The organism is Pseudomonas sp. 313, from assembly GCF_000316965.1.
GTDB lineage: Bacteria > Pseudomonadota > Gammaproteobacteria > Pseudomonadales > Pseudomonadaceae > Chryseomonas > Chryseomonas benzopyrenica.
The window spans coordinates 168,089-224,431 of the sequence record NZ_ANBZ01000071.1 but is presented as its reverse complement, the minus strand read 5'-3'; the positions used below and the strand labels follow the sequence as shown (position 1 = coordinate 224,431).

50 protein-coding genes and 1 pseudogene (1 of these 51 running past the window's edge) are annotated in these 56,343 nt (G+C 64.6%); 19 read left to right on the top strand and 32 right to left on the bottom strand.

The genetic code is table 11. The annotated features are described in order from the left end of the window. The first annotated feature begins 656 nt into the window (after positions 1 to 656). Complete coding sequence (gene hpaR / locus C722_RS0115460; RefSeq protein ID WP_017641374.1) at positions 657 to 1,121, top strand: homoprotocatechuate degradation operon regulator HpaR; 465 nt, start codon at positions 657 to 659, stop codon at positions 1,119 to 1,121. Here the strand turns inward: hpaR and hpaI are convergent. From hpaI to C722_RS0115420, 8 genes are read right to left on the bottom strand one after another with little or no spacing between them, the layout of a single operon-like run. Further along, a complete protein-coding gene (gene hpaI, locus C722_RS0115455) occupies positions 1,118 to 1,915 on the bottom strand; it encodes a 4-hydroxy-2-oxoheptanedioate aldolase (protein WP_017641373.1) in 798 nt (265 codons plus the stop codon). The genes hpaR and hpaI overlap by 4 nt on opposite strands. Before the next feature lie 9 nt (positions 1,916 to 1,924). After that, positions 1,925 to 2,728, bottom strand: a complete 804-nt coding sequence (gene hpaH / locus C722_RS0115450) for a 2-oxo-hept-4-ene-1,7-dioate hydratase (RefSeq protein WP_017641372.1) — start codon at positions 2,726 to 2,728, stop codon at positions 1,925 to 1,927. A gap of 3 nt (positions 2,729 to 2,731) precedes the next feature. Next, positions 2,732 to 4,039 carry an MFS transporter gene (locus tag C722_RS0115445; protein WP_017641371.1) on the bottom strand — a complete coding sequence of 436 codons (1,308 nt, stop codon included), beginning with the start codon at positions 4,037 to 4,039 and terminating at the stop codon, positions 2,732 to 2,734. A gap of 43 nt (positions 4,040 to 4,082) precedes the next feature. Further along, on the bottom strand, positions 4,083 to 4,484 hold the full coding sequence (locus tag C722_RS0115440; protein WP_017641370.1) for a 5-carboxymethyl-2-hydroxymuconate Delta-isomerase: 402 nt from the start codon (positions 4,482 to 4,484) through the stop codon (positions 4,083 to 4,085). A gap of 22 nt (positions 4,485 to 4,506) precedes the next feature. Beyond that, positions 4,507 to 5,430, bottom strand: a complete 924-nt coding sequence (gene hpaD / locus C722_RS0115435; RefSeq protein ID WP_017641369.1) for a 3,4-dihydroxyphenylacetate 2,3-dioxygenase — start codon at positions 5,428 to 5,430, stop codon at positions 4,507 to 4,509. Between the two features lie 60 nt (positions 5,431 to 5,490). Next, a complete protein-coding gene (gene hpaE / locus C722_RS0115430) occupies positions 5,491 to 6,951 on the bottom strand; it encodes a 5-carboxymethyl-2-hydroxymuconate semialdehyde dehydrogenase (protein ID WP_017641368.1) in 1,461 nt (486 codons plus the stop codon). 2 nt (positions 6,952 to 6,953) lie between these two features. After that, the gene (locus tag C722_RS0115425) at positions 6,954 to 7,742 is read right to left on the bottom strand and encodes a fumarylacetoacetate hydrolase family protein (RefSeq protein ID WP_017641367.1); all 789 of its coding nucleotides are present in this window, start codon (positions 7,740 to 7,742) and stop codon (positions 6,954 to 6,956) included. Further along, a complete protein-coding gene (locus C722_RS0115420) occupies positions 7,739 to 8,401 on the bottom strand; it encodes a fumarylacetoacetate hydrolase family protein (protein ID WP_017641366.1) in 663 nt (220 codons plus the stop codon). Before C722_RS0115420 ends, C722_RS0115425 begins: the two co-directional genes overlap by 4 nt. Before the next feature lie 125 nt (positions 8,402 to 8,526). Here C722_RS0115420 and hpaA point away from each other — a divergent pair, with 125 nt between their 5' ends. Further along, complete coding sequence (gene hpaA, locus C722_RS0115415) at positions 8,527 to 9,462, top strand: 4-hydroxyphenylacetate catabolism regulatory protein HpaA (protein WP_017641365.1); 936 nt, start codon at positions 8,527 to 8,529, stop codon at positions 9,460 to 9,462. Here hpaA and hpaC read toward each other — a convergent pair. Both hpaC and hpaB read right to left on the bottom strand, forming a co-directional pair. After that, positions 9,459 to 9,968: a 4-hydroxyphenylacetate 3-monooxygenase, reductase component gene (gene hpaC / locus C722_RS0115410; protein ID WP_017641364.1), complete on the bottom strand. Its 510-nt coding sequence runs from the start codon at positions 9,966 to 9,968 to the stop codon at positions 9,459 to 9,461. The genes hpaA and hpaC overlap by 4 nt on opposite strands. Before the next feature lie 11 nt (positions 9,969 to 9,979). Continuing rightward, positions 9,980 to 11,542, bottom strand: coding sequence for a 4-hydroxyphenylacetate 3-monooxygenase, oxygenase component (gene hpaB / locus C722_RS0115405; RefSeq protein WP_017641363.1), 1,563 nt, complete (start codon positions 11,540 to 11,542; stop codon positions 9,980 to 9,982). A gap of 206 nt (positions 11,543 to 11,748) precedes the next feature. Here hpaB and feaR (C722_RS0115400) point away from each other — a divergent pair, with 206 nt between their 5' ends. After that, positions 11,749 to 12,699 carry a transcriptional regulator FeaR gene (gene feaR / locus C722_RS0115400; RefSeq protein ID WP_017641362.1) on the top strand — a complete coding sequence of 317 codons (951 nt, stop codon included), beginning with the start codon at positions 11,749 to 11,751 and terminating at the stop codon, positions 12,697 to 12,699. Here feaR (C722_RS0115400) and C722_RS0115395 read toward each other — a convergent pair. The 7 genes from C722_RS0115395 to C722_RS0115365 all read right to left on the bottom strand — a co-directional run bounded on the left by C722_RS0115395 (position 12,696) and on the right by C722_RS0115365 (position 19,126). Next, the gene (locus tag C722_RS0115395; RefSeq protein WP_017641361.1) at positions 12,696 to 14,192 is read right to left on the bottom strand and encodes an aldehyde dehydrogenase family protein; all 1,497 of its coding nucleotides are present in this window, start codon (positions 14,190 to 14,192) and stop codon (positions 12,696 to 12,698) included. The genes feaR (C722_RS0115400) and C722_RS0115395 overlap by 4 nt on opposite strands. A gap of 130 nt (positions 14,193 to 14,322) precedes the next feature. Next, a complete protein-coding gene (locus tag C722_RS0115390) occupies positions 14,323 to 15,090 on the bottom strand; it encodes an SDR family oxidoreductase (protein WP_017641360.1) in 768 nt (255 codons plus the stop codon). A 1-nt stretch (position 15,091) separates the two neighbouring features. Further along, positions 15,092 to 15,883, bottom strand: a complete 792-nt coding sequence (locus tag C722_RS0115385; RefSeq protein ID WP_017641359.1) for an SDR family NAD(P)-dependent oxidoreductase — start codon at positions 15,881 to 15,883, stop codon at positions 15,092 to 15,094. Beyond that, positions 15,880 to 16,692: a molybdenum cofactor biosynthesis F family protein gene (locus C722_RS0115380; RefSeq protein WP_017641358.1), complete on the bottom strand. Its 813-nt coding sequence runs from the start codon at positions 16,690 to 16,692 to the stop codon at positions 15,880 to 15,882. The genes C722_RS0115385 and C722_RS0115380 overlap by 4 nt, the downstream gene beginning before the upstream one ends. 88 nt (positions 16,693 to 16,780) lie before the next feature. Further along, complete coding sequence (locus C722_RS0115375) at positions 16,781 to 17,434, bottom strand: helix-turn-helix transcriptional regulator (RefSeq protein ID WP_017641357.1); 654 nt, start codon at positions 17,432 to 17,434, stop codon at positions 16,781 to 16,783. A gap of 2 nt (positions 17,435 to 17,436) precedes the next feature. Continuing rightward, complete coding sequence (locus tag C722_RS0115370; RefSeq protein WP_017641356.1) at positions 17,437 to 17,802, bottom strand: cupin domain-containing protein; 366 nt, start codon at positions 17,800 to 17,802, stop codon at positions 17,437 to 17,439. Between the two features lie 25 nt (positions 17,803 to 17,827). Then, a complete protein-coding gene (locus C722_RS0115365; RefSeq protein WP_017641355.1) occupies positions 17,828 to 19,126 on the bottom strand; it encodes an FAD-binding oxidoreductase in 1,299 nt (432 codons plus the stop codon). A gap of 361 nt (positions 19,127 to 19,487) precedes the next feature. Here C722_RS0115365 and C722_RS0115360 point away from each other — a divergent pair, with 361 nt between their 5' ends. The 3 genes from C722_RS0115360 (at position 19,488) to feaR (C722_RS0115350) (ending at position 22,621) form a co-directional block, all read left to right on the top strand. Continuing rightward, positions 19,488 to 20,987: an APC family permease gene (locus C722_RS0115360; protein ID WP_017641354.1), complete on the top strand. Its 1,500-nt coding sequence runs from the start codon at positions 19,488 to 19,490 to the stop codon at positions 20,985 to 20,987. A gap of 1 nt (position 20,988) precedes the next feature. Beyond that, positions 20,989 to 21,564: a DUF3156 family protein gene (locus C722_RS0115355; RefSeq protein ID WP_017641353.1), complete on the top strand. Its 576-nt coding sequence runs from the start codon at positions 20,989 to 20,991 to the stop codon at positions 21,562 to 21,564. Between the two features lie 115 nt (positions 21,565 to 21,679). Continuing rightward, positions 21,680 to 22,621, top strand: coding sequence for a transcriptional regulator FeaR (feaR, locus tag C722_RS0115350; protein ID WP_017641352.1), 942 nt, complete (start codon positions 21,680 to 21,682; stop codon positions 22,619 to 22,621). A 24-nt stretch (positions 22,622 to 22,645) separates the two neighbouring features. On the opposite strand, the gene C722_RS0115345 is transcribed toward feaR (C722_RS0115350), so the two are convergent. Beyond that, positions 22,646 to 23,398 (bottom strand): DeoR/GlpR family DNA-binding transcription regulator, encoded by a 753-nt coding sequence (locus C722_RS0115345; protein ID WP_017641351.1) that lies wholly within the window; start codon positions 23,396 to 23,398, stop codon positions 22,646 to 22,648. Positions 23,399 to 23,502: 104 nt separating this feature from the next. On the opposite strand from C722_RS0115345, the gene C722_RS0115340 reads away from it, so the two are divergent. After that, on the top strand, positions 23,503 to 24,099 hold the full coding sequence (locus tag C722_RS0115340) for an NUDIX domain-containing protein (protein ID WP_017641350.1): 597 nt from the start codon (positions 23,503 to 23,505) through the stop codon (positions 24,097 to 24,099). Between the two features lie 80 nt (positions 24,100 to 24,179). Here C722_RS0115340 and C722_RS0115335 read toward each other — a convergent pair whose 3' ends face one another. Both C722_RS0115335 and C722_RS0115330 read right to left on the bottom strand, forming a co-directional pair. After that, positions 24,180 to 24,740, bottom strand: a complete 561-nt coding sequence (locus C722_RS0115335; protein WP_017641349.1) for a DUF1993 family protein — start codon at positions 24,738 to 24,740, stop codon at positions 24,180 to 24,182. A 41-nt stretch (positions 24,741 to 24,781) separates the two neighbouring features. Then, positions 24,782 to 25,414: a pyridoxamine 5'-phosphate oxidase family protein gene (locus tag C722_RS0115330; protein WP_017641348.1), complete on the bottom strand. Its 633-nt coding sequence runs from the start codon at positions 25,412 to 25,414 to the stop codon at positions 24,782 to 24,784. A 307-nt stretch (positions 25,415 to 25,721) separates the two neighbouring features. Here C722_RS0115330 and C722_RS0115325 point away from each other — a divergent pair, with 307 nt between their 5' ends. Further along, positions 25,722 to 26,426 (top strand): glutathione S-transferase family protein, encoded by a 705-nt coding sequence (locus tag C722_RS0115325; protein WP_017641347.1) that lies wholly within the window; start codon positions 25,722 to 25,724, stop codon positions 26,424 to 26,426. A gap of 108 nt (positions 26,427 to 26,534) precedes the next feature. Here the strand turns inward: C722_RS0115325 and C722_RS0115320 are convergent, their stop codons facing one another. From C722_RS0115320 to C722_RS0115310, 5 genes are all read right to left on the bottom strand, one after another. Continuing rightward, entirely contained in the window at positions 26,535 to 27,677 is a 1,143-nt protein-coding gene (locus C722_RS0115320) for a mechanosensitive ion channel family protein (protein ID WP_017641346.1), read from the bottom strand. A 477-nt stretch (positions 27,678 to 28,154) separates the two neighbouring features. Continuing rightward, complete coding sequence (locus tag C722_RS0115315) at positions 28,155 to 30,182, bottom strand: U32 family peptidase (RefSeq protein WP_017641345.1); 2,028 nt, start codon at positions 30,180 to 30,182, stop codon at positions 28,155 to 28,157. Positions 30,183 to 30,715: 533 nt separating this feature from the next. Beyond that, positions 30,716 to 33,022, bottom strand: a complete 2,307-nt coding sequence (locus tag C722_RS25860) for a UvrD-helicase domain-containing protein (protein ID WP_081594593.1) — start codon at positions 33,020 to 33,022, stop codon at positions 30,716 to 30,718. 174 nt (positions 33,023 to 33,196) lie between these two features. Then, positions 33,197 to 33,877, bottom strand: a complete 681-nt coding sequence (locus C722_RS26255) for a hypothetical protein (RefSeq protein WP_157225836.1) — start codon at positions 33,875 to 33,877, stop codon at positions 33,197 to 33,199. 633 nt (positions 33,878 to 34,510) lie between these two features. Further along, complete coding sequence (locus C722_RS0115310; protein ID WP_017641344.1) at positions 34,511 to 35,377, bottom strand: LysR family transcriptional regulator; 867 nt, start codon at positions 35,375 to 35,377, stop codon at positions 34,511 to 34,513. Positions 35,378 to 35,480: 103 nt separating this feature from the next. On the opposite strand from C722_RS0115310, the gene C722_RS0115305 reads away from it, so the two are divergent. Together C722_RS0115305 and C722_RS0115300 are read left to right on the top strand one after the other, a co-directional pair. Next, entirely contained in the window at positions 35,481 to 37,007 is a 1,527-nt protein-coding gene (locus tag C722_RS0115305; RefSeq protein ID WP_017641343.1) for an NADH-quinone oxidoreductase subunit L, read from the top strand. Then, positions 37,004 to 39,451 (top strand): YbcC family protein, encoded by a 2,448-nt coding sequence (locus C722_RS0115300; RefSeq protein WP_017641342.1) that lies wholly within the window; start codon positions 37,004 to 37,006, stop codon positions 39,449 to 39,451. Before C722_RS0115305 ends, C722_RS0115300 begins: the two co-directional genes overlap by 4 nt. Positions 39,452 to 39,537: 86 nt before the next feature. Here the strand turns inward: C722_RS0115300 and C722_RS0115295 are convergent, their stop codons facing one another. From C722_RS0115295 to C722_RS0115280, 3 genes are all read right to left on the bottom strand, one after another. Then, entirely contained in the window at positions 39,538 to 39,954 is a 417-nt protein-coding gene (locus C722_RS0115295) for an NUDIX domain-containing protein (RefSeq protein ID WP_017641341.1), read from the bottom strand. Positions 39,955 to 40,293: 339 nt separating this feature from the next. Then, positions 40,294 to 40,509 carry a hypothetical protein gene (locus C722_RS0115285; RefSeq protein WP_017641339.1) on the bottom strand — a complete coding sequence of 72 codons (216 nt, stop codon included), beginning with the start codon at positions 40,507 to 40,509 and terminating at the stop codon, positions 40,294 to 40,296. A 110-nt stretch (positions 40,510 to 40,619) separates the two neighbouring features. Continuing rightward, complete coding sequence (locus C722_RS0115280) at positions 40,620 to 42,077, bottom strand: efflux transporter outer membrane subunit (RefSeq protein WP_017641338.1); 1,458 nt, start codon at positions 42,075 to 42,077, stop codon at positions 40,620 to 40,622. Between the two features lie 249 nt (positions 42,078 to 42,326). On the opposite strand from C722_RS0115280, the gene C722_RS0115275 reads away from it, so the two are divergent. The 3 genes from C722_RS0115275 to C722_RS0115265 all read left to right on the top strand — a co-directional run bounded on the left by C722_RS0115275 (position 42,327) and on the right by C722_RS0115265 (position 45,765). Continuing rightward, entirely contained in the window at positions 42,327 to 42,569 is a 243-nt protein-coding gene (locus tag C722_RS0115275) for a hypothetical protein (protein WP_017641337.1), read from the top strand. Continuing rightward, a complete protein-coding gene (locus C722_RS0115270; RefSeq protein WP_017641336.1) occupies positions 42,570 to 43,877 on the top strand; it encodes an ATP-binding protein in 1,308 nt (435 codons plus the stop codon). 85 nt (positions 43,878 to 43,962) lie between these two features. Continuing rightward, complete coding sequence (locus tag C722_RS0115265) at positions 43,963 to 45,765, top strand: ABC transporter ATP-binding protein (RefSeq protein ID WP_017641335.1); 1,803 nt, start codon at positions 43,963 to 43,965, stop codon at positions 45,763 to 45,765. Positions 45,766 to 45,949: 184 nt separating this feature from the next. Here C722_RS0115265 and C722_RS0115260 read toward each other — a convergent pair whose 3' ends face one another. Beyond that, on the bottom strand, positions 45,950 to 46,162 hold the full coding sequence (locus tag C722_RS0115260) for a hypothetical protein (protein ID WP_017641334.1): 213 nt from the start codon (positions 46,160 to 46,162) through the stop codon (positions 45,950 to 45,952). A gap of 296 nt (positions 46,163 to 46,458) precedes the next feature. Then, complete coding sequence (locus C722_RS0115255) at positions 46,459 to 47,346, bottom strand: LysR family transcriptional regulator (RefSeq protein ID WP_017641333.1); 888 nt, start codon at positions 47,344 to 47,346, stop codon at positions 46,459 to 46,461. 203 nt (positions 47,347 to 47,549) lie between these two features. Between C722_RS0115255 and C722_RS0115250 the strand changes: the two genes are divergently transcribed. The 5 genes from C722_RS0115250 to C722_RS0115230 are packed head-to-tail and all read left to right on the top strand — an operon-like array spanning position 47,550 to position 54,162. After that, a complete protein-coding gene (locus tag C722_RS0115250) occupies positions 47,550 to 48,932 on the top strand; it encodes a glutamine synthetase family protein (protein WP_017641332.1) in 1,383 nt (460 codons plus the stop codon). An 11-nt stretch (positions 48,933 to 48,943) separates the two neighbouring features. Further along, on the top strand, positions 48,944 to 50,437 hold the full coding sequence (locus C722_RS0115245) for an aldehyde dehydrogenase (protein WP_017641331.1): 1,494 nt from the start codon (positions 48,944 to 48,946) through the stop codon (positions 50,435 to 50,437). A 55-nt stretch (positions 50,438 to 50,492) separates the two neighbouring features. Next, positions 50,493 to 51,770, top strand: a complete 1,278-nt coding sequence (locus C722_RS0115240; RefSeq protein ID WP_017641330.1) for an FAD-binding oxidoreductase — start codon at positions 50,493 to 50,495, stop codon at positions 51,768 to 51,770. 45 nt (positions 51,771 to 51,815) lie between these two features. Then, complete coding sequence (locus C722_RS0115235) at positions 51,816 to 52,562, top strand: gamma-glutamyl-gamma-aminobutyrate hydrolase family protein (protein ID WP_026083878.1); 747 nt, start codon at positions 51,816 to 51,818, stop codon at positions 52,560 to 52,562. A 58-nt stretch (positions 52,563 to 52,620) separates the two neighbouring features. Further along, positions 52,621 to 54,162, top strand: coding sequence for an APC family permease (locus C722_RS0115230; RefSeq protein WP_017641328.1), 1,542 nt, complete (start codon positions 52,621 to 52,623; stop codon positions 54,160 to 54,162). 30 nt (positions 54,163 to 54,192) lie between these two features. On the opposite strand, the pseudogene C722_RS24995 reads toward C722_RS0115230, so the two are convergent. Beyond that, positions 54,193 to 55,343 (bottom strand): annotated as a pseudogene (locus C722_RS24995) (MFS transporter). A gap of 173 nt (positions 55,344 to 55,516) precedes the next feature. Here C722_RS24995 and C722_RS0115220 point away from each other — a divergent pair. Further along, positions 55,517 to 56,146 (top strand): TetR/AcrR family transcriptional regulator, encoded by a 630-nt coding sequence (locus C722_RS0115220; protein ID WP_017641326.1) that lies wholly within the window; start codon positions 55,517 to 55,519, stop codon positions 56,144 to 56,146. A 37-nt stretch (positions 56,147 to 56,183) separates the two neighbouring features. On the opposite strand, the gene C722_RS0115215 is transcribed toward C722_RS0115220, so the two are convergent. Continuing rightward, positions 56,184 to 56,343 carry the 3' end of a nuclear transport factor 2 family protein gene (locus C722_RS0115215; RefSeq protein WP_017641325.1) on the bottom strand. It continues 383 nt past the right edge of the window, so 160 of the gene's 543 nt are visible here — the last part of the coding sequence; its start codon lies off the right edge, out of view; it ends in the stop codon at positions 56,184 to 56,186.

The window sequence follows — 56,343 nt, the reverse complement described above, 5'->3', positions numbered from 1 at the left end:
GCTAGCGAGGACCAATGACGGGTTAATGACGTCAATGATCAGTCTTTCGGATGGGCAGATATTAAATTTATAGTGGCCTAGTGCCGTGGTGACGATTAACTGGAACTTAGCGAAATAAGGCTAAGTTGCTCCAGTAAAGGTTTTTGCGATGCGTATTTGAGTGGCTTGGTACTCGATAAACTACCGCTGGCGATTCTTCGAATGACTGGTGAAGTGTCTGGTACGAAAGGATCCCGGCGTTCTACGGTAGCTGGGGTGATGGCGAGTCGATCAGCATCCATTCTTCGCCATTCCATTCGTACGGAGCGGATGCGGTCTTTGCGAAAGTATCGCTACTTATTCTTTATCAGAAGTATTGCCGCTCGCGGATCGGCTCGCCGTATCGATGGTAAGGGAGTAAGCGCGGTATCGAAGGCCTGTATCAACCATCCGCGAAGACCTCAGGGTCCCGCAGGGACTTGGTGAAAAGGCCATGCCCGCTTGTTCGACGCTTGGCAACCGAGTCGATTGCGCGGCCAGAGCGATTCCAGGAGCGACCCTTTTCAAGGCCAATTGCAACGATGAGAGTCGACTGTGCTCAAGGCCTGGCAAAACCCCTTGGGTCCGGGGCTCGCGCAGCGTGTACGATTGAGCCTCTTTCGCCGCCGAGCCCATCGATGTTGACCCCCCGCGTTTCCCTGACCCTGACCCTGCTGCAAGCACGCGAAGCCGCCATGGCCTTTTTCCGGCCATTGCTCAATCAGCATGGCCTTACCGAGCAGCAGTGGCGGGTCATCCGCTTGCTCAAGCAGCGTGGCGATACGGAAATGCACGAACTGGCCAATCAGGCCTGCATCCTCAAGCCGAGCATGTCCGGGGTGCTGGTGCGGATGGAGCAGACGGGTTATGTGGAGCGCTATCGCAACGCCCGGGATGCCCGACGGGTACACGTCAAGCTGACCGCCCAGGGCGAGGCCTGCTTTGCCGCCATGGCCGGCGGCATGGAAGCGAACTATCAGCGCATCCTCGAACAATTCGGCGAAGAAAAGCTCGGGACGCTGATCGGTCTGCTCGAAGAACTCAAGCGGATCGAGCCGGAAGGCGGGGTGACGCCGCCCGCCGAATCCGCGCAGGACCTCTAGTAGACGCCACCGCCTGCCACGGGCTGCACGTCCTTGAAGGCTGCCAGCAGGGTCTGCAGCCCCTTGACCAGCACGCTGGTATCCACGCCCACGGCGACGAAGGTCGCGCCCAGTTCCAGGTAGCGCCGAGCGAGGCCTTGGTCGGCGCTGAGAATGCCGGCGGCCTTGCCGCTGGCGACGATCTGGCCGATGGCCGTCTCGATGGCGGCCTGCACCTCGGGATGCCCTGGATTGCCTCTATGGCCCAGGGCCGCGCTGAGGTCGGCGGGGCCGATGAAGACGCCGTCGACGCCCTCGACCGCCAGGATCTCCGGCAGGGCGGCAAGGCCCGCGCGGTTCTCCACCTGCACCAGCAGGCAGAGTTGCTCCTCGGCGCGATTCAGGTAGTCGGGCACGGTGTTCCAACGCGAGGCCCGGGCGAGGGCGCTGCCGACGCCGCGAATGCCCTCGGGCGGGTAGCGCATGGCCCGCACCAGCTCGCGCGCCTGGGTGGCGGATTCCACCATGGGCACCAGCAGGGTCTGGGCGCCGATGTCGAGCAACTGCTTGATCAGCACCGCATCGCCTATCGGTGGGCGCACGATGGGCTGGCTGCGATAGGGCGCTACCGCCTGCAACTGGCCGAGCAGACCGCGCAGATCGTTGGGCGCGTGCTCGCCGTCGAGCAGTAGCCAGTCGTAGCCGAGGGTCGCGGCCAGTTCGGCGGCATAGGCGTCGGCCAGGCCGACCCAGAGGCCGATCAGCGGCTCGCCGCCCTTGAGGCGTTGCTTGAAGGTGTTCAGTGGCAGGTCCATGGGCGCTCCTCAGACGAAGCGGCAGGCGATGCTGCCGAGCTGGTCGTAGTCGACGTGGAAGGTATCGCCGGGCCGCGCCGCCACCGGACGGGTGAAGGAGCCACCAAGGATGATCTGGCCCGCTTCCAGGGTCACGTCGTGGGCGGCCAGCTTGTTGGCCAGCCAGGCCACGCCCTTGGCCGGATGGTTGAGTACCGCGGCGGAGACGCCGGATTCCTCGATGACGCCGTTGCGATAGAGGATGGCCGGTACCCGGCGCAGGTCCAGGTCGTGGGGGCGCACGGCCTTGCCGCCCAGGACTACCCCCGCGTTGGCGGCGTTGTCGGAGATGGTGTCGAACACCTTGCGCGTGGCCTGGGTCTGGGGATCGACCTGCTGGATGCGCGCGTCGATGATTTCCAGCGCGGGGATCACGTAGTCGGTGGCGGCCAGCACGTCGAACAGGGTGCAGTTGGGGCCACGTAGCGGCTTGCCGAGGATGAAGGCCAGCTCCACCTCCACCCGCGGCACGATGAAGCGCTGGAAGGGGATGTCGGTGCCCTCGTCGAAGAACATGTCGTCCAGCAGCGCACCGTAGTCGGGTTCGCTGATGTTGGACGAGACCTGCATGGCTCGCGAAGTCAGACCGATCTTGTGGCCCACCAGCTTGCGGCCATCGGCGAGCTTCTGCTCGACCCAGGCACGCTGGATGGCGTAGGCGTCGTCCAGGGTGATCTCGGGTCGCTCTAGGGAGAGCTGGCCGATCTGTTCGCGGGAGCGCTCGGCCTGGTCGAGGCGACGCGCGGCGGCGTGGAGGAAGGCGGTGTCGAGCATGGCTTAGTGTCCTTGAGGATTGACGAGATGGGCGGGGGTGCGCAGCACCAGCAGGGCGCCGAGCGCGATGAGCACGGCGAGCACCTGCAGCGCCAGGGCGCTGCTCTGGGTGGTGTCGCGCATCCAGCCGATGAAGAAGGGCGCGCCGAAGGAGGCGATGCTGCCCAGGGAGCTGATCAGGCCGATGCCGGCGGCCAAGGTCCGTTGGCCGAGAAAGGCCGGGGGCAGTTGCCAGAATTGCGGCAGCGCGGCGCTGGCGCCCATGCCGGCGAGCACCAGGCCGAGCATCACCGGCCAGGGCGCCTGGGGCAGCAGGCTGGCCAGGGCCAGGCCCAGCGCGGCCATGAGCAACGGCACGGCCAGGTGCCAGCGGCGCTCGCGGTGGCGGTCGGAGGAGCGGCCGGCGGCGAGCATGAACAGGCACCCCGCCAGGTACGGCAGGGCGCTGAGCAGGCCGACCTGACCGTCGCTGCCGATACCGGCGCCGTGGATCAGCGCCGGCATCCAGAAGGCCAGGGTGTTGACCGCCAGCATCACCGCGCAGTAAATGGCTACCAGCAACCAGAGATGACCGCTCCGCAGCAGGCCGGTGGCGGAGGTCACCGGCTTGCCGGCTTCTTCCTGGGCGAAGTCCTCGTGCAGCCGGGCCTTCTGGCGCTCGTCCAGCCAACCGACGCTCTGGTAGCCATCGGGCAGGGCGCGCAGTACCAGCAGGCCGAGCAGGACCACCGGTAGGCCTTCGAGCAGGAACATCCACTGCCAGCCGCGCAGCAGCGGCCCTTCGCGAAAGGCGTCGAGCAGGGCGCCGGACAGGGGGCCCCCGAGTACCCCGGCCAGGGGCACCGCCAGGGCGAACAGCGCGGTGACGCTGCCGCGTCGCCGGGCCGGGAACCAGCGCGCCAGATAGACCAGGATGCCGGGAAAGAAGCCGGCTTCGGCGGCGCCGAGCAGAAATCTCAGGGTGTAGAAGGCCACTGGCGTCTGCACCAGGAACATGCCGGCCGAGAGCAGGCCCCAGACCACCATCAGCAGGGCGATCCAGCGCCGTGGCCCGACCCGCTCCAGTGCCAGGTTGCTGGGCACGCCGCACAGCGCGTAGGCGATGAAGAACAATCCGGCGCCGAAGCCGTAGACGGTATCGCTGAAGTGCAGATCGGCGCTCATCTGCGCCTTGGCGAAGCCGATGTTGATGCGATCCAGGTGGGCGAAGAGATAGCAGACCAACAGCAGCGGCATCAGCCGCCAGGCGATACGGCGATAGGGCGTCGTCGCCTGGGCGGCGGAGGCGGGAATATCCAGCGCCTGGGGCATGGGAAACCTCGCGTTATTGTTGTTGTAGGACGTGCTCGGTGGGTTAGCGGAACAGTGGGTGCAGGCTGCTGCACTTGCCGTCGTAGACCTGGCCGGGGCTTTCATCGATCTGCAGGGTGATGCCGACCGGTCGCCGTTCCAGCAGGGCGCTCAGGTGCTGCTCCAGGGTGGCGAGCAGGGCGTCGCCGACCTGACGGTGCAGCGCTGATGCGCGCCCAGCGCCCATGCGTAGATTGGCGTAAAGGAAGCCGTAATCGCCCTGGCCATCGGCGATGGCCGCGTGGGCCGCCGGATAGGCCAGCACCCGCACGCCGCCGGTGGGAAAGATGGCCTTGCCGGCCGAATCGCGCTGGGCGAGCAAGGTGTCGGCCAGCGCCCGGCAGAGCGTGGGCAGCTCGGCGTCGCCGTCGAGGTCGGGGCTGTAGAGCAGGGTCAGATGGGGCATGGCGAAAGGCTCCGCGCCGCCGTCACAGGCGGCTGCTGTTGGGGACGTTGGCGGGGGCGCTGGCCTGGGGGCGGGGAATGGCGGCGCCGGTCTGCGCGGTGACCGGGAAGAGGGCGTTGATCTGCCCGGTCCCGGAGGCGGCGAAGTAGGGCGTCAGCACCTCGACCTGGCCGTCGTAGTCGCTCCAGCCGAGGGCGCCGAGCAACATGGCGGTGTCGTGCATGAAGCCTTCGCCATGGCCCTTGGCGGCGTATTCCGGGAGCATGCCGCAGAATTCCGCCCAGTCGCCGTCCTGCCACATGCGCACCACGCGCTCGTCCAGGGTTTCCAGGAAGGGGCTCCAGATCCTGGTGGCGAATTCCGGTGCCTGGCCGTTCTGGGCGAAGCGATGGGACAGCGAGCCGCTGGCGAGAAAGGCGACGGTACCGTCGTAGTGGTCTTCCACCGCGCGCCGCAGTGCCCAGCCCAGGCGGGCGCTGTCGTGCAGGTAATGGGAGGTGCACAGTGACGAGACCGAGATCACCTTGAAGTGCTGGTCGGCGTTCATGTAGCGCATCGGCACCAGGGTGCCGTACTCCGGTGCCAGAGTAGTGGCGTCGTGGGCCATGGTCTCCACGCCCAGAGCGTTGGCGCTCTCCGCCAGCAGCTTGCCCAGCGCCGGATTGCCGGGAAACTCGTAGTCCATGTTGGCGATGAAGTGCGGCAGCTCGTTGCTGGTGTACAGCCCCTTGAAGTGCGGACCGCAATTGATGTGGTAGTTGGCATTGACCAGCCAGTGGGTATCGAACACCACCAGGGTGTCGACGCCCAGTTCGCGGCAGCGGCGGCTGATCTCCCGGTGGCCATCGATGGCGGCCTGGCGAAAGCCCTTGCGCGGGCCGTCCAGTTCGCTCAGGTACATGGAAGGGACGTGGGTGATCTTGGCCGCGAGTGCGAGGGTGCCCATGGTGTTCTCCTGACCGGGGCGGCGCGCGCCCCGGTGGTGGTTGGCCGGTGGGGATGGCGATCAAAGGCCCCAGCGGGGGATGTGATGGCTGCCCATGGAGATGCAGACGTTCTTCACCTCGGTGAAGACCTCGAAGCTGTATTCGCCGCCTTCACGGCCGGTGCCCGAGCCCTTGACGCCGCCGAAGGGCTGGCGCAGGTCGCGCACGTTCTGGCTGTTGATGAACACCATGCCGGCCTCGATGCCCTGAGCCAGGCGGTGGGCCTTGCCGATGTCCTGGGTCCAGACATAGGAAGCCAGGCCATAGTCGGTGTCGTTGGCCAAGCGCAGCGCCTCGGCTTCGTCCTTGAACGTGAGCAGGCAGACCACCGGACCGAAGATCTCCTCCTGGGCGATGCGCATGCGGTTGTCGACGTCGGCGAACACCGTGGGTTGGATGAACTGCCCCTTGGCCAGATGCGCGGGCAGATTGGCCGGACGCTCCAGGCCGCCGGCCAGCAGATTGGCGCCTTCTTCGAGGCCGATGCGGATGTAGCCGGTGACCTTGTCGTAGTGCGCCTGGGTGATCATGGAGCCGACCTGGGTCTTGGGATCCTGGGGATCGCCCACCAGCAGGCGCTTGGCGCGCGCGGCGAACTCGGCCACGAACTGGTCGTAGACGTCTTCCTGGATGAAGATCCGGCTGCCGGCGGTGCAGCGCTCGCCATTGAGCGAGAAGATGGTGAACAGCGCGGCGTCCAGGGCGCGGTCCAGGTCGGCGTCGGCGAAGATCAGCACCGGGCTCTTGCCGCCCAGCTCCATCGAATACTTCTTCAGCCCCGCCGTCTGCATAATCTTGCGGCCGGTGGCGGTGCCGCCGGTGAAGGAGATGGCGCGCACGTCCGGGTGACGCACCAGGGCGTCGCCAGCGGTGGCGCCGTAACCCTGGACCACGTTGAGCACGCCCGGCGGAATGCCGGCTTCCAGGGCCAGGCGGCCCAGCTCGTTAGCGGTGAGCGGCGAGAGTTCGCTCATCTTGAGTACCGCGGTATTGCCCAACGCCAGGCAGGGCGCGGTCTTCCAGGTGGCGGTCATGAACGGTACGTTCCACGGCGAGACCAGGCCACAGACCCCCACCGGCTGGTGCAGGGTGTAGTTGAGCATCTGGTCGTCCACCGGATAGCTGTGGCCGTCCATGCGGGTGCAGACCTCGGCGAAGAACTCGAAGTTGTGCGAGGCGCGGGGGATCAGCACGTTCTTGGTCTGGTGGATCGGCAGACCGGTATCCAGGGTTTCCAGCTCGGCCAGGTTGGGCACGTTCTGGTCGATCAGTTCGCCCAGCTTGCGCATCAACCGAGCGCGTTCCTTGGCCGGGGTGGCGGCCCACTTGGGGAAGGCTGCCTTGGCCGCGGCCACCGCCTGGTCGATCTCGCGCGGGCCACCGCTGGCGACCTCGCCCAGGGCTTCGCCGGTAGCCGGGTTGTAGTTGGTGAAGGACTCGGCGCTCTCGACTTCGCGGCCGTCGATCCAGTGCTTGATCATGTTCAGACTCCCTTGGTGTGCTTGGCCGAAGCCGGGTTGGCAAAGAACGCAGCTTCGCTGACGATGCGGTTGACCAGGCGGCCCACGCCTTCCACTTCCACCACCACCTCATCCCCCGGCACCACGTCGGCCAGGCCTTCGGGCGTGCCGGTGGCGATCATGTCGCCCGGTTGCAGGGTCATGAAGCTGGAGAAGTATTCGATGAGGTAGGGGATGTCGAAGATCATGTCGGCGGTGGTGCCCTCCTGGGTGAGGGTGCCGTTGATCCAGGTGCGCAGCCGCAGATTGCCCGGGTCCGGCACGTCGGCGACGTCGACGATCCAGGGGCCGACCGGGGTGGTGGCGTCGCGGTTCTTTACCCGCAGGTTGGGCCGGTAGTAGTTCTCCAGGTAGTCGCGGATGGCGTAGTCGTTGCAGACGGTGTAGCCGGCCAGGTAGTCCAGGGCGTCCGCGCGCTTGACGTGGCGCGCCGGCTTGCCGATCACCGCCACCAGTTCGCACTCGTAGTGCATGTAGTCGACGTCATCCGGCCGCCAGGTCACCTGGTTATGGCCGGTGTAGGTGCCTGCCGACTTGATGAAGGCCAGCGGTTCGGTCGGTGGCGTGAAGGCCAGTTCGCGGGCGTGGTCGGCATAGTTGAGACCGAGGGCGAACATGGTGCCGGTAGCCGGCGGCAGCCACTCCACGGCACCGGCGGACAGGCGTTCGCCATTGGGCAGGCGGATGTTCAGTTCGTCGTCCAGGGTGACCTGGAGGACGACGCCCTGATGGCGGATGCGCGCGTGTTTCATGGACGCACCTCCGCGACCACGGTGTTGGCCAGCCGCCCGATGCCGTCGATGACCACCTCCACCCGATCCCCCGGGACCACGTCCACCCGGCCTTCCGGGGTACCGGTGATCAGGACGTCGCCGACGTCCAGGGTCATGAACTCGGTGATCTCCGCCAACAGTTGCGGCAGGCCGCGGACCCAGTTGGCGGTGGTGTTTTCCTGGCGCACCTCACCGTTCACCAGCAGGCGCAGGGTGAGGTCCTCGACCGCAGCCACGGCGTCGCGTGGTACCAGCTGGTCACCCAGGGCACAGAAGCCGTCGCGGCACTTGGCCTTTACCGCCGGGCGGTAGTAGCTGTCTTCGGGCAGGCTGAATTCGTTGACCACCAGGTAGCCGGCGATGTGCTCCAGGGCGTCGGCGGGCTGGACGCGGCTGGCGCGGCGACCGATCACCACCCCCAGCGCCGGACCGGGTTGCAGGCGTTCGCCGGCCGGCGCCGTCACCGAACCCTCATGGCCATTGCGGGTATTGGGCGTCTTGATGAACAGCACCGGACGCTGCGGCGGCTTGAGGTAGGGCTTGTCACCGAATTCGGCGAGGCGACTGTCGAGCAGGCCCCGGTAGTTGAGCGCGACACCGAACAGGGTGCCGCTGGGGGTGGGTAGGGCTGGGGTCATGGTCTCTCCCGAACGGCTTTGCTGGCCGTATTTATTAATATGTTAATGATATAGTTAAGATGTTAATGATCGTCAAGGGTCGGTGGCTCCGCTAAGCTTCCCGAACAACCACAAGAAGGCCTGCCATGCCCCGCGCCACGCCGCAGCTGTTGCCCATTCCCAACATCCATATCGGCGAGGTCTACGATCAGCGCTACGCTGACGCCGAGGTGCATTACGACGCCCTGGGTAACCTCGCCGAGTTCTTTGGCCGCAACATGCGCGCCCATCGCCACGACCGTTTCTTCCAGGTGCACTACGTCGCCAGTGGGCGGGTGCGGGTCTTTCTCGATGACCAGCATTACGAGGAGGAGGGACCGCTGTTCTTCCTGACGCCGCCGCCGGTGCCCCATGCCTTCACCACGGAAGAGGGTAGCGACGGCCATGTGCTCACAGTGCGCCAGCAACTGGTCTGGACGCTGCTGGACGAGGCGCCCGAGCTGTCGCCGGGGACGCCGTTCCAGCCGCTGTGCGTGCCCCTGGGCGACCTGACCGGCCTTGATCGCGAGGAGGCCGACCGCCTCGCCGCGCTGTTCGAGCTCTTGCGGCTGGAGACCCAGGCGCCGCGCCCGGCCCAGCCGAGCAGCCTGAGAGCCCTGGCGCGGCTGTTGTTCATCAGCCTGTTGCGCCTGGCGCCGCGCTCGCGCGCCGCCCAATCCGTTCGTCATGAAGACCTCCTGGTCTTTCGTCGTTTCAACGAGCTCATCGAAACCCACTACACCGAGCATTGGCCGCTGGCGCGCTATGCCGAGCGACTCGGAGTGACCGAGGCGCGCCTTAACGACAGCTGTCGCCGCATTGGCGGATTGCCGTCCAAGCGGCTGATCCATGACCGGTTGATGCAGGAGGCCAAGCGCCTGCTGGTGTTCACCGGCGCCTCGGCCAACGAGATCTGCTACGGCCTCGGCTTCAAGGACCCGGCCTACTTCAGTCGCTTCTTCCTCCGCCAGGCCGGGGCCACTCCGGGCGACTACCGCCAGCGGCATCGCGCGGCGGTAGCGGACGGCCGGCGTTCTTGCTAGGCCGCCGACACCGGCTGCAATTGGTGGAAGTGGCGGCCGAAGTAGACGAGGCCGGTGCAGTGTTCACGGGTGGCGATCTCGTCGAGTTCCACCAGGAACACCGAATGGGTGCCCACCTCCTGGGTCTCGACGATGCGGCCCTGCAGGCTGGCCAGGGCATCCTCCAGCAGCGGCAGCCCCTGGGCGCTCTGGCCCCAGGTGTGGCGGGCGAAGCGCTCGTCCATGTCCACCCCGGTCATGCCGGCGAAGTGGCGCGCCACCTCTTCGTGCTCGCCGGCCAGGACGTTGACGCACAGCCGCGCATTGGTCTTGAACACGGCATTCATGGCACTGCTGCGGTTGACGCAGACCAGTAGGGTGGGTGGGCTGTCGGTGACCGAGCAGACCGCCGTGGCGGTGATGCCGCAGCGGCCGCCGGGACCATCGGTAGTGATGACGTTGACCGCAGCGGACAGCGCCGCCATGGCGTTGCGAAAGGCCTGTTGCACGGGGGTGAGCGCGTTCATGGGCGAGCTCCTCACTGACGGATGCGATCGAGCATGTTGATGTCGTCGGGATTGGTGAGATGCGGCACGGTCCAGCCGTCGAGGTCGTAGTCGGCCATGCAGCGCTCCACCAGGTCGGTCATCTGCTTCATCGCCCCGGTGCCCTGGGCGTGGCGCAGCGCCTGCATGCGGATCTCGTCCTGGCTGCCGGCGTAGTTGATCTCGTACAACTCGTGACGCCCGCCGAATTCGGTGCCGATGGCATCCCACAGCAGCTTGAGGATCTTGATGCGTTCCTGGTGACCCATGCCGGCCGAGCCGCGGCAGTAGGTGGCGAGATACTTGTCCAGCATCGGGTCCTTGAGGTCCCGCGAGCCGCTGGGCAGATAGATCAGGCCGCTGGCCACCACCTGCTCGATGACCTTCTTGATCTCCGGATAGGCCTGGGGCGCGAGCACCCGATAAGCCTGCAGGGCTTGGGCGCTGGGCAGCCAGGCACCGCTCTTCCACTCGCTGGCGTTGCCGTGCATGGCGTCGGTCAGCGACCAGAACAGGTTGCGCCAGGCGACCACCTCGCCCATGGCGGCCTGGACGCCGCGGAATTCCAGGGAGCCGGTGCATTGCAGGGCCTTGAACAGGGCGCCGGTGATGAAGTCCAGCTTGACTGCCAGCCGAGTGCAGCCCTGCATGGGGAACAGCCGACCGAACCCCCCCTGGGGAAACCACTGCCGGCAGCGCTCGAAGTCGCGGTAGATCAGCACGTTCTCCCAGGGGATGAACACCCGGTCCATGATCAGGATGGCGTCGTTCTCGTCGAAGCGGCTGGACAGCGGATAGTCGAAGGGTGCGCCGGTCATGCCGGCCACCAGCTCGTAGGAGGGCCGGCAGATCAGCTTCATGCCGGAGGTGTTCATCGGGGCGATGAACATCAGCGCGAAGTCGGTGTTGTCGCCCAGCAACTGCGCCGAGCCCTGGCCGACGAAGTTGTAGTGGGTGAGGGCGGAGTTGGTGGCCACCACCTTGGCGCCGCTGACGATGATGCCGCCCTCGACTTCCTCGTCCACCGAGATGAACACGTCCTTGACCTGATCCACCGGCTTGTCGCGGTCGATGGGCGGATTGACGATGGCGTGGTTGAGATAGAGGCAGGATTCCTGGATGCGCTGGTACCAGGTACGGGCGTTCTGCTCGAAGCGCCCGTAAAACTCCGGGTTGGCACCCAGGGCGCTGCCGAAGGCGGCCTTGTAGTCCGGGGTGCGGCCCATCCAGCCGTAGGTCAGTCGCGACCATTCGGCGATGGCGTCGCGCTGCTCGCGCAGGTCGCTGGGGGAACGGGCGAAGCGAAAGAACTTGTGGGTGTAGCCGCCGTTGCCGGTATCGGTCTCCCAGCACAGCTTCTCCTTGGTGGCCGGGTCGTGCAGGGCGTCGTAGAGTTTGGCCATGGAGGCCGCGGCGTTGCGAAAGGCCGGGTGGGTGGTCACGTCCTTGACGCGATCGCCGTAGATGTAGATCTCGCGGTCGTCCCTGAGGCTGGCGAGGTATTCGGCACCGGTCAGGGGGCGATTGGCTTCGGCGCGATAGTCTTCGGGTTTCATGGCGGGCAGGACTCCGTCTCTTTGTTGTTGTGGGTTCGCTCCAGGCGACTGACCCCAGCATCGCCGGCCGCCTGCCGCGACTGAATGGCTTTTCCGCACCACGCCTTGTACTTTTCATAGCGGATGGGCGGCCAGGATTGGCCCTTGGGATCAGATCGATAATATGTTAACTATCTAGACCGCATGACGCTCTTGGGAGACCCGGCATGGACACAGGCACGGCTTCTGGCGATACCTTCGATGGCTGGCTGCACAGCCTGCACGGCGCCTGTGGCGCGCGCTTCCAGGCCGAGCGCGGCCTCGGCGGCGCGCTGTTCATCGGCCAGGTAAGGCCAGGTTGCCTGGCCGGACTGGAGCAGGTGCAGATTCGCACCAACGCCACCCGCATCGCGCGGCGCCTCCCCGCAGGCGCCCAGGATGGCGACCGCCATTGCTTCCTGGTGCTGCAGGGGAGCGGTCGCTCCCTCGTCCATCAGTTCGACCGTACCCTGGCCCTGGAGCCGGGCGACCTGGCGCTTGTCGACTCGGCGGCTGACTTCGAGATCGAGCCCCAGGGGCTGATGGAACACCTGTCGCTGCACCTGCCGCGCCGCGAGGTGCTGGCCCATCTGACGGGCGACCAACTGACCTTTGGCAAGGTGGCGCGACATACCCTGAGTGGCCGAACGCTACTGTCCTTCTACCGGGAACTGCTGGCGATCGAGGGTGCCGTGCCGGTACGCGCGGACGAGCAGAGCGCACTGCAGGACGTGATCCTGGCACTGCTCGGGCCGGCGCTGACCGCTGAGCCGGCGGCTAAGGGGCTGGCCCTGCAGCCAGCGGCCCTGCAACGCCGTGGCGCCGAAGCCTTCATCCTGGAGCGGCTGCACGAAGCCAGCCTGTCGCCGGCCCAGGTGGCCGAGGGCATCGGCGTGTCCCTGCGGCAGCTGTACCGGCTGTTCGCGGAAGATGCCATGGGCATCAGCGAGTGGATTCGCCATCGCCGCCTGGCGCGCTGCGCTGCCGACTTGCGCGATGGCAGTCAGGATCATCTGCCCATCACCGAGATCGCCTTTCGCTGGGGATTCAACGATGCGGCGCACTTCAGTCGTGCCTTCAAGCAACAATTTGGTATGGCGCCGCGAGACTATCGCGGCGCCCGCGTGCTGGTCGCCTAGTAGGCGATGCAGACCGACTTGAGTTCGGTGAAGGCTTCCACCGCGCCGCGGCCGAATTCGCGCCCGATGCCGGACTGCTTGTAGCCACCGAAAGGCAGGTTGGGGTCCACCGGGACGTGGCTGTTGACCCAGACCGTGCCGGCCTCGATGCGCGGGATCAGGTCCAGGGTGCGGCTGAGGTCGTTGCTCCAGATGCTCGCGGTCAGGCCATAGCGGCTGGCGTTGATCTGCCGCAGGGCCTCGTCCAGATCCTCGTAGGCCAGCACCGACAGTACCGGACCGAACACCTCTTCCTGGGCCACGCTCATCTCGGCGTTCACCTCCAGCACCGTCGGTTGCACGAAGAAGCCGGGCAGGTCTGGCGCGGCGCCTCCCACAGTAACCTTCGCGCCTTGCTGCCGGGCCTGCTGCAGATGATCCAGCACGCTGCGCTGCTGCTTGCGCGAGACCAGCGGATTGATCTGGGCGTTGGGATCCAGGCCCGCGCCCAGGGTCATGCCGCCCACGGCGGCGCTCAGGGCTTCGAGGAAGGCCGCGTGCAGTCGGCGCGGCACGAAGAAGCGCGACGCCGCGGCGCAGACCTGCCCCTGGTTGAGCAGTCCACCCATGAGGGCGCCGCCCACGGCCTTCTCCAGGTCGGCGTCGTCCAGCAGCAGCATGGGATTCTTGCCGCCCAGTTCGAGGGAGAAGCGGGTCATGTTCTGCAGGGCGGCCATGCCCACCTGCTTGCCCACGGCGGTGGAGCCGGTAAAGGACACCTTGTTGACACCGGGGTGGGCGACCAGCGCCGCCCCGGCCTCGGCGCCGCGACCGATGAGGACGTTGAACACCCCCGCCGGTATCCCGGCCTCGATGGCCAGGGCCGCGACCCGCAGCACGGTCAACGGGGTCTCGTCGGCGGGCTTGATGATGATGGAATTGCCCGCAGCCAGGGCCGGCATGACCTTCCACAGGGCGATCATCAGCGGGAAATTCCACGGCACGATGCCGGCCACCACGCCTACGGCCTCGCGGCGGGTGTAGGCGTTGTAGCGGGCGCCAGGCGGTACCGGGATGGAGACGTCCAGGGTCTGGCCTTCCAGCTTGGTCGCCCAGCCCGCCATGTACCTCATGTATTCGACACTGCCGCCGACCTCGATGGCGCGGGCGATATGGATGGACTTGCCCTGTTCCAGGGTCTCCAGCTGGGCCAGTTCCTCGCCGTGGTGCTCGACGAGGTCGGCGAACCTGAGCAGGATGCGCTCGCGATCGGCCGGCCGCAGGCGACTCCAGCTGCCGCTGTCGAAGGCCGCCCGGGCCGCGGCTACGCAGCGGTCCACGGTGGCGCCATCGGCCAGATGGGTGCGGGAGATGGGCTGGGCGGTGGCCGGGTCGAGCACCTCGAATAGGTCGTTCGCGCCGGTGACGGTCCGGCCGTCGATGAAGCTGCCATGGACCTGATCGAGAAAGGCCGTGACGCGGTCGAGCGGAGCGAGGAGGGCAGTGGTAGGCATGGCAATGTCCTTGTAGTTGTCATTGAGCCGGTCGAGCGGCGATGGGGCAGCTTAGGCAGGCCGGCTCGGCGCGGGCTTGCCTCTGACTGCCGCCTGCCTTGACGCGCTCTGCCAGCGATGGGTGTGTGGATCAGGGGCCCGGTCGTACCTCCGCCAGACCGGCGCCGCCATCCACCACCAGGGTCTGGCCGGTGATGTAGCGTGCGGCATCGGAGGCCAGGAAGAGCATGGCGGCAGCGATGTCCTGCGGCTCGCCCAGGCGCCTGAGCGGGACGCCGCTCGCGATATGGGCGGCATTGGCGTCGTCCCCCAGGTTGTCCAGCGCCGGCGTCCGGATCATCCCGGGTTCCACGCCGTTGACGCGGATCTGGTCCGCCGCCAGTTCCAGGGCCGCCGCGCGGATGAAGCCGTTCACCCCGGCCTTGGAGGCGGCGTAGTGGGCGAGACCGGGATAGGCGAAGCGCGGGCCGGTCACCGAGGAGGTGATCAGCAGGCTGCCACCGCCCTGGCGCCGCATCAGCGGCGTGGCGGCCTGGGCCAGCCAGAAGCAGGCGGCGAGATTGACCGCCAGGGTGCGCTCCAGCAGCGCCGGGGTGATGGCGGCGAAATCGGTGAGGGGGAAGAAGGCCGCGTTGTGCACCACAACGTCCAGCCGGTCGAGACCGGCCAGCAGCGCCTCGGCGCTGTTTGGTACGGCGAGATCGGTGGCGCCGGCTGCCTCCACGGCCAGGCCCTGGGCGGTCAACTCGGCGGCCAGGGCCGCCGCCGTCTGCGCCTGCAGATCGGCGATCCGGACCTGCGCGCCGGCCCGGGCGAAGCCTTCGACCAGCGCCCGACCGATGCCCTGGGCGCCACCGGTGACCAGCACCTGGCGCTCGCGGAAATCGAAAAGGCTCATGTCAGGCGTCTCCCAGGCGGGTGAAGGCCAGGGTCGGCAGGTCGACGCAGGAGGCGCCGCCATCGGCCACCAGCAGGGTGCCGGTGACCATGGCGGCTTCCGCGGAGGCGAGAAAGGCGCAGACGCTGGCGATCTCCTCGGGCGCGGCAGGGCGACGCAGGGGGACGTCGGCGCAGACCCGGGCATAGGCGGCGTCCAGATCCTCGCCGTGGGCCTGCATCAGCGGCTGCATCTCGGCATCGGCCATGGGCGTACGTACCCAGCCCGGACAGACGGCGTTGGCACGCACCCCCAGGGGGCCGTAGTCCCGCGCCAGGGAGCGGGTCAGGCCGAGCAGGGCGTGCTTGGCCGTGGTGTAGCCGCATACCTCGGGGCCGGCGACCAGGGCCGCGATGGACGCCACCAGCACCAGGTTGCCGCGCCGCTCGATGAGCGCTGGCAGACAGGCGCGGGCACTGAAGAAGGCGCTGTCGAGGTTGCTGCGCAGCGCGGCCGCCCAATTTTCCGGGGAGGTATCGATGGCGCTGCCCAGGCCATGGCCGCCGGCGTTGGCGATCAATACGTCGATTCCGCCAAGCTGCCGCTGGATGTCGGCGGTCAGCCCGAGCCAGGCGTCGGGATCGGCGGCGTCACCGCTCAAGGCCAGCCCGCCGATCTCGCCCGCCAGGCGCTCCAGGGGTTCGCGGCGCCGACCGATCAGCACCACCCGATCGCCCTGGCTGGCGAAGCGCCGGGCGCAGGCGGCGCCGATGCCGGTACCGGCACCGGTGATGACCACCACCCGGCCGCTCATGCCGGGTACTCGGTGCGGTTGAGCACCTGGCAATGGGACGCGACCGGGAAGTTGCTCCAGGCCTGGCAGTCGGCATCGCTACAGCCCCAGATCTTGCCATCACTACGGTGCTGGTCGAGGTCGATCAGCAGCACGCCGAGGGTGGGTACGATCTTCTCGCGCCAGACGAACAGATAGAGGTGCTCGGCGATGCGGTAGTAGTGGCAGCGATCGGTGTCGGTCAGGCCGCCTTCCACGCCCTGCAGGCATTGCCAGGTATAGAAGTTCTCGTTGAGATAAATGTGTTCATAGACCTCGGTCGGGCTGTAGCGATAGAGATTGCGCAGCCCGACCAGCTCCCGGGTCGGCGCGTGCGGGCAGGCACCGTCCTGCCAGGGTCGATCCAGGCTGCCGTGCAGAATCTCCACCTCGACGCCGGTCAGCGGCTGGCCGGCGAGGGCGCGGCCATAGAGGCCTTCACGGGTGGCGGCGAGGGTAGGTAGCCGACCGAGCACAGCGGTGAAGGCCTGGTTGGGCAGGTCCAGCACCAGGGTCACCGACCAGTCCTGGTCGTTCTCGCGCTTGATGAAGTCCACCAGAAAGACCTCTGGCCTCAGGGTGGTGGCCCGATAGCTGGCCTCGCCGCCGCCGTTCTCCAGGTGCCATTCCAGTCGCTCCGCGGTGAAACGATGTTCGATGCGCCAGCCGTTGGCGAAATGCAGGGTGAGGTGGCGGCCTTGCAGCGCGGCGTTGGCCGGCAACACGAAGCCCTCGGGAGCGAAGCCATCGGCCAGGGCGCCTACGGTGATCCAGTCGGACGTTGAACTCATGATGCGACTCCAGTGCAGGAAGGGAGTCGTCATGTTCAGCGGTGCCCGGCGCCTTGCCCATCAACCGGATGGTTGAGGCGGGCGCCGCTCAGAGAAAGAGCGCCGTGACCAGTTCGGTGCGATTGGCTACTCCCACCTTGCGGTAGAGATTGATGAGGTGGGTCTTCACCGTGGGCAGGCCGATCCCCAGCAACTGCGCCAGGCGCTTGTTGCCGTGGCCGGCGCGCAACAGCTGGGCGAGTTCGCGCTCGCGGGGGGTGATGGCGGTCAGGCCCACGGAGGCAGAGTGGGTAGCGAGACGGGGCAGCGCCAGTGCGAGCATGGCCTGCAGACCCTGCAGCCGTTCGAGCTCCCCGGCACTGAAGGCGCCTTCGGCCTCCCGCCGCAGCAAGGATAGCCCCAGCACCGCCTGCCCGGCCTGGCGGGCGAAGATCTCCACCACATCGCAGATGCCGTGGCGGGCGAGAAAGCCGGCATAGCGTTCGCGGCTGCTCGCCGCCTGGGCCGCCTGGCCGAGGCGCAAGGGAACGAGATCGGTAGCGAGGTTCTGGCAGTGGCGCGGATGCAGCGGATCGCTGCCCTGATAGCGCTCCAGGTAGCTCTGGTGCATGGGCGTGGCGAGCCCCAGCAGCTGGAAATCCGCCGGGCGCGCCTGGTGGTCGATGCGATAGAGCGCCGCCAGGGAGGCGCCGCCCGCCCTGGCACAGGCCAGCAGACATTGCCGGGCCAGGGCGTCGCCCATGGTCAGGCCACGGCGTGGTAGTGCTTGACGAAGCTGTCGCTGAGGATCTCCCAGCGCACCGGGGTGCCCTTTTCCACGTACCAGGTGTCGCCCACGCCGAAGCGGGTGGTCTCGCCGGTGGATTCGTCCGTCAGCAGCACCTCGCCGGTGACCACCGTGGCCTGTTCGTTGAAGGGATAGGTCATGCGAAAGGTGCTCTTGCTGACACCGAAATAGGCCGCGCTGACGGCGTCGGTGGGCGCACCGGCGGTCATCTTGCCGTAGGCCTTGCCGTCGCCGGCAAGAAGCTCCGAGCCAAGATCGGCCACGGTGCCCCAGGGATCGAGCTGGTCGAGGGTGATGTGGCGGGTGATGGGATGCAGCGACATGGTGGACTCCTGTTGGGAAAAAGGGTTAGCGACGACCGTTCCAGTAGCCGGACACCTGATGCCAGGTCTTGCCGCCGGTGAGGAGCAGTGGCCCGAAGACATCCTTGCCGGTGACCTCGATGCGCCGGATGGAGCTGATCAGGTCATAGCGCGCCGAGCCTTCGCTCATGCCCTCGGCCAGCACCTTGCAGATGATGTGGCTGGGGGTGACGCCGAAGCCCGAGTAACCCTGGACGAAAAAGGCGTTGGGCCGGCCGGGCAGGGTGCCGATCTGCGGAAACAGATTGGGACTCACCGCCATGGGGCCCCCCCAGGCCAGATCGATCTTCACCTCGGCGAGGTAGGGGAAGATTTTTAGCATGAGCTTGCGATTCCAGGCCTTGAGATCCTTGGGGATATGCTCGACCAGGGAGGTGGCCGAGCCGAACAGCAACCGGTTCTCGTTGGTCACCCGGTAGTAGTCGATCACCGGACGGATGTCGCTGTAGGCCCCGCGAATCGGGCTGATGCGCTGGATGAGCTCATCCGCCAGGGGTTCGGTGACGATCTGGAAGGCGTAGGTGTTGATGGTGGTGCGGTGCAGCTCGGGTTCCAGCTTGTTGAGGAAGCTGTCGCAGGCCCAGAGCAGCTTGCTGGCCGTGACGGTGCCGCGGCCGGTGCGCACCTTGATGCGCTCGCCGTAGCTGACGTCCAGCACCGGGCTGAATTCGAAGATGCGCACCCCCAGGCTGGCGGCCGCCTTGGCTTCGCCCAGCAGCAGGTTCAGCGAATGCACATGGCCGCCGCCACGATGCAGGAGGGCGCAGCTGTAGGCGTCCGAGCCGATGATCTCGCGCACCTCGCGGCCGGCCAGGAAGCGGATCTCGTGCGGAGTGCCGGTGGACTTGAATTCCTTCTCCCAGGTGCGCAGGGTCTTCTCCTGCCTGGCGTTGAAGCCCATGTAACCGTAGCCATGACAGAAGTCGGCGTCGATGTCGTAGCGGGCGATGCGCGCCTTGATGATGTCGGCGCCGAGGTCGCTGATCTCGAAGATCTGCCGCAAGCCATCTTCGCCCACCTCCTTCTTGATCTTCTCCAGGTCGTGACCGATGCCGGCCATGATCTGGCCGCCGTTGCGACCGGTACCGCCAAAGCCGAGGTGGCGGGCTTCCAGCACCACGATGTTGGTGATGCCCTTTTCGGCCAGCTCCAGCGCGGTGTTGATCCCGGAGAAGCCCCCGCCGATGACGACGACGTCGGCTTCGATATCGTCCGCCAGCGAAGGAAAGCTCAGGTCGTATTTCTTGGTGGCCGTGTAGTAGGTCGGGGTTTCGAGAGTGATCATCTGCGCGTGCCGTACTGCCAGACTGGAAGGGGAGATGCCGGGGCATCCGCTCATGGCGCTATTAAGGCAACAACCCCTGGCGAAGCTATTGTCTTTGCCTGCCAGCGCTTTTGATCCTGGCTGCCGGCGCCGCTCCCGCGCGAATCCCGGCGGCGATCGTCCACGGCGCCTGCCCGGTCCGCCGCCCTTGGCAGCGAGAGGCAACTGCGCTGGCACGCCTGGGCAAGGCCGCCGCCCGAGGCCTTCTTTAAGCTGGGATTCGCGGCGTCCCCGACGAAGACGCCCCCGACAATTCATAGCACCCGTCCGGGTAACCGGACCTTGCCCTGCCTAGAGCAATAACAACCAGAGGGCTTCTGACATGACCTTGCAGCAACGTTTGTCCCAGCACCTGCACCAAGGGGTGGTCGGTTTTCCGACCGCGCTCGCCAGCGCCGTCGGCCTGATCATGGCCAGCCCGGTGATCCTTACGGCCACCACCGGCTTCGGCCTGGGCGGCGGGCTGTTCGCTCTGGCCATGGGTATCGCCCTGGTCATGATGCTGGCGCAATCCACCAGCTTCGCCGAAGCCGCCTGCCTGTTGCCCACCAACGGCTCGGTCTACGACTACCTGGCCTGCGGCCTGGGTCGCTTCTTCGCCATCACCGGCACGCTGTCCGCCTACCTGATCGTGCATGTCTTCGCGGGCACGGCGGAAACCATCCTCAGCGGCACTATGGCGCTGGTCAATTTCGAATCCCTGAATGTCCTGACCGAACCGGGTGGCCAGGCCTGGCTGGTCGGGGTCGGCCTGGTGCTGGGCTTCGCCGTGCTCAACGTGCTGGGCGTGACGGTGTTCGGCAAGGCCGAGGTCATCCTGACCTTCGGCATGTGGACCACCTTGATGATCTTTGGCATCGCCGGTCTGCTCAAGGCGCCCGCGGTGGCCCTGGACGGCCCCTTCGGCGCCTCCCTGGTGGGCGATGACCTGACCACGCTGCTGTCGCTGATCGGCATGGCGATGTTCATGTTCGTCGGTTGCGAATTCGTCACGCCCCTAGCGCCCGAGGTACGCAATGCCGCGCGGACCCTGCCACGCGCCATGCTGCTCGGGCTGCTGGGCGTGGCCGGCTGCATGTTCATCTATGGCGCCGCCATGCGCCGGCAGGTGGAGAATGTCCTGATCGATCCGGCGGCCAATGTCCACCTGCTGGATACGCCCATGGCCATTCCCCACTTCGCCGAACAGGTGATGGGGCCCTTCGGCCGGATCTGGCTGGGCATCGGCCTGCTGTTCGCCGGGGCGGCCACCATCAATACCCTGATGGCGGGCGTGCCGCGCATCCTCTACGGCATGGCGGTGGATGGCGCCTTGCCACGCGTCTTCACCTACCTGCATCCGCGCTTCAAGACACCGGTGGTGTGCATCGCCGTGGTCGCCGCCATTCCCTGCCTCCACGCCTGGTGGCTGGGCGGCAACGCGGACCGGATCGTGCCGCTGATCCTCGCCGCGGTCTGCGCCTGGAGTACCGCCTACCTGCTGGTCAATCTGTCGGTGGTGCTGCTGCGTCTGCGCCGGCCCGACCTGCCGCGCGCCTATCGCTCACCGCTGTTCCCGCTGCCGCAGATCATCGCCAGTGCCGGCCTGCTGCTGGGCATGTATTTCATCACCCCACCCGGCATGAACGCGGCGGACATCTATCGTCCCTTCGGTGCCATGCTCGGCCTGACGGCCGCCTTCGCGCTGTTCTGGACGCTGGTGGTCCAGCGCGTCCACCCGTTCCGCCCGGTGCCGGTGGAAGAGGCGCTGGAAAAGGAGTTCAACCGCGAGGTCGGCCTGCAGTTGCCCGCCATCGAGCCCGTGCTGCGCGGCGCGGTCTGAGATGTGGTCGTTCTGGAAGCAGCCGGCGGGCTATCGCCCCGGCGCGACGCTGGCGCGCCTGGTGCGAGATCTGCCGGGTCTGCAGGTGACGGCACTGGCCATTGACCACCTGCAGGTCGGTCAGGAGGGCCAGGGCTGGACCTTCGAAATCCGGGAGCGGCCCCAGGCGTTGTTTCTCATGCACCTGGTGACCTGTCGCTTCCAGTGGCAGCGGCCAACCTGTGCCGGCACACCGGTGCGTATCCGGCTGCGGCACAGCGGCTGGTGGCGGCGCACGGGCCTGGCCTTCCGCATCCTCGCAGGGCGTGATCCTGCGCTGGAGCGTTGGTGCGCCGCCCTGGTGCGGGATCCGGCGCTGATCGAGGCGCTGCAGGTGCTGGATTTCCGGGAGCTGGAGCTGGAACGCCGGCAAGGGCAGTGGCGCCTCGTGCTGGAGCCCTATGCGGCCAGCGAGGTGGTCAGCCGCTTTCCGGCCTATCGCCGCTACCTGCGGCTACCGCCGGACCAGGCCCAGGCCGCCTTGCAGGTTCTCGCGCGCCTGCAGGCCTGGATCGCCCCCGAGGTGGCGCCGCATTGAGTGCCGAAAACGGCTAGTGCGCCGGTGTGCTTATTGCGTGCCGAACAGTCAGGTTACCGCGGGTAACGCCGGGACCTCAGGCAACCCGAGCGCACCCTGAACAGAGGAGATCGACATGACCCAACAGGCCCTGATGCAGGATTTCGCCAACTGGACCCAGGCCCTGCGGTCGGTATGCGGCCGCTTCCAATCCTGGCTGGCGCCCGAGCACTCGCTGTTCATCGGCGAGATCCTGCACCATGACATCGGTGGCTTCGCATACACCACCATCAGCACCAATGCCGGGCGTATCGCCTGCGAGCGTCCGCCGGGTGATCAGGTGGATGACCGCACCTGCTTTCTCATCGTCCAGGAGGCGGGGCACTCGGTGCTGCGCCACCAGGGCGAAGCGGTGGAGTTGCGCCCTGGCGACATGGCGCTGATGTGCCCTGAATTCGATTGCGACATCCTGCCCTGCGGACTGATCCGCCATACCTCCTTCCACCTGGATCGTCAGGCGCTCGGACGGCGGCTGGCCGGCGGTGATCCGCGCTTCGGCAAACTGCCGACCGCGGGTCTGACCACCCTGCTGCTGCGCTCCCTGGTCAGCCAGGTCACCCATCTCGACGCGCAAGCCGCTACCCCGGAAGAGGGCGCGGCGTTGAGCGAAGCCCTGCACGCGCTGCTGATTCCAGCGCTCGATCAGCGGCACGATCTGCCGCTGGAGAGCGGCGAACACCAGGCGCTGACCGGCCTCAAGCGCAACGCCCTGGCCCTGATCGACGCCTCGCTGGGGCAGCCGCTGCTGTCACCCAACTGGCTGGCCCAGGAGCTGGGCGTCTCGGTGCGCAATCTCTATAGGGCCTTCGAGGACGGCGACAGCATCTGCCAGTCCATCATGCGCGCCCGCCTGGAGCGCAGCGCCGCCGACCTCAGCAGCCCCATGCTCCAGCGCGCCTCCATCACCGAAATCGCCTACCGCTGGGGCTTCACCGATTCGGCCCATTTCAGCCGTGCCTTTCGCAAGCGATTCGCCTGCACGCCCAAGGATTATCGGCGGCAGACGTTAGCGGGATGACTACGCGCGACCGAAAGGCGGCAGTTAGGCATGGATCACGGATACTGCGGCGCTCAGCGCCCCGAGCGCCTCGTCGTCAGGCGCCGCATCCGTCACCAGGGTGCTGACATCGGCCAGCGGGATGATGCCGTAGGGCGAGGCCGCGCCGAGTTTTTCCCGCGTTGCCAGCACAAAGGTCTCCGCCGCTTGACGGCTGATGATGCGCTTGATCGCGGCTTCCTCGGCATTGCCGGTGGTGGCGCCCGTCTCGGGATGCAGCCCGGTCACGCCCATGAAGTAGCTGTCGACTCGCACCCGAGCGATGGCCTCCGCACAGGCTGCGCCAAGGGTCACGATGGAATGCTTGAACAGGCGGCCACCGATGAGTTCGACCTCGATCAGCGGATGCTCGACCAGCTCTACCGCGATGTTCGGGCTATGGGTGACTACGGTGATCTCAAGCTCCTTGGGCAGGTGGCGGACGAGTTGGACATTGGTCGTGCCGCCATCGATAAAGATGATCTGTCCCGGTTGGATCAGGCGGATGCCCGCCTGGCCGAGCGTTACCTTACTGGCCATGGACGCCTCTTCGCGCCTGGCGTAGTCCGCGACGGCAGCCGAAGCCGGCAAGGCGCCGCCATGCACGCGTTGCAGCACGCCTTCCGCTGCCAGCTCCCGCAGATCACGGCGAATGGTGTCTTCCGAGACCCCCAATTGCTGGCTGAAGGTCTTGGCCACCAGCCGGCCTTCCCGGCGCAGCACCTGCTGGATAAGCGCCTTGCGTTCACGGGTCAGCATCGGGGACTCCTGCACGAAAATTCTTGACGTTGCACGAAACTGCACGAATTCTAGCGCGAAGCCCTAGAGTGGTAAATACCGCTCGCCAACCCAGAGGATCGCCTATGAGCATCGCCCCGCGTATTCGTGTCGAAGAGGTCAAGGTGTTGTCTGACGACTGGTTCATCCTGAAGAAGACCACCTTCGCCTTCCTGCGCAGTGACGGCACCTGGCAGCGGCAATCGCGAGAGACCTACGATCGCGGCAATGGCGCGACCATCCTGCTCTACGATCCCCGGCGGCGCACCGTGGTGCTGACGCGCCAGCTGCGCTATCCGGCTTTCGTCAATGGGCACGACGACCTGCTGATCGAGGCGCCCGCCGGCCTGCTCGACGCCGCCGAACCCGAGGTGCGAATCCGCGCCGAGGTCGAGGAGGAGACGGGCTTTCAGGTACGGGAAGTGCGGCAGGTGTTCGATGCCTTCATGAGTCCCGGTTCGGTGACCGAGCGGCTGCATTTCTTCGTCGGCGAGTACGCCCCGGGCGATCGCAAGTCGGCCGGGGGTGGCAATGCCGCGGAAGGCGAGGACATCGCCGTGCTCGAGGTCGACCTGGACGAGGCGCTGGCGATGATCGATGCCGGGACCATTCGCGACGGCAAGACCATCATGCTCCTGCAGTACGCGGCCCTGAAGCTCATACCACACCTGGCGGTCAGCTGATCTCCAAGGCTGACGACCAGGGCTCCAGCGGCCTGTCTCGGATCCCGGAGACGCGGCTTCCGGCGCTGGCCGCCTGGCGGCTAGGACGACGCGCCGGGCCTCAGGAGGGGCAGTACATGGGCGACGTAGTCGGCCTTGCCCAGCTCGACGCCTTGCGCGCGGAGGATGGCGTAGGCGGTCATCACGTGAAAGTAGAACTGCGGCAGCGCCCAGTCGCGGACGTACTGTTCGGCGGTGAAATCGAAGACCAGCCCCTGGGGCAGTTCGTGGGCGATGGGTTCTCCCTCCGCGACGGCAGACCCTTGGGCCGAGAGGGCCTGTACCCGCTCCAGGGTTTCGCGGATGCAGGTCTGTGCCTGGGCCAGCGTGCCCGGCTGTTCGGCCGCGTTGCGCCCTTCGTCGAGCAGAACCTTCAACTCGGGTGGAAAGCTCTGGCCGTACAGGCGCAGCAGGCCTTCCTGGGCCTGGACGCAGGCGAAGCGGACCTGGGTGGCGAGGGGAAACATGTCAGGCGCCAGGCGGGCGACCAGTAGCGCCTCGGTCGCACCGTCCGACCGCTGGGCTTCGGCCTTGGTAAGCCAGGCCGAGAGAGCGCCCAGCAGGTTGGTGTAGGTGGGGACGAGGATATCAGCGAAGGTCATGGCGGGTCCTTGATGGGGGCTGGAGGCAGTGCCGGGCAGCCCTAGTAGAGCGTGCTGGCGATGCGCTGCGGCAGGGCCTGGTCGTAGGCGTCGCCGTCCACCTGGGTCGGGCAGAGCTGCTTGAGGATGGTGCCGGGAGAAGGCAGCGCGCTGCGCGCCAGGTGCCTGGCAGGATCCCACAGGCCGGCCCGGATCACCGCGCGGCTGCACTGGAAGTAGACGCTGGTGACCCTGATTTCCAGCACCGTTCGCGGGCGCTGGCCCTTGACCTCGAAGCGGGCCAGCAAGGTCGGATCGACCGCTATGCGGGCGGTGCCGTTGACGCGCAGGGTTTCGCCGATACCAGGGATCAGGAACAGCAGCGCTACCCGGGGATCCTGGAGGATATTACGCAGCGTATCCAGGCGGTTGTTGCCCCGGCGGTCCGGCAGGTAGAGCGTCCTGGCGTCCTCGACCTGCACGAAGCCCGGCGCATCGCCGCGGGGAGAGGCATCGAGCCCCTGAGGTCCTGACGAGGCCAGGACCACGAAGGATGCCGCCTCGATGAAGGGCTGGTACGCGGGGTGGATATGATCGATTTCCTTGAGGATCGAGGGTGCCGCGACCTCACCGTAGAGGCTTTCCAGCGACTCCAGGGTGGTGAGGTAGTCCTGTTGCTGATTGTCCTGCTCCATGCGTGACTCCTGGCTTGTGGTGCTCTGCGCGCCTTGGCTAACGCGTGGCTCTTCTGGTGCCAAGCCTTCGCGACAGGCAAAGGGTTGGCTGAACTGTAGCCGATACGGTGGAGGAGAGCCCAGTCTGTGGGCAGGTTCCCGCGGGCGTCGCCTGGCTAGGGACCTTCGCCATAGCGACCCAAAGAAAGCGCAAGCGGTCGGGTACTTATAGCGGTTTGCCGCTGTCCCAGAAGACCTGATCGGCGCCTGTACCTGCCCCGACAGTCGCCCGCGAACCTCCCATTGGTTGACCAAGAGGAATCTCCTGATGACCCTTCCGCTACGCCTGTACGAACTGACCGGTGCCGACGACAGTTGCCGCTTCAGCCCCTATTGCTGGCGCATACGGCTGGCGCTGGCCCACAAGGGTCTACCAGTCGAGACCGTTGCCTGGCGCTTCCACGAGAAGGAGGCCATCGCCTTTTCCGGGCAAGGCAAGGTGCCGGTACTGGTCGACGGCGAACGCTGTGTGACCGACAGCTGGGCCATCGCCGAGTATCTGGATCACCAGTACCCTGATCGGCCCTCGCTGCTGGGCGATGCCTCGCTCAAGGCGCTGACGCGCTTCGTCAATCAATGGGTTGCCGACAGTGTCCATCCGGCGCTAGCGCGCTTGATCCTGCCCGACGTCCATGCGGTGCTGGATGAAGCCGACAAAGACTATTTCAAGCGGACCCGGGAGGCGGCGTTCGGCGTGTCGCTGGATGCCCTGGCCGCCCAGCGCGAGCGCTCGCTGCAAGCATTTCACGAGGTCCTGAAGCCCCTGCGCAGTACCCTGGCCGTGCAGGATTACCTGGCCGGTGCAGCCCCGGCCTACGCCGATCACATCGTCTTCGGCGCCTTCCAATGGGCTCGGGTCGTCAGCGCGCAATCGCTATTGGCCGAGGACGATCCGCTCACCGCCTGGTGCGAACGCATGCTCGACGCCTACAACGGCCTGGCCCGCCAGGCGCCAACGGCAGCCGAGCGGTAATTCACTGCGACGCTGAGCCATTAGTTCGTCCTTGCACGCCAGTGGGACGTCTGCGGAGACAAACGCCCCAGTGGCCAGCATCGGCAGCTCTCGTTTCCTGGCAGGGTCCTACTGCATCACCGGCTGGCGCTGGGCAACCGACTGAGCATCTTGTCGATCCTGTTCGGCGAGGAAATCCGCGGGCAGGGTTTCGACATAGAGACTGCGGCTGGAAAGGGCGAAACGCACGCCGATCCTGGCAAAGGCTTCCATCATCTCGATATTGATCGCCTGCTGGATGTCCATGTACACGTTGTAGCTGGCATCCAGCACGATGTAGACGACTTCGAATTCCAGCGAACTGTCACCGAAGGTCAGCAGGTGGGCGCGGTCGAAGCGCGTCTTGTCCTGCCGTTGAATGATTTCCTTCAGGGCAGCGGTGACCTGTTTGATCTGGCTTGGCTGGCTGGCATAGGTCAGCCCGAATTTGAAGACGATGCGACGCTCCTGCAGCTTCTTGTAGTTCTGGATGGTGCTGCCGATCATCTCGGCGTTCGCCATGACGATCTGCTCGCCGCCCAGGCTTCTGATCCGCGTCGTCTTCAGGCCCACATGTTCGACGGTGCCTGCCAGCGAGCCCACGACGATGAAGTCGCCCACCTCGAAGGGTTTGTCCACCGCGATGGACAGGGATGCGAACACATCGCCCAGAATGTTCTGCACGGCCAGGGCGATGGCGATGCCGCCCACGCCAAGGCTGGCGACGAAGGCGGTGATGTTCACCCCCAGATTGGATAGCATGGCCAGGCTGACCACGGCCCAGAGCAGCACCTTGGCGCCCCAGAGCGACAAGGTGGCCAGGGCGCTGCCCTGATAGACGTCGGCCTGGCTGTGCTTGACGAAGTAATGATGCACCGCCAAGGCTACCGCTCGGTTGGCCCATAGCCCGACCTGCAAGGCCGCTACCACGAACCAGAGGCTGCTGACCCGCGTCAGCCAGCGCTCGGGTAGATCCAGTATCCCCACGCCGATCAGAATGGCGGCCAGCAGCAGCAGGGTATTGCTCGTGCTGGAAAGCACCTGGATGGCGATCTGGCTGACATGAGCGCCCGGCTTTTCCGCGCGGGTCCGCAAGTTTCTCAGGACGAAACCGATGACGGTGCGGGCGAGGGTGAAGCTGAGCAGGATGAGGCACAGCATGGCGAGCCAGTTGGCCAGCGAGATGCCGAGCAGACTGGTCGATAGCAGGGTGTTGAAAAGTCCGAGATCCATAAAGCAGGGGGTCTTCTAGCCGGTTCAGAAATCGCCACGACTCGGCCGCGCAGGCGCGGTCGCGACTCGTTTTATCCCAGCGCGCTCTTGGTCAACTGGAACACAGGACACCGTCCGCCAGCTCGGCCATTCAGCCAGGAGCCCACGGATGGCATCAGCCAGGTTTGAGTTCTTTGAGCTGGTGCCGTGCACTTTTTTTCACGGGCGGGCGCGATTCGACTCGTGGTGACAGCACTGCTGGCGACGGCGAGCGCCTCTGGCCCAGGCGTTACGGCAGGCGCTGCCGAGTCGATAAAAAGTCGGTTCACCCACCTTTTGCCAGCCCGTGCTGGAGGCGATGAGCAACGAGGAGATTCGCGCTCGAGTGAGCGGAGAATGGCGATTTCGCGGGCGTGCCGACAGCGCGTCGACTGGCCGGGCTCCCGAGGTGATGACCTGGCGGGCGAGACCAGATCGACCCTGGGAGCCCACTCGGGCTCAGTGACTGTAGCCGGTCGGCTTGTTGCGGATGGTCTTGAGCAGGTCTTCCGGGCTGATGCTGGCGAGCGCCTTGGCCGCGGCCTGGCTGCCCGGCAGCGGTAGGTCGAGGATATGGCCCTTCATCTTGCCCACCACGTGCATCTCGCAGGGCTTGCAGTCGAACTTCAGGGTCAGCACCTCGTCGCCGTGGACCAGCTGCATGGGCGCGACCTTGGTGCGCACGCCGGTGACGCCCTTGGCCTGCTTGGGGCAGAGGTTGAAGGAGAAGCGCAGGCAGTGCTTGGTGATCATCACCGGCACCTCGCCAGGCTCTTCATGGGCCTCGTAGGCCGCGTCGATCAGTTGCACGCCATGACGATGGTAGAAGTCGCGGGCCTTCTGGTTATAGACGTTGTAGAGAAACGACAGGTGCGACTCGGGATACACCGGCGGCGGACTGGTCTCGGCCTTGCGGCGGCCGCGCGGGTAGGCGGCGATGCGCGCCGCGGTCAGCTGCTCGATGGCCTCGCGGCGCAACGCCTTGAGTTGCGAATTGGGTACGAAGAAGGCCTGGGGGGCATCCAGGGTCACGTTCAGCGCGTGGTACTCGGTGGTGCCCAGCTGGGTCAGCAGATCGCGCAGGCCGTCCAGCGCCTGTTCCGGCTTGTTGGCCACGCCGAAGGGACCGTCCAGAGTGACACGGGCGCTGACGCCTTCCTCGCTGGTGGCGGTCAGCTGGAGCCGTTGCTCGCGCAGCTCGACCTGCCAACGTACGCCGATACGACGCTCGGCACTGGTCTTGAGCAGGGCCTGCTGCCAGTTGTGGTCCAGGTTGCGCGACAGCGGGTGATTCGGCCGTAGGCGATACAGCCCCTCGGGCATCTCATTGGGTTCGACGCGATAGCGGTAACGCTTTGCCCCGTCTTCCTCGCCATCTTCATAGAACGTGCTCTTGAGCTCGGCGACGTTGGCGCGAAAGCCCACCACCTCGCGCTTGACCAGCACATTGAGGCCATCACCGTTGGACAGCGGCTCCTCGGTCACGGCGATGAAGTCGCGCTTGTTGACCTTTTCCACCTGACCCACCGGCAGACCGGTAAAGGTCGGCGAGTCGAAGGCGCCGATGTCCACCTTGCGGTCGGTGACGAAGTAGTCGGTGCTGCCGCGGTGGAAGGTCTTGTCCGGGTCGGGCACGAAGAAGTGCGCGGTACGGCCGCTGGAGGCACGGGCCAGGTCGGTGCGGTCTTCGAGGATCTCGTCGAGCAACTGGCGGTAGTAGGCGGTGATGTTCTTCACATAGCCCATGTCCTTGTAGCGCCCCTCGATCTTGAAGGAGCGCACGCCGGCTTCGACCAGAGCGCGCAGGTTGGCGCTCTGGTTGTTGTCCTTCATCGACAGCAGGTGCTTCTCGAAGGCCACCACCCGACCCTGGTCATCCTTCAAGGTGTAGGGCAGGCGGCAGGCCTGGGAGCAGTCGCCCCGGTTGGCGCTGCGGCCGGTCTGGGCGTGGGAGATGTTGCACTGGCCGGAGAAGGCCACGCACAGGGCGCCATGGATGAAGAATTCGATGGCCGCGTCGGTCTCGGCGGCGATGGCCGAGATCTCCTGCAGATTCAGCTCACGCGCCAATACCAGCTGCGAGAAGCCGGCCTGATCGAGAAACCTGGCCCGCGCCAGGGTGCGGATGTCGGTCTGGGTGCTGGCATGCAACTCGATCGGCGGGATGTCCAGTTCCAGCACGCCCAGGTCCTGCACGATCAGCGCATCCACGCCGGCGTCGTACAACTGATGGATCAGCTTGCGCGCCGGCTCCAGCTCGTCGTCATGCAGGATGGTGTTGATGGTGGTGAACACCCGCGCGTGGTAGCGCCGGGCGAAGGTCACCAGCTCGGCGATCTCGCTGACCTCGTTGCAGGCATTGTGCCGCGCCCCGAAGCTCGGCCCGCCGATATAGACGGCATCGGCCCCATGCAGGATGGCCTCCCGCGCGATCCCGACATCGCGGGCAGGGCTGAGCAATTCCAGATGGTGCTTGGGCAGGGACATGGCAATTCTTCTCGATCAGGTGGGGCACGGCAAGGTGGGTATTGTAGCGGGAGGAGGGGGAAGAGGGCACGCCTGGGGTGCTGGGTGGTTGATATCGATAAGTATTAAGACCGTGCACATGTGGTACTGATGCAAGCGTTCGGTATCGTAGCCTTTGTTTACCAATAAGCAACGGTAGCGCTAAGAGGTCACTCTGACTTTTCAGTGTGAGTTTCATATCCAAAAAGGTGCGCATGCGCAATGCCCTTCGTTCTCCACTGATGAAAGTATTAGATGGGAAAGTACATCTATGGCGTCACAACTAAGATGAGTCTTAGTGTTCGGGCCGTCTCGCTGACATCCCAATACACGACCTATCGCTTCATCTGGTATTTTTCCAGCCCCAGATGAAGCTATGCTTTAGCGTACCTATTGCAGAATTGATCGTCCGCACGTACATACGTCTAAAAATTTTCAGTTGATACGTTTTAAGTAGCAGCTAAATGTTTTGCGGATTACGCTAGGCAGTTCTAAGGTAGAAGTGGGTTTCTTGTTTAGTCTCTGATGATGTCTATCAGTTGTGCTGCTCTAGCGCTATATAAGGAAGGGCTTATTCCGCGAGCTTTGTTTCCTAAAATATCAACTCGGTACTTGGCTCTGGTTATGGATACGTAGAGTTTTTGGTGGGCAGTGTAACTTAGAAATGCTTGGCTTTCATCGACTCCCATGATCGTAGGGGGTACCCTGCCTAAGTCAACTCCTACTAGTATCACTCCATAAAACTCTAGTCCTCCTACGAATTCAGGAGAGCTTAATACTAGTTTGCCACTCTGCCGGGCTTTAGCAACTGCTTTGATGTCTCCACGGCTTTTTATTATTTCGACGGGTTTTTTGCTTTCAATTGCAGTGGCCTGCGCTCTTTCAAAACACTCGTCCCCAAAGGCAATTATGGCTATATCTGCCTTCTGGCAGTTTAGCTCTCTTGCCATTGCTTCGGCTCTTGAGAATGCTGCAGTATACATTTCGCCGTCAGATGCATAATCTATATATTCAGGCTTCTTTGCTCTTCTTTCTTCGTCTGCTGAGAAGGTGCTTACGGCAGATGTCAAAGGGTTATGGAAGTTTGTAAATAGAGTGGCTCCGCTGGATGTTACAGAAAATGCCAGATCAATAATTTCAGGGGAGCACCTGAATATGCTCTTTACATTGGTCAGCTCACGCTTGTGTTGTTCGTCTGTTGGGACAAATGCATCTTCAAAGGCCTCACTTGTCCATCCTCTATCACCTAATGCCTGTGATCGGTCGACTGAGTAGGCGATAGGCTGTCTTGCGTCTTGCTTTGTTAATTTATGAAAAATAGATAGTTCGTTTAAGTTAAAAAGGTGGGTTTCGTCAATAAAAATACTGTCAAAGCCTTCCCGAACTCTGCGTCTGCGCCAAATAGGTGTGCCCAGTTGTGAGATCGCACTAAGAACTACGTCGTCGGTGTCAAACTGCGCTGCTGCCTCAAGTTCTTTTTGATACTCCTCATACATTAGGAAGACAAGACTTCTATCGCCTTCGTTTTTTAGTGGCATGCCAAACTTAAGTTGGGGCAGTTTTTTGTATTTTGTAAGGTCTTGATCTGCGCGGCCCTTGATCTGGACACTCACTTCGTGCTGTAGCATCTCCGCAATAGCCCAATTGTCTGTACTATCTATAAATGCCTGGAATTCATTGGATAAGTAAGGTCGATGCGAGGTTAGTTCATTAGCTCGGATGCGCTCGACTGCTTCGTTAGCATAAAGTTTTTGGGTGAGCTTGGACTCGTAAGCATCTTTGTCAATAAGTTCCACATCGGAAATTTCTTTTTGTAATAAGAAAGCACAAAGTTCATGGAGTGTTGTGACCAAAATACTCAGTGATTTTCTGCTGGATTCTAAATAGTCGCCCAAATAAGCACTGCCGCCATTGGTGGCAAAAAGATTTTCGATAGTGGTTTTTGTAGCCTGACTATGTGTAACAAAGAGCGATTTATGAATTGCTGCAGGCTGATCCTTTGAGAGTTCTTCAAATTGTTTTATTGCTTTTAGTACTAAACAAAGTGTTTTGCCTGTACCGGCGGGGCCTTCAATACGATGTGGCACACTGAGTTTAGAGTTAACAAAATGTTTCTGGGAGTTAGTAAGCCATTTTTGCCAATTGTCTAAACCATTTTCTTGGAGATGAATGTTTTGCGGTGATAGCTCAGTTATAGCAATGGATGAGATCGACGAATGATTTTCCGTTTGATCTACAATTTTTTTCCTTGCTTGCTTGTATGCGGTATCTCTAACCTCAATCGCTTTCCGGAAATTGGTAAGTTGAGGGGTTTCAGTAGGGCCTTGACCTTCGTTATCACTAAATTTATATATTAAGTAGGCCTGCCCCGATTCTCTTCTTGAACGACGTTTTTCGTCAGGCTGTCTATCAATGCTAATGCGCAGTGAAGTTTGCTGGCCAATAGGGTATGGAAAAACTGCTGCTTTGCCATTGGACAAGATTCGCTCATGTTTGCTTGGGGTTAGATTTGCCCATGATTTTTTACAAAATCTTAACGCTTTTTGACATGCGAGAAGGAGTCCTATATCGTCTAATTCTAGTATTGTATCTGCTTGTTCAAGGTCTATGACTAAATAGTTTTCACTTTTTACATCTGGTGATATTAAAAAGAAACCATCGCTGTGCTGAATGCCTATGCATTTGGAGGATACAGATATTTCGAGGGTTTCTCCTCTTATGAATTTTATGAAAAACTTTGCGTCTTCAAATTCAGTTGACTGGTATGTTCTTCCGTTTACAATTTCATCAATGGATGCAGAGTCAATGTATAGGTACTTCATTTTTCATCAAGGCCCAAGTTGGTTAGCGATTTTTTAACAGCTGTAACGTCGATGTCTTCAATTCCGATGCGTGCAAAAAGCATTGTAAGGCTTTGCATTAAATGTTCCATCCATGGTGACTTTAATCTCGCTACTGGCATACAGTAGTCGTCATCTCCAACAAACCTAGGACAGCTATCTTCTTGTGTGTTTTGGGTTGGAATAGGTTCTTTCGCTAATCCAATAGTGATTTTTTTTGCTGTAGCTTTTTTTTATGTGATGAATTTCTCTTAGGAGAGCAACGTAGTCCCCATTCTTGTCATTGTAAAGGCTGGGCATTTCACGCAAAAGATAATGTCCCACCAATCTGTTGGATGCCAATTCTTGTATAACTTGATCTAGTGTTTTTCTAGATAACTTTATTTCTTCTGTTAGAATTTCATTATCCCAAAGATCCAGAGCTTTCTTTATTCTTACTTCTCTATTTGAGAATTCTTTGTATTCTTTTGCTTTTACGGCTATTTTTTTGTCGACAGCTGCCATTGGGATAAGTTGTAATTGTAGTATTTCATCTGTTGTTTTTGAGTCGAGTAATGACTCTGAGATGTTTGCTTGGCGTAAAATAGATTTTTTTCTATTTAGTAAATCTTGCATTTCTCTTTGTAAAATTATTTCAGCACCGTCTCTTAGTATCCAATCGGTTAGTCTTACTACGGGGACAAAATTATAGATAGGTGCTTTGTTTTGAGCTGCATCACATCTGGCTGTTATAACTAGTCCATATGTTGCGATGTTTTCGTAGCTCTCTGCATAGGCACAAGAAAAAAATTGTGCCTTGCGTGAATTGGTTTTCTCTAGGTGAATCGAACAATTCAAGTTTGCTCCGAGTTTTTATAAGGTTTTATAATATAGCTATAAAGCACTTTTCTAGACTTTAGCATCTTTATTGAGATTTGCAATAAATTTAAAAAAATCTTTTAATGCTGGTGTTTTTTGTTATGCGGTATTTCCAGTTCGAGTTTTTGAGGAGCGGTTTGAGTGGCTGTGGTTTGTTTTAAGCTCGGGTCAATTTGGTAGGCTTTCTTGATTATAATCTAACTGAGACCTGCCTCGGTTTTTTAAAAGCGCGTTTTTAGATCTAAGTCAGAGTGTCTTCTATCTTCTGCGTACAAAGCTTCGGAAGCTTATAGTTTGCTTGGGCACAAATTTGCGTTTAAGATGGAAAGATTGCCGCCTGCATTAAAGGCGCCAACTTTGATTCGCACGGCCCCAACGCTGAAACCTACGCGACTCGTCGATTTCGGTAGCTGCTATTATTTGTCTGCCGATTTCATTTCGACCTGATAAAGCACGCAATTGACTATGCGACGAAGCGAATTACCCGTTAGGGGTTTATAGTTTTCGAGAAAGGTAGAGTTGTGTGGATCAATCTGGCGCATGTACGTCTGTAGAGCGATAGATTCCGCCAGGGTAGCTGGACTTCTGTTAGGACTCGACCTGAGCGGCAAGCTACCCCAGCAACTCCTCCAGAATGCTCAGCCTGAACTGCCGCTGCAGGGTCACCGCATAGAACCGCTCGGCGATCTCCGGCACCTCGGCATAGAGCTGCAGTGCACCGCTGCGCAGTTCGTCCTGCACCACCACGGCGGGCAGCAGGGCCATGTCGCCGGAGTCGCGGGCGAGCAGGCGCAATAGGGCCATGTCGTCGACCTCGGCGCAGATGCGCGGCGTCAGTCCCTGGCCGCTGCAATAGACCTCGAACTGGCTGCGCACGTCGCTGCTGCGCCCGGGCACGATCAGGCGGGCCTGTTGCAGGTCGCGGTGGAGATCGAAGGGGCGGCGGTCCTGGCGTGGTGGACCGATCAGGCACACCGGCTGGCGATGGAGCAGGCGGCATTGCCAGGTGCGCTGGCTGTCGGCGCTCACCGCCTGGTTGGTCAGCACCACGTCCAGCTTGTGCAGGGCCAGGCGCTCCAGCAGTTCGTCCACACCGCCGGATTCGAGGGTCAGAACCAGGTCTTCCCGGCCAAGGAAGGGGCGCAGCAGGTTTTCCTGGAAGTTGCGCGACAGGGTCGCGACGGAGCCGATGCGCAGCCTCTGGTTCGCCTCCTGGGCGTTCTGCAGGGTGTTCTGCAACTCGCTTCCCAGGGCGAAGATGGTTTCGGCATAGTCCAGCACCAGCTGTCCGGCTTCGGTCAGCCGCAGGCTGCGTCCGGAGCGGAGGAACAGGGGATGGCCGAGCTGGTCTTCCAGCACGCGGATCTGGGTGGAGAGGGCGGATTGGGAGACATGCAGCGCCTCGGCGGCGCGGGTGAGATTGCCTTCCTTGGCCACGGCCCAGAAGTAGTGCAGGTGATGGAAATTGAGGCGACGCATGCTTCGTTCTTCAAAAGTGAACGTTAGGTTCTGATCAATCTATTTTAAATAATTCTTACACATCCTGAAACTGGTGCCCTCTGGTGTTCAAGGAGTGTGCACGATGTCTAGCCCGCTGTTTCCCCTGGCTCCGCTGTTGCCCTGGGTCTATGCCCTGGCGCTGTTGCCGGCGGCCTTTCTCGCTTCACCTGGCCAATTCTGGCGGCCTGCTCGTGTCGCCGGCTATCTGGGCGTCTTGCTGGTTCTTGCCACATGGTTACAGGCGGTCTTCGAAACCCAGCACCCCGACCGCCTCGGCCTGGCGATGGCCGGACTCGTCAGCCTGCTGGCGCTGGTGATCATCGAGTACTCCCAGCGCTATCTGGAAGGAGAGCCAGGACAGCGGCGCTATGTGCTCGCCCTGCTGGCCACTCTGGCGGCGGTGGCCACGGTGGTCACCAGCGATAACCTCTTGCTGCTGGCAGGCGCCTGGATCCTGTCCAGCCTGTGCCTGCACCAGTTGCTGACCTTCTACCGCGAACGCCCTCAGGCCGTGGTGGCGGCCCACAAGAAATTCATCGCCAGTCGCCTGGCCGATGTCAGCTTGCTGCTGGCGATCCTGCTATTGGTACAGGCGGGCGGTAGCAGCCAGCTCTCACTGATCCTCGCCACCGTGGAGGCCCAGGTGCAGGCGGGTGGTCCGCTCGGCTGGGAATTGCAGGGCGCGGCGCTGCTGCTGGCGCTGACGGTGATCCTAAAGTCGGCACAATTGCCGGTGCATGGCTGGCTGATCCAGGTGATGGAGGCCCCCACGCCGGTTTCGGCCCTGCTGCATGCCGGGGTGGTCAATCTCGGCGGCTTCGTGCTGCTGCGCTTCGCCCCGCTGTTTTCCGCCGCCGTACCGGCGCAGAGCCTGCTGGTGCTGGTGGGCGGCCTGACCGCGGTCCTCGCGGCCCTGGTGATGATGACCCGCATCAGCATCAAGGTCCGCCTGGCCTGGTCGACCTGCGCGCAGATGGGCCTGATGCTGCTGGAATGCGGGCTGGGGCTGTACGAACTGGCGCTGGTGCACCTGCTGGCCCATTCGCTGTACAAGGCCCATGCCTTCCTGGCCGCCGGCGAGACGGTGGCCCATGCCCGGCAACAGGCGCTGCAACCCCAGGCACCTGCGCTCGACCTAGCCGGCCTGCTGCGCGCGCTGCTGGTGGCCGCCCTGATGCTGATCCTGCTGCAAGGGCTCTGGGCCTGGCTGCTGCCCGGCCATGAGCTGCCTCTGGTGGCCCTGACGCTGCTGGCGATCGGCTTGGCGCCCTGGTGCCTGCGCCGCGGCCAGTGGGCGCACGGACTGCTGATGTTCGGCCTGCTGCTGGGCGCCTATCTGCTGTGGCATCAGGCGGCCGGCTGGATCCTCGACCAGCACCTCGCCGAGGCGCCGCTGCCGCTGGCCCTGCTGGCGATGGGCCTGCTGGTCGGTCTCTACCTGCTGCAGGGCCTGCTGCTGGCTCGGCCGCGCGGCGCTCTGGCGCAACGCCTCTACCCGCTGGCCTTTGCCGGCTTCTACCTGGACGAGCACTTCACCCGCCTGACCTTCCGCCTCTGGCCGGCGCATGCGCCCCAGCCCCTGAGCGCCACCCTTGGAGACCACTCATGACTGCCTTCGAAGCGCTTCCCAGCCTCAAGCACCAAGCTCTGCACGAGGCCGCCCGGCAGGCCTGTGCGCGCATCGCGCCGACCTGGCCGCTGGATCGCATGATCGCCGTCAGTCCCCTGTGGGAGCGGCGCGATCAGGCCTGGCAGACAGTCGCCGCGCAACTCTGGCAACGCGCCGGCAGCCGCCTGACCCTGGACACCGTGGACTATCGCCAGGCCTGGCAGGACGGCCGCATCGCCGAGCGCCATCTACAGCAGGCGCTGGCCGAGCAGGGGGCGTCCTGCACGCCGGTACGGCTGCTGGAGGTACTGAACGCCCCTACGGAGGTCGACCAGGGGCTGCCGCTGCTGGAGGATCTCGCCGAGCCAGGCGTGCCGCTCCCGGGCTGGCCGGCGCTGATCACCCAGCAGATCGGCCAGAGCTGCGCGGCCTGGTTCGATCACGAACAGGCCGATTGGCGGCCGGCAGAGGGTAGCGGGCTCTATCAGACCTGGCGCGCCAGTCTGTTGGCCGACCGGGGTCTGAGCGTGCTCAGCGCCTGTCGCGACCTGCACCCGCGCATTGCCGAGTTGCCACTGCAACCCGAGGCGGCCCTGGAGGCGGCGGTCGAGCAGCTGGGTCTACCGGCGGAAGACTGGGCCCTCTGGTTCGACTGCCTGCTGTTGCGCAACCTGGGCTGGGCCTCCTGGTGCGCCTATCGGCGCTGGCAGGCCCGGTTGCAGGGCGAGGACGACCAGACGCTGCTGGAGCTGCTGGCCATCCGCGCGGCCTGGGAGTGGCTGGTGGATGATCGCCGGCGCGATGCCGGGAGCCGCTGGCACAGCTGGCGGGCGGCCTGGCAGGAGCGCTCGCAGCAGGCGCCCTCGGCCAATTGGCGGGCGCTGCAGCTGTGGCAGCGCGCCGACGAACTGGCCTGGCAGGAGCAACTGCAGCGGGCCCTGTGCCAGAGCACTCCCGCCGCCGCACCCACGGCACCGCTGGCCAAGCTGTTCTTCTGCATCGACGTGCGTTCCGAGCCGCTCAGACGCGCCCTGGAGCAAACGTGCCCGGAGCTGGAGACCGGCGGTTTCGCCGGCTTCTTCGGCCTGCCCATCGCCTATACCCCGCTGGGTACCCAGGCCACGCGCCCGCAATTGCCGGGCCTGCTCGCGCCGCAGCTGCAGGTGAGCGACGGCAGTGGCGATGCCGAGCGGGATCGGCAACTGGCAGAGCTGCATCAGGAGCGCCTGGCCCGTCAGGGCCGCTGGCGGCTGTTCGAGCGGTTGCCGGCCTCGACCTTCACCCTGGTCGAAAGCGTGGGGCTGGGCTATGCCGGGGCGCTGCTGGGGCGGACCTATGGCCTGGCCGGTGGCGCGCCGTCGCCAGAACTCAGTGCCTGGCGCCGCCGCGAGCGGCAGCAGCTGCAACCACGGCTGCCGGCCCTGTCGCGGCTCCAGCAGGTCGACCTGGCCGAGCGCATCCTCAAGGCCATGGGGCTCAGCGGACAACTGCCGCCTCTGCTGGTACTGGTCGGTCATGGCAGCCAGAGCGCCAACAATCCTCAGGCGGCAGGCCTGGACTGCGGCGCCTGCTGTGGTCAGAGCGGCGAGATCAATGCGCGACTGCTGGCCGGCCTGCTCAACGATCCCGAGGTCCGCATCGGGCTACGGGTGCGCGGCCTCGACCTGCCGCCGCACTGCCAGGTACTGGCCGGGCTGCACAACACCACGACGGATGAGGTGCAGGTCTTTGGTCATGCGGCGCTTCCTGCTGCGCTCCAGCCCAGCTGGCAACGCCTGCGGGCAGCCCTGGACGGAGCGAGCGCCGAGGCGCGTCGGCAACGGGCCAGCACCCTGGGCCTTGCGCCGCTGCAGGAGCAGCCGGCCAAGTTGCTCGGACGGCTGCGGCGGCGCGCCCGCGACTGGGCGCAGACCCGGCCGGAATGGGGACTGGCCGGCAACGCCGCCTTCATCGCCGCGCCGCGGGCACGCACCCGCGCGGTGGATCTGCAGGGCCGCGCCTTCCTGCACGACTACGACTGGCGCCAGGACGCAGGGGGCAAGGTACTGGAGCTGATCATGACCGCACCCATGGTGGTGGCCCACTGGATCAACCTGCAGTACTTCACCTCGACCACCGACAACCTGCGCTTCGGCAGTGGCAACAAGCTGCTGCACAACGTGGTGGGTGGCCATATCGGGGTGTTCGAGGGCAACGGCGGCGACCTGCGCATCGGCCTGGCGCGCCAGTCGCTGCACGACGGTCAGCAGTGGATGCATCGTCCGCTACGCCTGCACGTGGTGATCGAGGCGCCGCGCGCCATGATCGATCAGGTGATCGCCAACCATGCCGTAGTACGCGATCTGGTGCGCAATGGCTGGCTGCACCTGTTGCGCCTGGATGGCCAGCCGGCCTGCCTCGAGCTGCGTACGGCGGGAGGGTGGCGGCCGTTACCGGAGGTCTGACGCCTATCGCTGCCAGAGCGGCCTGATGCCTCAGGCCACTCTGGCAGAGCGGTTGCGGCGCGGTCGGGCCTGACCGAGGGCGATTGCTAGTGGCTCAGCAGCTGCCGCTGCAGCAAGGGCCAGATCACCTCGCCCGTCAGGGGCGCCAGCGGCAGAGCGCCGGGCTCGTCTACCGCTACCCATAGCGCCTCCTCGATTTCGGCGGCCGGCAGCGGCTGATCTTGCGCGCCCATGGCTACCTGATACAGCGCGCAATCGACCCTGAAGCCGGGTTCATTGGCGGCCGGCGCCTGGTAGTTGCCAAGAAAGGTCGCGGCGTCCGGCGTGATGACCAGGCCAAGCTCTTCTTCCAGTTCGCGGATCAGGGCCTCCAGGGGTTGCTCCCCCGGATCCACCTTGCCGCCCGGTTGCATGAAGGCGGTGGTGCCCCGCTTGCGCACCAGCAGCACCTGCTGGCGGTCGTTCAGGAGGATGGCGGCGGCGATGTGCAGGGTAGGGGTCAAGGCGAGCGTTCCAGACTAGGTGGGCGGGTCACCGTGCCGGGAGAAGGGCGGAAAGGCAACTGGCGGCGATCCTGGCTCAGCCTGCCCGCGGGGACTGTGGTGGCTGTCAGAGGTCGAGGGCATCGAACAGGATCTTGAACGGCTCGCCTTTGGGCAACAGGCTCATGGGCAGGTATCACGTCGGGTTCGTCGAGGTCGACCAGGCCGAGCATGGCGGAGAGGCAGGCCAGCAGCAGAGTCATAGAGACGCCGAAAGCGCGCATTAGCCAAGGCTCGTGAAATGTCCTGGGAGCGGAGACGTTTTCCCGTGGATCAACGAAAGGAAAGGTCGCGTCGGCCTCACAGATCGGTATGCAGGGAATAGCCATTGAAGCCGGCGGCGAACAACATGGCGCCCCAGAGAAAGAAGTCGGTTTGCAGGAACTCGCGCTTTATCGAAACCAGCTTGATGCCGTTGTTCAAGGCGACGGTGGGGTCTATGAGCCACCCCACGAGTACGGCCACCCCGCCCAGTATCATGGCGATGAAGCCGATGCTTTTTATGACGTGCCTCACTGGCGTCTCCTTTTGTGCGAACGCGCATCCGATAGATGGGCGCCTGGAATTCAAGATATCGAGCTGCAGAAGGGCCCGTGTAAAACCTCATGAAGGCCGGTAAACAAGTGTTAACGCGAGGCCATGGGCGACGGGGTCGCAGCGGGTGAAGCGGCTAGATCCGCTCCGCCGCTCCGCTCCCACGCGCCGCCCAGTGCCCGGAACAGGTCGACGTGGGCGATCATCAGCTGCAGCCGGGTTTCGATCAGGGCGTTATCGGCCTGGTAGAGGCTGCGCTGGCTGTCGAGCAGATTCAGGTAGTTGTCCAGCCCCTGCCGATAGCGCTCGCTCGCCAGCTCGACACTGCGCGCGGTGATGTCATGCAGGCGCTGCTGGGCCGCGAGCTGCCGTCTCAAGGGCGCCTCGGCAACGAGTTGATCGGCTACCTCACGAAAGGCGACCTGGATGTTCTTCTCGTAGCGAGCGATATCCTGATCGCGCCGCACCTCCGCCAGGTCCAGGTTGGCGCGGTTGCGACCGCCGTCGAACAGCGGTACCTGCAATTGGGGGACGAAGCTCCATACCTGATTGCCGAGGTTGAACAGGCCGTTCAGATCGGAACTCAGGTAGCCGGCGCTGGCCGTCAGGGTGATGCGCGGGAAGAAGGCAGCCCGAGCGGCGCCGATATTGGCGTTGGCCGCACGCAGGCGGTACTCGGCCGCGCGAATGTCCGGACGGCGTTGCAGCAGGTCAGAGGGCAAGCCCGCCGGGACGGGCAGGTCGAGACCTTGGCGCGCAAGCGGCAAGGGCGCGGGCAGGTCGCTGCGCGGCTCTCCGCCGAGCAGCAGGCGCAGGCTGTTGTCCGCCTGTGCCCGACTTCGTTCCAGGACGGCGAGATCGGCTTCGGTGGTCTCTAGCGCCGTTTGAGCCTGGGCCAGGTCCAGCGCCGAACTCAGGCCGGCGGCATGGCGCTGTTCGATCAGGGCGAGGCCTCGCTGGCGACTTTTCAGAGTACTGCGACTCACGAGCAGTCTCTCATCCAGGGCGCGCTGATTCAGATAGGCCGTCGCCACCTCGGCGATCAGCGACAGCTCCACCGCGCTGCGCGTCTCGCGTTGGGCCAGGTACTCGTCCAGAGCGGCATCACGCAGGTTTCTCAGCCTGCCGAACAGGTCCAGTTCGTAGGCGTTGGTACCCAACCCGACGCTGTATCGGTTGGCCGTCTGGCTGCCGCTTCGCTCCTGGTCGGTACGCGAGGCGCTATCCAGGCTCTGAGTCCGTTCCCGCGTCCGGCTGGCGGTGGCGCCCAGTTCGAACATGAGGTCGGCACGACTGATGCGATAGCGGGCGCGTGCCTCCTGGATATCCAGCGCGACCAGCCGCAGATCCCGATTTCCGTCCAGGGCCTGATCGATCAAGGCGTGCAGGTGCGGATCGGCGAACAGGCTTTGGCGGTCAGGCGACAGGTCCGCGGACGCCGTCGGCACGGGATAGCGCTCCGGGACCGGCGCCTGCGGTCGTTCATGGCGGGGTGCCAGGGAGCAGCCCGCGAGCAGGCCACTCAGTGCCAGGACGGTCACTCCAGTCATGACGAGCCTGCTTGCCGCGAGCTGTTCGCCCCAGGGCAGGGCTGGGCGGCAGAGCCGAGCCAAGGCGTGCGATGGCACCAGGATCCGCTTTTTTTCGGAGTGCCAAGAAGGAAAGAGTGGGTAGTGAAACATCGGGCGTCCTCGTGGAGAACGCCATGGTAGAGGGCGCGCCTGGGCGGCCTTGTAAAGGTCTGTAGGTCTCTTGTGAAAGAGTGTTAAGGGCGGTCCTTGAGGGCTTGGCGCTCCGTTATGCTCGCCGCCTGCTTGCCCTGGGACCTACCTGTGAAACCCTTTTTTCGCGTCGAAACCGTCGCCGCCTCGGCCGCGCCGATGGCCACCGATCAGCGTCGCCAAAGCACGCTCGTGATCCTGCCTGGTCAGCGCCAGGAAGGCGCCGCCTACCGTTCGCGCTGGCCGTCGTTCAAGCTGGCAGAACGGGCCGGATGCGTCTCGCAGCAGGGACGACCGCGCCGCGGCGTCGGGTCCGCCTAGATGTTCAAGATCCTGATAAGGCTCTATTGCGTGCTGCTGGTGACCTATGGCGCAGCCAGCTATCTGGTCCCGGAAGCCCTGCAGCAGATGTTCAGTGATCGCTATAGTCGCGTCAGTCTGGAGCAGATGCATGGCCCACTGAAACTGGTGGAGCGGACCTTCGTGGAGACGCCGATCTCTCGTTGGCCGGCGCTGCTGGCTGAGCTGAACGCCGACATCGCGCCCGTCACCTTGCAGCTGGGGCTGCAGACCGATCCTCGGTTGACGAGCGCCGAGCGCCACCGTTTGGCCAAGGGCGAACGGCGCGTCCGCCTGACCGACGATGGCGATCCCAGCGTCGCCCTGATCCCCCTGCCGGGCGGGCACGTCCTCTGGGTCGGCTTCGCCGAGGTTCCGACCGACATAGCCCTGACGTATTGGGCCATGAACGCCCTGATCGGGGCGGCGCTGCTCATCTGTCTGTATGTCTGGCTGCGGCCGCACTGGCGCGATCTGGAGCGGCTCAGGCGCACGGCGGCGCGCCTGGGCAAAGGGCATTTGCAGGAGCGTACCGCGATCTCGCCGCGCTCGGACATCGGCCAGCTGGCGCGGGCCTTCGATGACATGGCCCAGGACCTCGAAACCCTGATCGTCCAGCAGCGCGACCTGCTCAATGCGGTCTCCCATGAGCTGCGCACGCCCCTGTCCCGTCTGGAATTCGGCCTGGCCCTGTTGCAGGCCGACCCGCTGCCCGCTGAAACACAGCGACAGCTGGAGCAGCAGATTCGCCACGTCCGCGAACTGGATGCGCTGGTGAACGAGCTGCTTTCCTACGCGCGGTTGCAGTCCAGTCAGCAGCCACCCGAGCGTCAAGCACTCACGCTCGGTGCCTTCCTGGACAGTGTCCTGGCGGATTTCAGCGAGGAACAGGAAAGGCGTGGCGTCACCTTGAGCCTGGACATGGCCGCTGCGCCCGAGCAAGCCCTCTTGGCACCAAGACTCACGGCCCGCGCGTTGCAGAACCTGATTGGCAATGCCCTGCGCTATTGCCAGCGTGGGGTCTGGCTGACCGTTGGCCGCGACGCCGACAGCCTGCTGATCACCGTCGAGGACGATGGCGAGGGTATTCCACCGGGCGAACGGGAGCGGGTGTTCGAGCCCTTCTATCGCCTGGATCGCAGTCGGGATCGTGCTACCGGCGGCTTCGGCCTGGGGCTGTCGATCAGCCGTCGCGCCATAGAAAAGCAGGGCGGGCAATTGGCGCTGACGCAAAGCGAAAGAGGCGGCGCGCGCTTTGACATCCGGCTGACCGACGCCCTCGCGTCCTGACCCCCAGACAGCCCAAGGTTTCCTTGGCACCCGATGACGCGGACTTGAGTCCGCTCCTTCCTCTGACCGACCTGAAACCACGCAAATGTCCAGTTCCTCTTCTTCCCCACGATCGCCGGCTGAAACCGAGACCCTCGACGACTATGGCGACCTGGCCAGGCGGCATGTCACCTTCGCGCGAGTTCTCGAGCTACTGGCTCCACATCGGGCCGCACTGGTACTGGTGGTCTTGCTGATCGCGGTCGCCGGGATCAGCGGCGTGATCAGTCCCTTCCTGATCCGCAGCATCGTCGACGATGCCTTGCCGGCGAAGGACCTGACGCTGCTGGTCTATCTGGCCGCGGGTCTGGTCGGGGTGGCGCTGTTCAATGCCATCGCCAACCTGACCCAGACCTATGTCGCGATTCGGGTGGGCCAGAGCGTCATGCACGACCTGCGAACCCGCCTGTACAGCCACCTGCAGAACCTCTCGCTGGCGTTTTTCGCCGGTACCCGCGCGGGCGAAGTGCAGGCACGCCTGTCCAGCGACATCGCCGGTCTGCAGACCCTGTTGACCCACTCAGCCACGGATCTGGCGAAGCACCTGAGCGTCGTGGCGGCGACCCTGGTGGCGATGCTGCTGTTGGACTGGCGCCTAGCGTGTGTCTCCTTCGCCGTCATTCCCTTGCTGGTCTGGATCAATGGCCGCGTCGCCCAGCTGCGGGAGCGGGTAACCTACCGGCAACAGGAGCAGGTGGCGGACCTTTCCGCCAACATCGCCGAGTCCCTGTCGGCCGGCGGCATCATCCTGTCGCGTACCCTGGGCCGTGTGCACTATCTCGTGCAGCGCTTTCAGCGTGACTCCGCGCAGCTGGCGCGCCTGGAAACCCAGGCCAGCACGGCGGGACAATGGGAATTCGCGCTCGTCTTCCTGGCGCTGGATCTCCTGCCGGCGCTGACCTTCCTGGGCGGCGGTCTGTTCATCGGCCTGGGACTGCAGGTGTCCATCGGCACCCTGGTGGCCTTTATCGCCTTGCAGGAGCAATTGCTCTGGCCGCTGCTGGAGATCTTTGAAACGCGGATCGAATTCGCCAAGGGACGCGCCTTGCTGGCGCGGGTGTTCAGCTACCTGGATACGCCGGCGACGGTCGTCGAGGCGAGCTCACCGACGACTCTTGCGCGGCAGGATTTCCAGCAGGGCATCCGTTTCGAGAACGTCAGCTTCGCCTATGGCGATCGCGCCGTACTCAAGGATCTGACGTTCGAGATACCGGCCGGAAAGCACACGGCGCTGGTTGGCCCCACCGGCTCTGGCAAGACCACCATCTCCTATCTCCTCGCGCGCCTGTACGACGCCGATCAGGGGCGTATCCGCTACGACGGCATCGATATCCGCGAGCTGAGCTTCGCGACGCTGGCCAGCCTGGTCGGCATCGTGACCCAGGATACCTTCCTGCTCAACGCCAGCATCGAGGCCAACCTGCGCTTCGCCAAGCCCGACGCGAGCGAGGCGGAACTCTGGTGGGCGCTGGAAAGGGCGCAGCTGGATGCCACGGTGCGCGGGCTTCCCGAGGGGCTGGGGGCCGGGGTCGGTGACCGGGGCTATCAACTGTCCGGCGGCGAGCGCCAACGTCTGTCCCTCGCCCGCATGCTGCTGCGCGATCCGCCGATCATCCTCCTGGATGAAGCGACCAGCGCCCTGGACAGCAGCACCCAGGCGGCGATGGCCGCGGCCCTGGCTTCGTTGCAAGGGCCGCGGACCCTGATCTCCATCGCCCACCGCCTCAGCACCGTCAGGCAGGCGGATCGGATTCTGGTCATCCAGGCCGGGCAACTGGTGGAGCAGGGCACTCATGAGGAACTGGTCAGGCAGGATGGCCTGTATGCAGCCATGGCCCTGAATGCCTGAATGCCCTGGGCGGAGGAGCTGCCTGCAATCTATCGCCCGACAGGCTTCCCGCAGGGGCATCCCGACCTGCGGTCCTCACTCCTCGCTGGACGCAGATCCCTCCAGCCAGCGCGCTTCCGAGCAGAGCAGGTGGTGGCGAATGCGGGATCGCGCCGGACCTCCCGAACGCTGCGACCACTGGCCGCTAATGCGCCTCGGTCGCCAGTCTCACGGCGACTTCCTCGACCAGTTGGATGGTCTCTGCCGTCAGGGCTTCGAACTGGAAGAGAATCTCCTGCAGTTGCGAGCTGCCCATATCGACATTGCGCAGTTGATCGATTCTCAAGGTGAGAAGCCGGTGAATGTTTAACAGACAATCGCGATCGGGGTTATCGGGTATGGCGAAGCGGCTGCTCATCGTTGTCTCCGTGGAAATTGACCACCATGACTCTCGATATCGCCTAACCGGCTTGTTTTTTAAGGCAATTCGTCGCCGACGGCCTACCTGGAAACAGCACTTTTCGTACTTGACTCCGCGTGTCTGCAGAGCACTTGAAAGCGTTAGGTCGCGTTGATGACCTTAACTTCAAAAAGCTCGTCAAGAAGGCGTGAAAAATTCGTTAAAACTGCTGTTCAAAGGGTGTTCGGGTGGAAGGCGGTACTGGGAAAGTTACCGGTAAGTTGCCATTAAAGCCGACGAACGAGCACTTCGCTTCAAGCCAGACAAACATCCGCTATCCGGGCTTTCAACAAGTTCGCCAGTTCATCGAAGAGGATCTGCACCGAGCGCAGCGACAGATTGTCCGGGCGGGTCAGCAGCCAGATATCGGTGTCGCAACCGGGCAGCGCCGGACCGAGGCGTTCGACCCCCTCCAGGCTGCTGATCATGAAGTCGGGGAGGGCGGCCACGCCAAGACCGGCACCTACCAGGCTGCCGACTGAGGACATGCTGCTGCAGCGATAGCGCGGGGTGAGGCTGGGATAGGCCTGCCGCAACCAGGTGACCGAGACGTGATCGGCCAGGGAGTCGTCCGGGGCGATCCAGGGCAATTCAGTGGCCAACGGGCCATAGCCGCTGCGATAGCGCTCATGGCCGCAAACGAAGTAGGAGCTGCGACCGAGCCGCCGGCCGATCAGGTGTTCGGGCGGCGCGTTCGACAGGCGCAGGGCGATATCCGCGTCCCGCCGACTCAGGCTGGCGAAGGTGTTGGAGGTAGCCACTTCCAGGGCGACCGCCGGATAGCGCGGCATGAGTTCGGCCAGGCCCGGCAAGAGCAGGCTGCGCAGCACGGCGTCGGTGCAGGTCAGGCGGACGGTGCCACTGATGACGTTCTCGCCCTGCGTGAGGGCGATCCGCGCCGCTTCGAGGGCCTGTTCGGCGCGCTCGGCCTGTTCGGCGAGCGCCTTGGCGCTCTGGGTGGGGGTGTAGCCACGCCGGGTCTTGTCGAACAGCGCGACCTGCAGATTGGCTTCGAGCTTGCGGATGGCGCGAAACACCGTGGAGACATCCACCTGCAGCTGCTCGGCCGCTCGGGCCAGGGTCCGGCCACGCACCAGGGCGAGGATCAGCTTGAGATCGGCATGGCCTATTTGATATTGCATCCGTGCATTCTTCCTTTGCCAATTCGCCGATATGGGTTGCGCTCATGCCAATTTATACTGGCCCAGCCCCGCGAGGGCAATCAGGTGGAAGGGCGGACCTTGGCAGACGGGGTCGGCGCCTGCAGCGACCACCGCCCACAGCCACGCTGCCAGACCCGCACGAGCAAGCACAACGAAGCGGGCCAGCGTCAAGGATGCCTCCCATGAATTCGATATCCCCCCGCGTCGTCCAGCTCACCGAAGCCAACGGCTTTCTCAAGGAGCACCCCGAGATCCAGTACGTCGATCTGTTGATCACCGACATGAACGGCGTCATCCGGGGCAAGCGTGTCGAGCGGGCCAGTCTGTCCAAGGTCTATGAGCGCGGCATCAATCTGCCGGCCTCGCTGTTCGCCCTGGATATCAACGGCTCCACGGTGGAAAGCACCGGCCTGGGCCTGCACATCGGCGATGCCGACCGCACCTGCTTTCCCATCCCCGGTACCCTGAGCTACGAGCCCTGGCAGAAGCGCCCGACCGCGCAGTTGCTGATGACCATGCACGAGCAGGACGGCTCGCCGTTCTTCGCCGATCCGCGCGAGGTGCTGCGCCGGGTGGTGAAGAAATTCGATGATCTGGGGCTGACCATCTGCGCCGCCTTCGAGCTGGAGTTCTACCTGATCGACCAGGAGAACGTGAACGGTCGGCCGCAGCCGCCGCGCTCGCCGATCTCCGGCAAGCGACCGGTCTCGACCCAGGTCTATCTGATCGACGACCTGGACGAATACGTGGATTGCCTGCAGGACATGCTCGAAGGTGCCAAGGAGCAGGGGCTGCCGGCGGATGCCATCGTCAAGGAATCCGCGCCGGCGCAATTCGAGGTCAACCTGCATCACGTCGAGGACGCCATCAAGGCCTGCGACTACGCGGTGCTGCTCAAGCGGCTGATCAAGAACATCGCCTACGACCATGAGATGGACTCCACCTTCATGGCCAAGCCCTATCCCGGCCAGGCCGGCAACGGCCTGCACGTACACATCTCGCTGCTGGACAAGCAGACCGGGCAGAACATCTTCGCCACCGAGGATCCCGAGCACCACGCACCGCTGCGCCATGCCATCGCCGGCATCCTGGAAACCCTGCCGGCGTCCATGGCCTTCCTCTGTCCGAACGTCAATTCCTATCGCCGCTTCGGCGCCCAGTTCTATGTGCCCAACGCCCCGAGCTGGGGCCTGGACAACCGTACCGTGGCGGTGCGCGTACCCACCGGCAGCAGCGAGGCGATCCGCATCGAACACCGGGTCGCCGGGGCCGACGCCAATCCCTATCTGATGATGGCCTCGATCCTGGCCGGCATTCATCACGGCATGACCCAGCAACTCGAACCCTGCGCGCCGGTCAGTGGCAACTCCTACGAACAGCTCGAACAGAGCCTGCCGAACAACCTGCGCGACGCCCTGCGCCGCCTGGACGACAGCGCGGTGATGAACCAGTACATCAGCCCCGAGTACATCGACATCTTCGTCGCCTGCAAGGAAGCCGAGCTGGAGGAGTTCGAGACCACCATCTCCGATCTCGAATACAACTGGTATCTGCATACCGTCTAGGAGGCGCAATCATGACCGTGCTGACACGACAGGACTGGGAGCGGCGCGCCCAGGCATTGACCGTCGAATCCCGCGCCTTCATCGACGGCCGCTACCAGGACGCCCTGGGCGGCGCCACCTTCGACGACCTGAGCCCGGTGGATGGTCGCCACCTGGCCCGGGTGGCCAGTTGCATGGCCGAGGATGCCGAGGTGGCCGTGCAGGCTGCGCGGGCCAGCTTCGCGCGGGGCGATTGGGCGCATCAGGCGCCGGTGCAGCGCAAGCGGGTACTCATCGCCTTCGCCGAGCTGCTGCTGGCCCATGCCGAGGAGCTGGCCCTGCTGGAAACCCTGGACATGGGCAAGCCCATCGGCGATGCCCTGGGTATCGACGTCCCGGCGGCGGCCAATGCCATCCGCTGGAGCGCCGAGGCCATCGACAAGGTCTACGACGAGGTGGCGCCCACGCCGCGCGACCAGCTCGGCCTGGTGACCCGCGAACCGGTGGGGGTGGTCGCGGCCATCGTGCCCTGGAATTTCCCCTTGATGATGGCCTGCTGGAAGCTGGGCCCGGCGTTGGCGACCGGCAACTCGGTGATCCTCAAGCCTTCCGAGAAGTCGCCGCTGACCGCCATCCGCATCGCGGGGCTGGCGCTGGAAGCCGGCATCCCGGCAGGGGTGTTCAACGTGCTGCCCGGCTATGGCCATACCGTCGGCCAGGCGCTGGCGCTGCATGCGGATGTCGACACCCTGGTCTTTACCGGCTCCACCCGCATCGCCAAGCAACTCTTGGTCTATGCCGGCGAATCGAACATGAAGCGGGTCTGGCTGGAGGCGGGCGGCAAGAGTCCCAACATCGTCTTCGCCGATGCCCCGGATCTGGTGGCCGCTGCCGAAGCGGCCGCGGCGGCCATCGCCTTCAATCAGGGTGAAGTCTGCGTGGCCGGCTCCCGGCTGCTGGTCGAGCGCTCAATCAAGGAGCGTTTCCTGGCCTTGGTGGCGGAGGCGCTGCAGGCTTGGGCGCCCGGCCATGCGCTGGACCCCAGCACCCGCGTCGGCGCCCTGGTGGACGAAGGCCATCTGCGCACCGTGCTGGGGTTCATCGAAGCGGGCCGTGCCGAGGGTGCCCGGCTGGTGAGCGGCGGCGCGCGCGCCCTGACCGAGACCGGTGGCAGCTACGTGACCCCGACGATCTTCGAAGGGGTGGACAACGCCATGCGCATCGCCCGGGAAGAGATCTTCGGCCCGGTGCTGGCGGTGATCGAATTCGAGGATGAAGAAGAGGCCGTGCGCATCGCCAACGACACCCCCTATGGCCTGGCCGCGGCCGTCTGGACGCGGGATATCTCCCGTGCCCATCGCGTGGCGCGGGCCTTGCGTGCGGGCAGTGTCTGGGTCAACCAGTATGATGGCGGCGACATGACGGCGCCCTTCGGCGGCTTCAAGCAATCCGGCAACGGACGCGACAAGTCGCTGCACGCCTTCGACAAATACACCGAACTCAAGGCGACCTGGATCAAGCTCTGAACAGGCGCGGCGATTCCGGCGCAGCCGCCGGAGTCGCAGGCAGAGGAATCTCACCATGCAACAACATGTCGGCAGCTACTACGCGGCTTCGCGTAACCTCCACACCGAATACCCGGCGCTGCACGGCAGTGTCGAGTCCGATGTCTGCGTCATCGGCGCCGGTTACACCGGGCTTTCCACCGCGCTGTTCCTGCTGGAGCACGGCTTCAGCGTGACGGTGCTGGAGGCGGCGCGGGTCGGCTTCGGCGCCTCGGGGCGCAATGGCGGTCAGATCGTCAACAGCTACAGCCGCGACATCGATGCCATCGAGCGCCAGTTGCCGCCCAGGCAGGCGCAACTGCTGGGCGAGATGGCCTTCGAGGGTGGTCGCATCATTCGCGAGCGCATCGCCCGCTACGACATCCAGTGCGATCTCAAGGACGGCGGCGTCTTCGCCGCCCTGACCGGCAAGCAGCTCGGCCACCTGGAAGCCCAGAAGAAGCTCTGGGAGCGCTATGGCCATACCCAGCTGCACCTGCTCGACAAGGCCGGCATCGGCGAGGTGGTCGGCACCGATCGCTATCTGGGCGGCCTGCTGGACATGAGCGGCGGCCATATCCATCCGCTCAACCTGGCCCTGGGCGAGGCGGCGGCGGTGGCCTCCCTGGGCGGCAAGCTCTATGAGCAGAGCGCCGCCACCCGTATCGACCGCGGTGCCAACCCCGTGGTGCATACCGCCAATGGCCAGGTGAAGGCGCGCTTCGTGGTGGTGGCCGGCAACGCCTACCTGGGCGGGCTGGTGCCGGAACTGGCTGCCAAGTCCATGCCCTGCGGCACCCAGGTGCTCACCACCGAGCCGCTGTCCGAGGACATGGCGCGCAGCCTGCTGCCCCAGGACTATTGCGTGGAGGACTGCAACTACCTGCTCGACTACTTCCGCCTCAGCGCCGATCGCCGGCTGATCTATGGCGGCGGCGTGGTCTATGGCGCCCGGGATCCGGCCGACATTGAGGCGATCATCCGGCCGAAGATGCTGCAGACCTTCCCGCAGCTCAAGGACGTGAAGATCGACTTCACCTGGACCGGCAACTTCCTGCTGACGCTGTCGCGACTGCCCCAGGTGGGCCGCCTCGGCGACAACATCTACTACTCCCAGGGCTGCAGTGGCCACGGCGTCACCTATACCCACCTGGCGGGCAAGGTGCTGGCCGAGGCCCTGCGCGGCCAGGCCGAGCGCTTCGATGCCTTCGCCGGCCTGCCGCACTATCCCTTCCCGGGCGGGCAACTCCTGCGCGTGCCCTTCACCGCGCTGGGCGCGACCTACTACCAGCTGCGCGATCGCCTCGGTATCTGACCCTGTCCGCCCGCCTGATCCAGGCGGGCACTCTGGAGATAAGCCATGTCCCCTATGCCCCTGATCGGCGTGACGGCGTGCCGGCAGACGCTCGGCAAATACGATTCCCATACCGTCGGCGACAAGTACGTCGAGGCCGCGGGTCACGCCGGCCTGCCGGTGGTACTGCCGGCGCGCAGCGTGCCGAGCGATCCGCAGTCGCTGCTGGCGCACCTGGACGGCCTGCTGTTCACCGGCTCGCCTTCCAACGTCGAGCCCCATCACTACCAGGGACCGGCGAGTCTCGCCGGCACCCAGCACGATGCCGCCCGCGACGCCTACACCCTGCCGCTGCTGCGCCTGGCCATCGATCGTGGCATCCCGGTGTTCTGCATCTGCCGCGGCTTCCAGGAGCTGAACGTGGCCCTCGGCGGCAGCCTGCACCAGCGGGTGCAGGAACTGTCCGGGCATGCCGATCACCGCGAGCCCCAGAGCGAGCTGCTCGCCGAGCAGTACGCGCCCACCCATCCGGTCGCTGTGCCGCCCGGTGGGGTGTTCGAACGCCTCGGCCTGCCGGCCAGCTTCCAGGTGAATTCGTTGCACAGCCAGGGTATCGACCGCCTGGCGCAGGGGCTGCGCATCGAAGCCCTGGCGCCGGATGGTCTGGTGGAAGGGGTGTCCCTGGCCGACGCCCCCGGCTTCGTCGTCGGGGTGCAGTGGCATCCCGAGTGGAATTTCCGCGAGAGCCCCGAATCCCTGACGCTGTTGGACGCCTTTCGGGACGCCTGCCAGCGCCATGCCGCATCGCGTTAGGCACCTTGCCGCGCACGCTGGACTCTGAACAACAATACCAACAGCAGGGCAGAGACCTATGAATGAACAGAGCAAGGGCGCACCTGCAGGCGCTCCGGCCACCGCCGGGCCGGAAGCCCTGGCCGATCCGTCCGCCAAGGGCCTGGCCGCTGGCTCCCTGGGGCTACTCGCCTGCGTGGTGCTGGGCATTTCCACCATCGCCCCCGTCTACACCCTGACCGGCGCCCTGGGGCCGACCGTGCGCGAGGTGGGCGTCTACCTGCCCGCGGTCTTCATCGTCGGCTTCCTGCCGATGCTGCTGGTGGCCCTGGGGTATCGCGAGCTGAACGCCGTGGATCCGGACAGCGGCACCTCCTTTACCTGGTCGACCCGCGCCTTCGGCCCCATGATCGGCTGGATCGGTGGCTGGGGCCTGGTGACGGCCACCACCATCGTGCTATCCAACCTTGCCGGGGTGGCGGTGGACTTCTTCTATCTCTTTCTCGCCCAGCTCAGCGGTCGAGCGGAGTTGGCGGCGCTGTCGCAGCACCTGCTGGTGAACATCGTCACCTGCTGCGTGTTCATCGCCATCGCGGTCTGGATCAGCTGCCGCGGCATCGGCATGACCATGAGCGTCCAGTACGGGCTGGTCGCCCTGCAACTGCTGGTGCTGGTCGGCTTCTCGCTGGCGGCCTTCAACGCCGCGCCAGCGGCGGCGCCGGTGGTCTTCCACCCCGAGTGGTTCAACCCCTTCAACGTCGAATCCTTTTCCGCCTTCGCCGCCGGGCTGTCGCTGTCGATCTTCATCTTCTGGGGTTGGGATGTTTGCCTGACGGTGAGCGAGGAGTCGGTGGGCAGCCAGAAGGTGCCGGGGCGCGCGGCGACGGTCACGGTGCTGCTGATCCTGCTGCTGTACCTCTTTACCGCCGCGGCCACCCTGCAATTCGCCGGCATTGGCGACGCCGGCCTGGGGCTGGGCAATCCCGAGATCCAGGAAAACGTCTTCGCCCACCTGGCGGGACCGGTGATGGGGCCGCTGGCGATCCTGATGTCCATCGCGGTGCTGGCCAGTACCGCCGCCTCCCTGCAATCCACCTTCATCTCCCCGGCGCGCACCCTGCTGGCGATGGGGTACTACGGTGCGGTGTCGCGCCGCTTCGCCCACATCTGCCCGCGCTCGCGCACGCCGCGCTATGCCACCATCGCCGCCGGTATCGCCACGGGCGGTTTCTATGTGGTCATGCGCACCCTCAGCGACAACGTCCTGGCGGACACCATCACCGCCCTGGGCATGATGATCTGCTTCTACTACTCGCTGACCGCCTATGCCTGCGTATGGTATTTCCGCCGCAGCCTGTTCGACAGCCTGCGCCATGCGCTGCTGCGGGGCCTCTGCCCGCTGCTCGGCGCCATCATCCTCTCGGTGATCTTCTGGCAGACCGCCATCGCCAGCCTGTCGCCGGACTTCGGCAGCGGCTCGCACCTGGGCGGTATCGGCCTGGTGTTCATCATCGCCGTGGTGATCCTGGGTCTGGGTCTGGTGCTGATGCTGTTCGCCCGCTGGCGTGCGCCGGCCTTCTTCCAGGGCGAGACGCTGGAGGCGGTCCCGCACCGGGGCTGAAGGGCGCGGGCCGGGTGCCCGCGCGGACGGTCAGTGGCCCAGGACGGGTAAGACGCTCGCCCGGGTGCCCGCCGGAAAGCCGCGGTGCCGGGCAGCCGTCGCGATGGCTAGGGCGCCCAGCGACAAGGCCACCACGGCCCAGCTCAGGGCCTGGGGTGGGGGCCGACGCCTTCCAGCAACAGGCCGCCCAGAATGCCACCCCCGGCGATGGCGCTGTTCCAGGTCACCACGTTCATCGCCAGGGCCGCATCGGCGCCGCTGCCCGCGGTATCCGCCAGGGCGGTTTGCAGCAGCGTCGCCGCGCCGCCGAACGTCAGCCCCCAGAGGAAGAGACCCAGGTACTGCGCCATCGCCGAATCACGGTTGAGCCCCAGCAGCAGCGCGACCGCGGCGAAGCCGGCAAGACTCACCAGCACGGCGCGCCGCAGGCTGTGATCGACGATCCGCCCGGTGATCCAGATTCCCGCCAGCGAGGCCACCCCGAAGGTCAGCAGCACCCGGTCAACCTGATCGTCCAGGCCGGCCTGGGCCACGAAGGGCGCGATATAGGTGTAGAGCAGGTTGTGGGCCAGCATCCAGGTAAAGACCACACCGAGGATGGCGCGAATGCCGGGCGTGGCGAACACCTGCCGCAGCGGTAGTCGCTGACCCTCGGCTTGCCCCGGATAGTCGGGGACCTTGGCCAGGACCCAGACGATCAGGCCTAGGGTGAGAGCGGACATGGCCGCGAACGTCAGCCGCCAACCCAGCAGACCGCCTAGCCAGGTTCCCAGAGGCACGCCCAGGGACAGGGCAACCGGGGTACCGATCATGGCAATGGCCATCGCTCGCCCTTGCAGGCGCGGCACTACCAGACGCCGGGCATAGCCGGCCAGCAGACTCCAGGCCAGGCCGGCCGCGGCTCCGGCGGCGAAGCGGGCGATCAGGGTTAGCGCATAGCTGGAGGAGAGCGCGGTCAGGGTGTTGAACAGCAAGAAGCCCAGGATGGTCGCCAGCAGCACCCGGCGCCGCCGCCAGCGCGCCGTCGCCAGGGTGAGGGGAATCGCGGCAACCAACGAGCCGGCGGCATAGGCGGTCACCGTCTGGCCGGCCAGGGCCGGGGAGACCGTGAGCCCCTGGGCGATCTCGGGGAGCAGGCCGGCGGGCAGGGTCTCGGTCATGATGCAGATGAAACCGGTCATCGCCAGCGCCAACAGCGCGGCCACGGGTAGGCGTTCGGGATCGGGTGTCGCGGTCACGGCAATGCTCCTTATATATGTATCGATCGGTATATATCTAAGCAGCCGGCCGCCTGACTGGTCAATGAATTCTGTATCGTCTAGTATAAAAATCGGTTCTGGCGAGGAGATCCGCTGTGGCTCAGGTAGGACGTCCCCGGTCGTTTGACCGTACCCAGGCAATCGATGACGCGCTGCTGCTGTTCTGGCGGTATGGCTATGAGGCGACCTCCCTGAGTCGGCTCAAGGCGGCCATCGGCGGCGGCATCACCGCGCCCAGCTTCTATGCGGCCTTCGGTTCGAAGGAGGCGCTGTTCAAGGAGGTGGTCGCTCGCTACATGGAAACCCATGGCCGGGTGAACGACCCCTTGTTCGACGAGACGTTGACGCCCCGGGAGGCGATCGCCGCGGCCCTCGGGCGTTCCGCGCGGATGCAGTGCGACGCGCAGTTGCCCAAGGGCTGCCTGGTGGCGCTGGGCACCCTGGGTTCCTATGCGGAGGAGGATTCCAGCATTCCGCTGCCGCTGCGCGAGGCCCGTGGCCGGATCCGCCAGGGCCTGTTGGCGTGCGTCAGCCGCGGTATCGCCCGTGGCGACCTCGCCGAAGACACCGACGCTCGCGCCCTGGCGACAGTGTTCGAAGGCCTGTTGCTGGGCATTTCACCCATGGCGCGGGACGGGGTGGAGTTACCGGTCATCGAGGGCGCCATCGCCCTGGCGCTGACGCTCTGGGATGGTCACCGGGCGCCCGGCCGAAGCGTCGTCTGAGCCGGGCGTCTTGGGCCACGCGTGCAACGGCGGGGCGTCATGGCGCCTGCCGTTCACCGGTGGGCGTGGCGGGCGAGGAGTCTGCCAAGGCGATACGGTCGATGACGTCCTGGTAGGGGACGAGATCGAGAAAGGCCTCGACCTGGGTCGCACGCGTCCCGTCCAGCTTGAAGATCCAGACGTATTCATTGCGATAG

Bases quoted from the DNA above. Each gene is read 5' to 3' on its own strand.
- C722_RS0115310 (WP_017641344.1), bottom strand. From the start codon at position 35,377: ATGCGTCGCCTCAATTTCCATCACCTGCACTACTTCTGGGCCGTGGCC.
- C722_RS0115365 (WP_017641355.1), bottom strand. From the start codon at position 19,126: ATGATCACTCTCGAAACCCCGACCTACTACACGGCCACCAAGAAATAC.
- C722_RS0115255 (WP_017641333.1), bottom strand. From the start codon at position 47,346: ATGCAATATCAAATAGGCCATGCCGATCTCAAGCTGATCCTCGCCCTG.
- feaR (WP_017641362.1), top strand. From the start codon at position 11,749: ATGGACACAGGCACGGCTTCTGGCGATACCTTCGATGGCTGGCTGCAC.
- C722_RS0115330 (WP_017641348.1), bottom strand. From the start codon at position 25,414: ATGGAGCAGGACAATCAGCAACAGGACTACCTCACCACCCTGGAGTCG.
- hpaH (WP_017641372.1), bottom strand. From the start codon at position 2,728: ATGCTCGACACCGCCTTCCTCCACGCCGCCGCGCGTCGCCTCGACCAG.
- C722_RS0115390 (WP_017641360.1), bottom strand. From the start codon at position 15,090: ATGAGCCTTTTCGATTTCCGCGAGCGCCAGGTGCTGGTCACCGGTGGC.
- C722_RS0115250 (WP_017641332.1), top strand. From the start codon at position 47,550: ATGAATTCGATATCCCCCCGCGTCGTCCAGCTCACCGAAGCCAACGGC.
- C722_RS0115420 (WP_017641366.1), bottom strand. From the start codon at position 8,401: ATGACCCCAGCCCTACCCACCCCCAGCGGCACCCTGTTCGGTGTCGCG.
- C722_RS0115265 (WP_017641335.1), top strand. From the start codon at position 43,963: ATGTCCAGTTCCTCTTCTTCCCCACGATCGCCGGCTGAAACCGAGACC.
- C722_RS0115260 (WP_017641334.1), bottom strand. From the start codon at position 46,162: ATGAGCAGCCGCTTCGCCATACCCGATAACCCCGATCGCGATTGTCTG.
- C722_RS0115300 (WP_017641342.1), top strand. From the start codon at position 37,004: ATGACTGCCTTCGAAGCGCTTCCCAGCCTCAAGCACCAAGCTCTGCAC.
- C722_RS0115320 (WP_017641346.1), bottom strand. From the start codon at position 27,677: ATGGATCTCGGACTTTTCAACACCCTGCTATCGACCAGTCTGCTCGGC.
- C722_RS0115380 (WP_017641358.1), bottom strand. From the start codon at position 16,692: ATGAGTTCAACGTCCGACTGGATCACCGTAGGCGCCCTGGCCGATGGC.
- C722_RS0115395 (WP_017641361.1), bottom strand. From the start codon at position 14,192: ATGCCTACCACTGCCCTCCTCGCTCCGCTCGACCGCGTCACGGCCTTT.
- C722_RS0115425 (WP_017641367.1), bottom strand. From the start codon at position 7,742: ATGAAACACGCGCGCATCCGCCATCAGGGCGTCGTCCTCCAGGTCACC.
- C722_RS0115440 (WP_017641370.1), bottom strand. From the start codon at position 4,484: ATGCCCCATCTGACCCTGCTCTACAGCCCCGACCTCGACGGCGACGCC.
- C722_RS0115355 (WP_017641353.1), top strand. From the start codon at position 20,989: ATGTGGTCGTTCTGGAAGCAGCCGGCGGGCTATCGCCCCGGCGCGACG.
- hpaE (WP_017641368.1), bottom strand. From the start codon at position 6,951: ATGATCAAGCACTGGATCGACGGCCGCGAAGTCGAGAGCGCCGAGTCC.
- hpaI (WP_017641373.1), bottom strand. From the start codon at position 1,915: ATGGACCTGCCACTGAACACCTTCAAGCAACGCCTCAAGGGCGGCGAG.
- C722_RS25860 (WP_081594593.1), bottom strand. From the start codon at position 33,022: ATGAAGTACCTATACATTGACTCTGCATCCATTGATGAAATTGTAAAC.
- C722_RS0115275 (WP_017641337.1), top strand. From the start codon at position 42,327: ATGCTCGCCGCCTGCTTGCCCTGGGACCTACCTGTGAAACCCTTTTTT.
- hpaR (WP_017641374.1), top strand. From the start codon at position 657: ATGTTGACCCCCCGCGTTTCCCTGACCCTGACCCTGCTGCAAGCACGC.
- hpaD (WP_017641369.1), bottom strand. From the start codon at position 5,430: ATGGGCACCCTCGCACTCGCGGCCAAGATCACCCACGTCCCTTCCATG.
- hpaA (WP_017641365.1), top strand. From the start codon at position 8,527: ATGCCCCGCGCCACGCCGCAGCTGTTGCCCATTCCCAACATCCATATC.
- C722_RS0115280 (WP_017641338.1), bottom strand. From the start codon at position 42,077: ATGACTGGAGTGACCGTCCTGGCACTGAGTGGCCTGCTCGCGGGCTGC.
- C722_RS0115230 (WP_017641328.1), top strand. From the start codon at position 52,621: ATGAATGAACAGAGCAAGGGCGCACCTGCAGGCGCTCCGGCCACCGCC.
- C722_RS0115375 (WP_017641357.1), bottom strand. From the start codon at position 17,434: ATGGGCGACGCCCTGGCCCGGCAATGTCTGCTGGCCTGTGCCAGGGCG.
- C722_RS0115445 (WP_017641371.1), bottom strand. From the start codon at position 4,039: ATGCCCCAGGCGCTGGATATTCCCGCCTCCGCCGCCCAGGCGACGACG.
- C722_RS0115315 (WP_017641345.1), bottom strand. From the start codon at position 30,182: ATGTCCCTGCCCAAGCACCATCTGGAATTGCTCAGCCCTGCCCGCGAT.
- C722_RS0115235 (WP_026083878.1), top strand. From the start codon at position 51,816: ATGTCCCCTATGCCCCTGATCGGCGTGACGGCGTGCCGGCAGACGCTC.
- C722_RS0115370 (WP_017641356.1), bottom strand. From the start codon at position 17,802: ATGTCGCTGCATCCCATCACCCGCCACATCACCCTCGACCAGCTCGAT.
- C722_RS0115345 (WP_017641351.1), bottom strand. From the start codon at position 23,398: ATGCTGACCCGTGAACGCAAGGCGCTTATCCAGCAGGTGCTGCGCCGG.
- C722_RS0115270 (WP_017641336.1), top strand. From the start codon at position 42,570: ATGTTCAAGATCCTGATAAGGCTCTATTGCGTGCTGCTGGTGACCTAT.
- hpaC (WP_017641364.1), bottom strand. From the start codon at position 9,968: ATGAACGCGCTCACCCCCGTGCAACAGGCCTTTCGCAACGCCATGGCG.
- feaR (WP_017641352.1), top strand. From the start codon at position 21,680: ATGACCCAACAGGCCCTGATGCAGGATTTCGCCAACTGGACCCAGGCC.
- C722_RS0115240 (WP_017641330.1), top strand. From the start codon at position 50,493: ATGCAACAACATGTCGGCAGCTACTACGCGGCTTCGCGTAACCTCCAC.
- C722_RS0115325 (WP_017641347.1), top strand. From the start codon at position 25,722: ATGACCCTTCCGCTACGCCTGTACGAACTGACCGGTGCCGACGACAGT.
- C722_RS0115385 (WP_017641359.1), bottom strand. From the start codon at position 15,883: ATGAGCGGCCGGGTGGTGGTCATCACCGGTGCCGGTACCGGCATCGGC.
- hpaB (WP_017641363.1), bottom strand. From the start codon at position 11,542: ATGAAACCCGAAGACTATCGCGCCGAAGCCAATCGCCCCCTGACCGGT.
- C722_RS0115335 (WP_017641349.1), bottom strand. From the start codon at position 24,740: ATGACCTTCGCTGATATCCTCGTCCCCACCTACACCAACCTGCTGGGC.
- C722_RS0115360 (WP_017641354.1), top strand. From the start codon at position 19,488: ATGACCTTGCAGCAACGTTTGTCCCAGCACCTGCACCAAGGGGTGGTC.
- C722_RS0115305 (WP_017641343.1), top strand. From the start codon at position 35,481: ATGTCTAGCCCGCTGTTTCCCCTGGCTCCGCTGTTGCCCTGGGTCTAT.
- C722_RS0115245 (WP_017641331.1), top strand. From the start codon at position 48,944: ATGACCGTGCTGACACGACAGGACTGGGAGCGGCGCGCCCAGGCATTG.
- C722_RS0115340 (WP_017641350.1), top strand. From the start codon at position 23,503: ATGAGCATCGCCCCGCGTATTCGTGTCGAAGAGGTCAAGGTGTTGTCT.